At 63.4% G+C, this 57,671-nt stretch carries 44 protein-coding genes and 3 tRNA genes (2 of these 47 cut by a window edge); 29 read left to right on the plus strand and 18 right to left on the minus strand.

Annotated features, from left to right (window positions below; all coding sequences use genetic code 11):
• The 4 genes in view from ACQREB_RS04400 to ACQREB_RS04415 are tightly spaced (at most 40 nt apart) and all read left to right on the plus strand, a layout consistent with a single transcriptional unit that may run on beyond the window.
• Window positions 1–320, plus strand: partial view of a biotin/lipoyl-containing protein gene (locus ACQREB_RS04400; RefSeq protein WP_427765776.1) — the 3' portion only. It extends 88 nt beyond the left edge of the window; only the last 320 of its 408 coding nucleotides appear in the window; its start codon lies beyond the left edge, outside the window; the stop codon is at window positions 318–320.
• A gap of 40 nt (window positions 321–360) precedes the next feature.
• A complete protein-coding gene (locus ACQREB_RS04405; RefSeq protein WP_427765778.1) occupies window positions 361–528 on the plus strand; it encodes a hypothetical protein in 168 nt (55 codons plus the stop codon).
• Window positions 529–555: 27 nt separating this feature from the next.
• On the plus strand, window positions 556–2,043 hold the full coding sequence (locus ACQREB_RS04410) for a sodium ion-translocating decarboxylase subunit beta (RefSeq protein ID WP_427765780.1): 1,488 nt from the start codon (window positions 556–558) through the stop codon (window positions 2,041–2,043).
• A 12-nt stretch (window positions 2,044–2,055) separates the two neighbouring features.
• On the plus strand, window positions 2,056–2,280 hold the full coding sequence (locus ACQREB_RS04415; RefSeq protein WP_427765783.1) for a hypothetical protein: 225 nt from the start codon (window positions 2,056–2,058) through the stop codon (window positions 2,278–2,280).
• 1,441 nt (window positions 2,281–3,721) lie between these two features.
• Here ACQREB_RS04415 and ACQREB_RS04420 read toward each other — a convergent pair.
• Window positions 3,722–4,855, minus strand: coding sequence for an FRG domain-containing protein (locus ACQREB_RS04420; RefSeq protein WP_427766167.1), 1,134 nt, complete (start codon window positions 4,853–4,855; stop codon window positions 3,722–3,724).
• On the opposite strand from ACQREB_RS04420, the gene ACQREB_RS04425 reads away from it, so the two are divergent.
• From ACQREB_RS04425 to ACQREB_RS04500, 16 genes are all read left to right on the plus strand, one after another.
• A complete protein-coding gene (locus tag ACQREB_RS04425) occupies window positions 4,751–5,011 on the plus strand; it encodes a hypothetical protein (protein WP_427766177.1) in 261 nt (86 codons plus the stop codon). The genes ACQREB_RS04420 and ACQREB_RS04425 overlap by 105 nt on opposite strands.
• Before the next feature lie 290 nt (window positions 5,012–5,301).
• A complete protein-coding gene (locus ACQREB_RS04430; protein ID WP_427765784.1) occupies window positions 5,302–6,789 on the plus strand; it encodes a succinate CoA transferase in 1,488 nt (495 codons plus the stop codon).
• A gap of 218 nt (window positions 6,790–7,007) precedes the next feature.
• Entirely contained in the window at window positions 7,008–7,889 is an 882-nt protein-coding gene (locus ACQREB_RS04435) for a F0F1 ATP synthase subunit A (protein ID WP_427765786.1), read from the plus strand.
• 99 nt (window positions 7,890–7,988) lie between these two features.
• Window positions 7,989–8,198 (plus strand): ATP synthase F0 subunit C, encoded by a 210-nt coding sequence (locus tag ACQREB_RS04440; RefSeq protein WP_427765788.1) that lies wholly within the window; start codon window positions 7,989–7,991, stop codon window positions 8,196–8,198.
• A gap of 79 nt (window positions 8,199–8,277) precedes the next feature.
• Window positions 8,278–8,847: an ATP synthase F0 subunit B gene (locus tag ACQREB_RS04445; RefSeq protein ID WP_427765791.1), complete on the plus strand. Its 570-nt coding sequence runs from the start codon at window positions 8,278–8,280 to the stop codon at window positions 8,845–8,847.
• Window positions 8,848–9,079: 232 nt separating this feature from the next.
• The gene (gene tnpA / locus ACQREB_RS04450) at window positions 9,080–9,532 is read left to right on the plus strand and encodes an IS200/IS605 family transposase (RefSeq protein WP_427766169.1); all 453 of its coding nucleotides are present in this window, start codon (window positions 9,080–9,082) and stop codon (window positions 9,530–9,532) included.
• Between the two features lie 143 nt (window positions 9,533–9,675).
• Complete coding sequence (locus ACQREB_RS04455; protein WP_427765793.1) at window positions 9,676–10,086, plus strand: F0F1 ATP synthase subunit delta; 411 nt, start codon at window positions 9,676–9,678, stop codon at window positions 10,084–10,086.
• A gap of 43 nt (window positions 10,087–10,129) precedes the next feature.
• Window positions 10,130–11,656: a F0F1 ATP synthase subunit alpha gene (gene atpA, locus ACQREB_RS04460; RefSeq protein ID WP_427765796.1), complete on the plus strand. Its 1,527-nt coding sequence runs from the start codon at window positions 10,130–10,132 to the stop codon at window positions 11,654–11,656.
• Between the two features lie 119 nt (window positions 11,657–11,775).
• Complete coding sequence (gene atpG, locus ACQREB_RS04465) at window positions 11,776–12,675, plus strand: ATP synthase F1 subunit gamma (protein ID WP_427765798.1); 900 nt, start codon at window positions 11,776–11,778, stop codon at window positions 12,673–12,675.
• A 29-nt stretch (window positions 12,676–12,704) separates the two neighbouring features.
• Entirely contained in the window at window positions 12,705–13,505 is an 801-nt protein-coding gene (locus ACQREB_RS04470; protein WP_427765800.1) for a hypothetical protein, read from the plus strand.
• Window positions 13,502–14,014, plus strand: a complete 513-nt coding sequence (locus tag ACQREB_RS04475; RefSeq protein ID WP_427765802.1) for a hypothetical protein — start codon at window positions 13,502–13,504, stop codon at window positions 14,012–14,014. The genes ACQREB_RS04470 and ACQREB_RS04475 overlap by 4 nt, the downstream gene beginning before the upstream one ends.
• A gap of 28 nt (window positions 14,015–14,042) precedes the next feature.
• On the plus strand, window positions 14,043–15,461 hold the full coding sequence (gene atpD / locus ACQREB_RS04480) for a F0F1 ATP synthase subunit beta (RefSeq protein WP_427765803.1): 1,419 nt from the start codon (window positions 14,043–14,045) through the stop codon (window positions 15,459–15,461).
• Between the two features lie 43 nt (window positions 15,462–15,504).
• Window positions 15,505–15,876 (plus strand): four helix bundle protein, encoded by a 372-nt coding sequence (locus ACQREB_RS04485; RefSeq protein WP_427766170.1) that lies wholly within the window; start codon window positions 15,505–15,507, stop codon window positions 15,874–15,876.
• A 71-nt stretch (window positions 15,877–15,947) separates the two neighbouring features.
• Window positions 15,948–16,364: an ATP synthase F1 subunit epsilon gene (atpC, locus tag ACQREB_RS04490; RefSeq protein WP_427765805.1), complete on the plus strand. Its 417-nt coding sequence runs from the start codon at window positions 15,948–15,950 to the stop codon at window positions 16,362–16,364.
• 103 nt (window positions 16,365–16,467) lie between these two features.
• Window positions 16,468–17,436 carry a bifunctional heptose 7-phosphate kinase/heptose 1-phosphate adenyltransferase gene (locus ACQREB_RS04495; protein WP_427766173.1) on the plus strand — a complete coding sequence of 323 codons (969 nt, stop codon included), beginning with the start codon at window positions 16,468–16,470 and terminating at the stop codon, window positions 17,434–17,436.
• A 48-nt stretch (window positions 17,437–17,484) separates the two neighbouring features.
• Window positions 17,485–19,431 carry a M60 family metallopeptidase gene (locus tag ACQREB_RS04500; protein ID WP_427765807.1) on the plus strand — a complete coding sequence of 649 codons (1,947 nt, stop codon included), beginning with the start codon at window positions 17,485–17,487 and terminating at the stop codon, window positions 19,429–19,431.
• A gap of 14 nt (window positions 19,432–19,445) precedes the next feature.
• Here ACQREB_RS04500 and ACQREB_RS04505 read toward each other — a convergent pair whose 3' ends face one another.
• Entirely contained in the window at window positions 19,446–20,384 is a 939-nt protein-coding gene (locus ACQREB_RS04505) for a D-alanine--D-alanine ligase family protein (protein WP_427765810.1), read from the minus strand.
• A 72-nt stretch (window positions 20,385–20,456) separates the two neighbouring features.
• A tRNA-Asn gene (locus ACQREB_RS04510) sits at window positions 20,457–20,531 on the minus strand.
• Between the two features lie 149 nt (window positions 20,532–20,680).
• Between ACQREB_RS04510 and ACQREB_RS04515 the strand changes: the two genes are divergently transcribed.
• From ACQREB_RS04515 to ACQREB_RS04540, 6 genes are all read left to right on the plus strand, one after another.
• A tRNA-Glu gene (locus ACQREB_RS04515) sits at window positions 20,681–20,758 on the plus strand.
• A 196-nt stretch (window positions 20,759–20,954) separates the two neighbouring features.
• The gene (locus ACQREB_RS04520) at window positions 20,955–21,719 is read left to right on the plus strand and encodes a PEP-CTERM sorting domain-containing protein (protein WP_427765812.1); all 765 of its coding nucleotides are present in this window, start codon (window positions 20,955–20,957) and stop codon (window positions 21,717–21,719) included.
• 593 nt (window positions 21,720–22,312) lie between these two features.
• On the plus strand, window positions 22,313–28,636 hold the full coding sequence (locus tag ACQREB_RS04525; protein WP_427765815.1) for a S6 family peptidase: 6,324 nt from the start codon (window positions 22,313–22,315) through the stop codon (window positions 28,634–28,636).
• Window positions 28,637–28,835: 199 nt separating this feature from the next.
• Window positions 28,836–29,915 carry an iron-containing alcohol dehydrogenase gene (locus ACQREB_RS04530; protein ID WP_427765817.1) on the plus strand — a complete coding sequence of 360 codons (1,080 nt, stop codon included), beginning with the start codon at window positions 28,836–28,838 and terminating at the stop codon, window positions 29,913–29,915.
• A complete protein-coding gene (locus tag ACQREB_RS04535) occupies window positions 29,912–31,294 on the plus strand; it encodes an aldehyde dehydrogenase (protein ID WP_427765820.1) in 1,383 nt (460 codons plus the stop codon). The genes ACQREB_RS04530 and ACQREB_RS04535 overlap by 4 nt, the downstream gene beginning before the upstream one ends.
• 90 nt (window positions 31,295–31,384) lie before the next feature.
• Window positions 31,385–34,759: a TIM-barrel domain-containing protein gene (locus ACQREB_RS04540; protein ID WP_427765822.1), complete on the plus strand. Its 3,375-nt coding sequence runs from the start codon at window positions 31,385–31,387 to the stop codon at window positions 34,757–34,759.
• 239 nt (window positions 34,760–34,998) lie between these two features.
• On the opposite strand, the gene ACQREB_RS04545 is transcribed toward ACQREB_RS04540, so the two are convergent.
• Together ACQREB_RS04545 and ACQREB_RS04550 are read right to left on the minus strand one after the other, a co-directional pair.
• A tRNA-Ala gene (locus ACQREB_RS04545) sits at window positions 34,999–35,074 on the minus strand.
• A 53-nt stretch (window positions 35,075–35,127) separates the two neighbouring features.
• Complete coding sequence (locus ACQREB_RS04550) at window positions 35,128–35,781, minus strand: MarC family protein (protein WP_427765825.1); 654 nt, start codon at window positions 35,779–35,781, stop codon at window positions 35,128–35,130.
• Window positions 35,782–35,932: 151 nt separating this feature from the next.
• Between ACQREB_RS04550 and ACQREB_RS04555 the strand changes: the two genes are divergently transcribed.
• Together ACQREB_RS04555 and ACQREB_RS04560 are read left to right on the plus strand one after the other, a co-directional pair.
• Window positions 35,933–36,895, plus strand: a complete 963-nt coding sequence (locus ACQREB_RS04555) for a bile acid:sodium symporter family protein (RefSeq protein ID WP_427765827.1) — start codon at window positions 35,933–35,935, stop codon at window positions 36,893–36,895.
• Window positions 36,896–36,899: 4 nt separating this feature from the next.
• A complete protein-coding gene (locus ACQREB_RS04560) occupies window positions 36,900–37,784 on the plus strand; it encodes a LysR family transcriptional regulator (RefSeq protein ID WP_427765829.1) in 885 nt (294 codons plus the stop codon).
• A 332-nt stretch (window positions 37,785–38,116) separates the two neighbouring features.
• Here the strand turns inward: ACQREB_RS04560 and guaB are convergent, their stop codons facing one another.
• Complete coding sequence (gene guaB / locus ACQREB_RS04565; protein WP_427765832.1) at window positions 38,117–39,688, minus strand: IMP dehydrogenase; 1,572 nt, start codon at window positions 39,686–39,688, stop codon at window positions 38,117–38,119.
• 179 nt (window positions 39,689–39,867) lie between these two features.
• Between guaB and ACQREB_RS04570 the strand changes: the two genes are divergently transcribed.
• Entirely contained in the window at window positions 39,868–40,461 is a 594-nt protein-coding gene (locus ACQREB_RS04570) for a DUF2238 domain-containing protein (protein WP_427765834.1), read from the plus strand.
• Here ACQREB_RS04570 and ACQREB_RS04575 read toward each other — a convergent pair.
• The 12 genes from ACQREB_RS04575 to ACQREB_RS04630 all read right to left on the minus strand — a co-directional run.
• Window positions 40,449–41,912, minus strand: coding sequence for a family 20 glycosylhydrolase (locus ACQREB_RS04575; RefSeq protein WP_427765837.1), 1,464 nt, complete (start codon window positions 41,910–41,912; stop codon window positions 40,449–40,451). The two genes, ACQREB_RS04570 and ACQREB_RS04575, sit on opposite strands and share 13 nt — an antisense overlap.
• A 119-nt stretch (window positions 41,913–42,031) precedes the next feature.
• Window positions 42,032–44,647, minus strand: coding sequence for an ATP-dependent Clp protease ATP-binding subunit (locus tag ACQREB_RS04580; RefSeq protein ID WP_427765840.1), 2,616 nt, complete (start codon window positions 44,645–44,647; stop codon window positions 42,032–42,034).
• A gap of 74 nt (window positions 44,648–44,721) precedes the next feature.
• Entirely contained in the window at window positions 44,722–45,474 is a 753-nt protein-coding gene (locus ACQREB_RS04585) for an alpha/beta fold hydrolase (RefSeq protein ID WP_427765842.1), read from the minus strand.
• Window positions 45,455–46,774: a bifunctional folylpolyglutamate synthase/dihydrofolate synthase gene (locus tag ACQREB_RS04590; protein WP_427765845.1), complete on the minus strand. Its 1,320-nt coding sequence runs from the start codon at window positions 46,772–46,774 to the stop codon at window positions 45,455–45,457. Before ACQREB_RS04590 ends, ACQREB_RS04585 begins: the two co-directional genes overlap by 20 nt.
• A 73-nt stretch (window positions 46,775–46,847) precedes the next feature.
• A complete protein-coding gene (locus ACQREB_RS04595; RefSeq protein WP_427765847.1) occupies window positions 46,848–48,419 on the minus strand; it encodes a 3-phosphoglycerate dehydrogenase family protein in 1,572 nt (523 codons plus the stop codon).
• A gap of 264 nt (window positions 48,420–48,683) precedes the next feature.
• The gene (locus ACQREB_RS04600; protein ID WP_427765850.1) at window positions 48,684–51,632 is read right to left on the minus strand and encodes a hypothetical protein; all 2,949 of its coding nucleotides are present in this window, start codon (window positions 51,630–51,632) and stop codon (window positions 48,684–48,686) included.
• Between the two features lie 84 nt (window positions 51,633–51,716).
• On the minus strand, window positions 51,717–52,712 hold the full coding sequence (locus ACQREB_RS04605) for a hypothetical protein (RefSeq protein WP_427765853.1): 996 nt from the start codon (window positions 52,710–52,712) through the stop codon (window positions 51,717–51,719).
• 18 nt (window positions 52,713–52,730) lie between these two features.
• A complete protein-coding gene (locus tag ACQREB_RS04610) occupies window positions 52,731–53,819 on the minus strand; it encodes a hypothetical protein (protein ID WP_427765854.1) in 1,089 nt (362 codons plus the stop codon).
• A 3-nt stretch (window positions 53,820–53,822) separates the two neighbouring features.
• Window positions 53,823–55,583 carry a pilus assembly protein PilM gene (gene pilM / locus ACQREB_RS04615; RefSeq protein ID WP_427765856.1) on the minus strand — a complete coding sequence of 587 codons (1,761 nt, stop codon included), beginning with the start codon at window positions 55,581–55,583 and terminating at the stop codon, window positions 53,823–53,825.
• A gap of 40 nt (window positions 55,584–55,623) precedes the next feature.
• Window positions 55,624–56,433, minus strand: a complete 810-nt coding sequence (locus ACQREB_RS04620; protein WP_427765859.1) for a hypothetical protein — start codon at window positions 56,431–56,433, stop codon at window positions 55,624–55,626.
• A 139-nt stretch (window positions 56,434–56,572) separates the two neighbouring features.
• The gene (locus ACQREB_RS04625) at window positions 56,573–57,079 is read right to left on the minus strand and encodes a hypothetical protein (RefSeq protein WP_427765861.1); all 507 of its coding nucleotides are present in this window, start codon (window positions 57,077–57,079) and stop codon (window positions 56,573–56,575) included.
• Window positions 57,080–57,084: 5 nt separating this feature from the next.
• Window positions 57,085–57,671: the final stretch of a hypothetical protein gene (locus ACQREB_RS04630; protein WP_427765864.1), read on the minus strand. Its footprint extends 835 nt past the window's final position; only the last 587 of its 1,422 coding nucleotides appear in the window; the start codon falls outside the window, past its right edge; its stop codon occupies window positions 57,085–57,087.

Consider the following 57,671-nt stretch of genomic DNA (forward strand, 5'->3'; position numbering starts at 1 on the left):
CGGCCCCGGCTGCTCCCGCGGCGCCCGCGCCCGTGAAGTCCGCCCCGGTCTCCGCTCCCGCGCCTTCCCCGGCGCCCGCGCCGAAGCCGGCTCCCGCCCCCGCGGCGGCCGGTTCCGTCCTCGCACCGTTGGCGGGCAAGGTCGTTTCCGTGGACGTGAAGGTCGGCGATTCCGTCAAGGAAGGCGACCAGGTCCTCACGCTCGAAGCGATGAAGATGAACACCTACATCTACGCGGACCGCGCCGGCAAGATCGCCGCCGTCAACGTGGCGGTGGGCGACGGCGTGGAAGAAGGCCAGGCGCTCGTGACGATCGCCTGAGCTCGCCTTACGCGGGAACGCCAAAATCGAATCTGCGACCATGTTTTCCTTGCTTGCGGCATCCGGGCCGAGCGCGACCTTCGCGCTCGAATGGCTCGCGTGGGTCATCGTCATCGCGGCGTCGGTGGCGGTGTTCATCGCGCTGACGATCAAGTTCATCTATCTGGTGCTCCAGATCTTCTCCAAGCCGGAGCCCAAGAAAAAATAAGCGCGGACTCTCCCGCCGCACTGCGTTATGGATATCGACATCATTGAAATTTTCCGTCAGCTCTTTCAGGGAATCACGACGCTCGTCGATTCGGACTCCACGATCTTCTGGGGGCGCGTCGTTCTCACCCTGCTCGGCATCGCGCTCGTGTTTCTCGGGCGCAAGGGGATTCTCGAGCCCCTGCTGATGATCCCGATGGGGCTCGGCATGGTCGTCGCGAACACGGGCGTGCTCTACCTCGATCCGTCGAGCGCCGTGAAGTCCGAACGCACCTACGACGCGCGCTGGATCAACGCGGAAGACACGTCCGACGTCCGCTTCTTCACGATCAAGGACTCGGCGGATTTCGCGACGAACGCCGCCGACCCGAAATTCATTCCCGTCGAATCCGCCGCGCGGCTCGAAGAGTTCGCCCGCGCGGGAACGCTGCAGCTCACGGATCCCGCCGGCGTCGCCGCGCCGCTCACGGGCAAGGTCGTCGTTCCCGGCAACCTGAATCTCGAGCCGCTCGTGCAGACGCCGGAAAACATCGTCGACCTCATGCAGATCGACTGGATTCAGCCGATTTACAACTACGCGTTTTCGAACAACCTGATCGCGTGCTTCATCTTCATGGGCATCGGCGTCCTGTTGGACGTCGGCTTCCTGATGGCGCGCCCGTTCCAGAGCATCTTCATGGCGTTCTGCGCGGAACTCGGCACGATGGTCACGTTCCCGGTCGCCGTGCTCTGCGGTCTCAGCCTCGGCGAAGCGGCTTCGGTCGCCCTCATCGGCGGTGCGGACGGTCCGATGGTGCTCTTCGGTTCGCTGCAGCTCGCCAAGCATCTTTTCGTGCCGATCACGGTGGTCGCCTACCTTTACCTCGGCATCACCTACGGCGCGTATCCGTTCCTGATCCGCTTCCTCGTTCCGGAAAAGCTGCGCCGCGTGCGCAACGCGCCGCCGAAGAAGCCGGTGAAGGTCACGGCGACGGAAAAAATCGCCTTCGCGGTCGTCGCCTGCGGCGTGCTCTGCCTGCTCTTCCCGGTCGGCGCTCCGCTGTTCTGCTCGCTCTTCGTCGGCATCGCCGTGCGCGAGGCGGGCATTCAGTCCTTCGTCCGCCTGATCGACCAGGTCTTCCTTTACGGCGGCACGTTCTTTCTCGGCCTCGTGCTCGGGCTGCTCTGCTCCGCGGGAACGCTGCTGGACGAAAAAGTGCTGATCCTGCTCGTGCTCGGCATCATCGCGCTGACGATTTCGGCGACGGGCGGCATCCTCGGCGGCTACGTGCTTTACCTGCTTTCCGGACGGCGCTTCAATCCCGTCTGCGGCGTCGCCGGCGTGTCCTGCGTGCCGACCTGCGCGAAGATCGCGCAGAAGGAAGTCTCCCGCGTCGCGCCGGACGTCATCGTGCTCCCGGATTCGCTCGGCATCAACATTTCCGGCGTCATCACGTCGGCGATCTTCACGGGCGTTTACATCGCGCTCGTGCCCGAGCTCGAAAAAATCTGGGCGGCGACTTCCGCCGCGCTCTGAGCCGTTCCCGCCATGCCGCCGAAAAAATCCGAGATCGCGGCGCAGAAACATTGGATCATCGGTATATCCGTCGCGCTCGTCGGCGTGCTGATTTCCAGAATCGTCTGTCCCCTCATCGAAGTCGGCGACGTGCGCTTCGCCGTGATGATTCTCGGTCACGCATTCTGCCTCGTCGGGCTGCTCGTCATCATGCGCGGCGTCTTCCGCCGCCACAGCGAAGACGACGCAGAGGACTGACGCTTCTCCGGGAACGCGCGGACGCGCGGGAAAAAATCTCCCGCGAATTTCGCGGATTCACGCAGAAAACGCCCGAAGAAACGCGCCCTTGGGGGCGAAGACGTCCACGTCTTCGTCGCGGGGCGCGGGAACGCCGCGCGCGAGGGCAGAAAGTTTTTTTTGCCGCGGATGTCGCGGATAAACACAGATGAAAGCCCCGTCGGGGCTGCCCCAAAAGAAACCCGGGCGGAAGCCCGGGGAATGCGCACGAAGCGGAAAAGCCTTGTAAAGGCGACCCTGTTCCCGCGGCGGACGAACGCGCCCGGAGCAGGATCGCCCCGACGGGGCTTGTCGGATTTTCCGCCCTGCCCCAGGTTCCCACCTGGGGTTTCAAAGAGGGACGCCCCCGACGGGGGCTTTTCAAAGCGCGGAAGGATTTTCAAAAGCCTCGAAGGGGCGAAATTAGTCAGCGTAGGGCAAGCGAACTCGTTCGCGCAGCCCTACGAAAACCATACAGAAAAAATGCGCTCTGCAGGAGCGCGATTGCGGGAACGCTCGGCCGCGGGAAAAATCTCCCGCGGATTTCGCGGATTCACGCAGAAAACGCCCCGTCGGGGCGGAACAAAAGTAACCCCATGCGCGACGCGGAGCGCGCGCTTGGGGAACGCCGCGCTCATCGAGCGCGCCTAAAAGGCGCAACCGCCCGGAGCGTCCGGCGTCTCGCGGCGCGCCGTTCCCGCGGGGAAGTTGCGCCTTTCAGGCGCGTGTTCCTTTTGTGTGCCCCAGCCCCAAGCAGCTTCCGCCGCATGGGGTTATTCTTGTTCCGCATTTCATGCGGATTCGTCGCGGGGCGCGGGAACGCCTCGCGCGAGGGCAGAAAGTTTTTTGCCGCGGACGCCGCGGATGGACACAGATGAAAGCCCCGTCGGGGCTGCCCCAAAAGAAACCCCGGGCGGAAGCTCGGGGAATGCGCACGAAACGGAAAAGCCTTGTAAAGGCGACCCTGTTCCCGAGGCGGATGGACGCGCCCGGAGCAGGGTCGCCCCGACGGGGCTTGTCGGATTTTCCGCCCTACCCCAGGTTTCCACCTGGGGTTTCAAAGAGGGACGCCCCGACGGGGGCTTTTCAAAGCGCGGAAGGATTTTCAAAAGCCCCGAAGGGGCAAAATTGGTCAGCGTAGGGCAAGCGAACTTGTTCGCGCAGCCCTACGAAAACCATACAGAAAAATGCGCTCTGCAGGAGCGCGATTGAGAGAACGCACGGACGCAGGGAAAAATCTCCCGCAGATTTCGCGGATTCACGCGGAAAACGCCCGAAGAAACGCGCCCTTGGGGGCGAAGACGTCCACGTCTTCGTCGCGGGGCGCGGGAACGCCACGCGAGGGATGTTCGCTTTCCGGACACACGCTCGCCGCGGGAACGAAGGCAGGAATGCCTTCGCCCCCAAGGGCCGCCGCGAAAAATCACGCTTTCGCGTCGCGCTTGAAAGACGCCCGGCAGACTTCCGCCTGGCGGCTAAAGTCGTCGGCGTAGGCGTCCGCCTCTCCGCCGCCGACGAACGCGAGTTCCGCGAAAACCTTTTTCCTGAACTTCTCGACCGCTTCACGGACGCCCTCGCATTCCGAATAAGTCCGCGTTCCCGCCGCGATCGCCTTCGACACGTCTTCGAAATATTTTCGCGACGGCACGAAACGCCCGCAGACGGAAATTTCCTCCGAGCGCCTCGCCGGATCCCACTCGATCTTCGGATAGCACAGCCCCGTCCGCGCGTCCGGGCGCGTCTTGTCCGCCTCCGTGCCGTGTCCGCGCGCGAGCAGCTCGCAGTTTTCCCGAGTCAGCCCGCACAGAACGAACGTGCCTTTCTGCCGCGTGACGCGCGGGTTCGACATCCGCGGGTACACCACGTAGTTGCGGGAACAATCCTCGCGGACGCGTTTCAGCAGAAAATCCTCGTCGAAATCCGCCCGTTCCTGCGCGACCTCGTGACGCAGACGCCCCGAATTGAACCGCTTCTTCATGCACGCGACGGCGGAGAGCGTCGCGACCAGGTCGCTATCCAAAAATTTCTCGCGTTCCCGCGGCACGCGCAGGACAAGCACGCTCGGCACGAAGAACGTCCCGCAAGGCGAATTGAGCTCGCGGAGCACCTCGTTCGCCTTCCACCCGTCCACCGCCATGAACCACGCCATCGCCAAATCCGTCGAAATGTCGATGAGCCGCGTCGGGAAGCCGTAGTGCTGCATCTGGCAGAGCTTGTCGAACGTCGTCGGGCAGTTCGCGAACAGCGCGGGAACGCGGTTCTGCGCGTCCTGAAAAATCTCGTTCTCTTTGCCCAGCAAGTCGCCGCCGCGCAGGAGGCCGGGCGTCGGGTCGGGGAAAACCGCGCATTCCCCGCGAAAGAAATAACGCGCGTCCGCATCGTCCTTGAGATTTTGGAAGTCCGGAGCGGGCTTTGTTCGACTTCCTACGATATGTACAGGCGTTCGATTCAGTTGAATTTGGCGCTTCCCGCCGAGATCGTGGAAGCCTACTGCTCCTGTCAGAGCATGAAGAATCTGACGGCATTCGCGCGCACGGCGATCATTCAGAAGCTGAATCGGGAGTTCGGGTTTTCGCTGGACGAGGCGCTCGGGGATTTTTCGCGCGGGCGGCGCACGGATCTGCGGGATCCGGCTCTGAAGCGGAAGCGCGTCGCCGCGCTGCAGGAGCACGCCTGCCGCGCCCGCGAACGGAAAAAAGCGGATAACGGATAATGGATAGTGAATAGTGGATAACGGATAATGAATAACGGATAGTGAGTGTCGGTTCTCCCGTGAAAAACTTCCTTTCACTCCTATGACTTCCAGTGAAAAACCGTTTCCTTCTTCGCGGCTCGGCGGTTTGGCGGGAGAACGGGCGTTTTTTGAAATTTCCCGACCGGAAAAACATTCCGCTCTTGCGGGAACGCGTTTTCGGGTGTAGGTTCGCGTTCGCCTTTTCGCGGATATTCAGCGCGGGAAGGCGAATTTTTCCAATCCAGAACAAACATCGATTTCCGATTCTCATGAAATTCAAAACGCTCACCCCGGAAGAAGCCGTAGCCATGATCGAAAACGGCGAGAACATCGGCCTCAGCGGATTCACCGCCGCCGGCGCCCCCAAAGCCACCGCCCGCGCCCTCGCGGAAAAAGCGAAGGCGGAACACGAAGCCGGCCGCCCCTTCAAGATCAATCTCTTCACCGGCGCGTCCACGTCCGCGTCCACGGACGGCGCGCTCGCGCAGGCCGACGCCATCGACATCCGCATGCCCTACCAAGGCAACGCGGATCTGAAGAAGAACATCAACTCGCAGAAAGTCCGCTACAGCGACATGCACCTTTCGCACACGGCGATGTACATGCGCTACGGCTTCATTCCGCGCGTGCAGACCGCCATCGTCGAAGCCACCGAAGTGACGGACGACGGCAGGATCGCGCTCACGACCGCCGGCGGGAACACGGCGACCTACTGCAAGCTCGCAGACCGCATCATCATCGAGCTCAACGCCTACCACCATCCGGGGCTGAAGGATCTGCACGACATCTACGTTCCCGCGGATCCGCCGAACCGCGCGCCGATTCCCATGACGCACGTCCAGGACCGCATCGGCACGACGATGCTCCAGGTCGATCCCGCGAAGATCGTCGGCGTCGTCATGACGAACGAGAACGACCACATCGCGCCGTTCAAGCCGAGCGATCCCGTCACGGACCAGATCGGCGAGAACGTCTGCAACTTCCTCGCCGCCGAGCTCAAGGCCGGCCGCATTCCGAAGGAATTTCTCCCGATTCAGTCCGGCGTCGGCAACATCGCGAACGCCGTGCTCGCCGCGCTCGGCCGCAACACGGACATTCCGCCGTTCCGCATGCACACGGAAGTCATTCAGGACTCGGTCATCAAGCTCATGGACGCGGGGCGCTGCGTCTTCGTCGGCGGCTGCTCGCTCACCGTTTCCGACGACTGCCTGAAGCACATCTACGAGAACTTCGATTTCTATAAGAACAAGATCGTGCTCCGCCCGCAGGAAATCTCCAACAATCCGGGCATCGTGCGCCGTCTCGGTCTGATCTGCATGAACACGGCGATCGAGGTGGACCTCTTCGGCCACGTCAATTCCACGCACTTCTACGGGCGCCAGATGATGAACGGCATCGGCGGTTCCGGCGACTTCGCGCGCAACGGCTATCTGACGATCTTCACGTGCCCGTCCGTCGCCAAGGGCGGCGCGATTTCCTCCATCGTGCCCATGTGCTCGCACATCGACCACACGGAACACGACGTGGACATCGTCGTCACCGAACAGGGCGTCGCCGACCTGCGCGGCAAATGCCCGCGCGAACGCGCCGAAGAGCTCATCGAAAAGTGCGTGCATCCCGAGTACAAGCAGCTGCTCCGCGACTATGTCGCGCGCACGCCGCTCTACCACACGCCGTGCGACGTCACGAAGGCGCTCGAGTTCCACCGTGCGTTCCTCCAGGAAGGCGACATGCGCAAGGCGAACATGAAGGACTGAACGTTCCCGCGCTCTCCGCAAAAAACGCGTTCCCGCCTCTCCGCGGGAACGCGTTTTTTTGTGCGGAAAAACGGCGCTGCGCGCCCGCGGGAACGAAAATTCTTCTTAAACGAACGTTCTATTCATGGTAGGGTGCGTGGAGTTTCGTCGCGGACGCGGGAGCGGAAAGCGTTTTACAAACGCCGCGGCGAGGTGCAAAATGCGAATGCGTTTTTGATATGTTTCCCCTGAAGAAAATCATCCCCGTCATCGCGGCGCCGTTTGCGGCGGCGCCCGCGGCTTCGGCGGCGACGGAAGCCGCCGAGAAGCTTTTCGAAATCCCGCTTTGGGACGGGTTTTCGCTGCCGATCACGAACAGCATTCTCACGACGTGGATCGTGGCGCTCGTGCTGATCGCGCTGATCCGGCTCGCGTGCGGGCGGCCGAAGCTCGTGCCGTCCAAAGGGCAATACGCGGTCGAGACCGTGCTCGGCATGTTCAAGGAGATTCTGGAGCCGATTCTGGGCAAGAAGGCGTTTCCGGCGGCGTTTCCGCTGCTGATCTGCCTGTTCTTCTTCATTCTCGCGCAGAACTGGGCGGGGCTGATTCCGGGCGTCGGCACGATCGGCTGGCACGAGACGGCGCTCGCAGCGGACGGCACGGAGACGGAAACGTTCCGCGCGCTGTTCCGTCCGCTCGGCGCGGACATGAACGGCACGCTCGGGCTCGCGCTCGTGTCCTTCGGCGCGTGGGCGATCATCGTGCTCAAATACGCGGGCGCGAAGGCGGTGCTTTTCGACTGGTTCGGGAACAAGGCGGACAAGCGCGACGTTCCCGCGGCGGTGTATTATTTCCTGTCGCTGATCTTCTTCGCGGTGGGCTTCATCGAAATCATCTCGGTGATCTTCCGCCCGGTGTCGCTGTCGTTCCGACTTTTCGGAAACGTGTTCGGCGGCGAGACGCTGATGCACTCGACGGGCTACTTCACGGCGTTTTACTTCCTGGAACTGCTCGTCGGCGTCGTGCAGGCGCTGGTGTTCACGCTGCTTTCGGCGGTGTACATCGGGCTGATCACGAATCACGACAGCGGCGAACACGCGGAAGCCGAAGAGCACGCATGATTTTTCGAAAAGAATTTTTCCGGCGGGAGGATGCCGAGAGCGTCCGCGTCGGGATTCACCCATAAAAACCAAACCAAATCAAAGAAAAGGCATAAGACAATGATTACGGCACTCCTCGCGGAAATCAGCGGAAGCCTGCACGTGGCGCTCGGTTGCGCGGCGGCGGCGATCGGCGTGGGCTGGGTCGGCAGCAAGGCTGTCGAAGCGGTCGGACGCAACCCGGGCGCGTTCGGGAAGATTCTCGTTCTCGCGATTCTGGGCATGGCGCTCGCCGAAGCCATCGCGTTCTACGTGCTCTTCCTCGCGTGAACCGCGCGGGAACGGCGCCGCTTTTTTCGGGCGCGCGCCGTTCCCGTAAACCTTTTTTCTTCAGACATTCGCAGACACCATGTTTTCACAAATTCTGGCAAACGCCGCCGCCGCGGCCGTTCCCGCGGCGACCGAAGGCGGAAACAAATTCACGGAGATCACGACGAAGTTCGGCATCGAGCCGGGCGCGCTCGCTGTGCAGATCGTCAGCTTCGGAGTGCTCGCGCTCGTCGTGTGGTATTTCGGTTTTCGCCCGCTGATGAAGACCGTCGCCGAACGGCAGAAAAAAATCGAGGACGGGCTGAAGTTCTCCGACGACATGAAGGCGAAGCTCGCGCAGTCCGAAGCCGACTACAAGGCGACGATGGCGCGGGCCGCGCAGGACGCCGCCGCCGTGCTCGACGCCGCGCGCAAGTCCGCCAAGGAGACCGTCGAAAAAGCCGCGCAGGACGCGATCGCGCGCGCCGAGGAGACGGAGCGCCGTGCCGCCGAAAACGTCGCGCGGGAACGCGAAAAGATGCTCGCGGAGCTCCGCGGCGAAGTCGCCGCGCTCGTCGTCGAGACCACGGCAAAACTGCTCGCGCGCGAACTCCCCGCCGCGGAAAAGACGCGCCTCACCGCCGCCGCCGCGGAAGAACTTAAAGCGTAAAGGAACCGCGAATGAAATCGGCAGGACATAACGATTCCGCTCTCAAGGAGCACGATTTTTCGGACGTCGTGTTCACGGGAGCGCGTCGCGTTTTTTCCTGCGCGAGAGAATCCTTCAGCTCCGAAGGAGCGAGATTGCTTAGCGTAGGGCAAGCGGACTTGTCCGCGCGGCCCTACGAAAACCGGACAAGACAATGCGCTCTGAAGGAGCGCGATTGGAAGGACGCCGCCTGATGTCACAGTCGCTCTCCCAGATATTTGTGCACATCGCGTTCAGCACGAAAGACCGTTTTCCGTTCCTCGACGAAAGCGTCTCCGAAGAATTGTTCAAATATATCGCCGGAGTCTGCAGAAATTCGGATTGTCCCGTGATTCAGGTCGGCGGACATCGCGACCATGTGCATGCGCTTTGCGGGCTTTCCCGCACAATTTCTCCGGCGAATCTGATTAGGGAAATCAAAACGGCGTCCTCAAAGTGGATCAAGTCCTTCGGGGGAGCTTACGAAAAATTTTTCTGGCAGGACGGTTACGGAATCTTTTCGGTGAGTCCGCTTCAGACCGCCGCAGTTTCGGATTACATCAAAAACCAGAAGGAACATCATAAAACGCGTTCGTTTCAGGATGAATTCAGGGCGTTTCTCAAAAAATATAACGTAAAATATGATGAAAAATACGTTTGGGCATAGCAATTTCGCCCTTACAGGGCTTGACGTTGCGGGTGACGCGTCCGTAGGGTTGCGCTACGCTTCACCCTACGCTGGACAATCTCGCCCCGTCGGGGCGAAGACATGTTCGGACGAATTCGACGTCTTTTTCTTTTCGACAAACAATGGCTAAGAAAAACCAGACTTTGAGGAAACACGCGGCGCGGCTCGTGGAGCTCGCGCGCGGAGCGGACGGGCGCATCGACGCGGCGCGCGTGCGCGCGATTCTCGCCGAGCTGCCGCGCGCGTTCCCGGGCGCGGCGCTGCGCCCGTTGCTCGAAGCGTTTTACGCGGCGGTCGCGCGGGAACTGCGGTTCTCCGAGGCGCGCATCGAGTTCGCGGGAACGCTCCCGGCGGGAACGGCGGACGCGCTCGCGGCGCATTTTTCCGCGCTCTACAGACGCACGGTCGCGCCCGTCGCGACGGAAAATCCCGCCCTGCTCGGCGGCGTCCGCGTGCAGGTCGGCGACGACGTTTACGACGCTTCGCTCGCGGGCGCGCTCGCGCGGCTCCGCGCCTCGCTCGCCGCGGCGTAAGAACTTTTTTTCACGCATTTAACAACAAAACGAAACAAAAAACATGAGTCAGATTCTTGAAGATATTCGGTCGGCGATCGCTTCGCTCGACGCAAAACCGGAGAAGGCGAACGTCGGCACGATCGTCGAGCTCGCCGACGGCGTGGCGAAAGTCGACGGGCTTTCCCGAACGATGATGAACGAAATGCTCGCGTTCGAAAACGGGCTCGAAGGCATCGCGTTCAACCTTGAGCAGGACATCGTCGGCGTCGTCGTCATGGGCGACACCTCGTCGCTCAAAGAAGGCATGACGTGCAGGACGACGGGGCGCCTGCTGAGCGTTCCCGTGGGCAAGGAACTGCTCGGGCGCGTCGTCGACACGCTCGGCAATCCCGTGGACGGCAAGGGCCCGATCGGGGCGAAGGAGCGTGCGCCGATCGAGAAGATCGCGCCCGGAATCATGCCGCGCGAGCCCGTCAACCAGGCCCTGCAGACGGGCATCATGCCGATTGACGCGATGATCCCGATCGGCCGCGGCCAGCGCGAGCTCATCATCGGCGACCGCTCGACGGGCAAGACGACGATCGCGACGGACACCATCATCAACCAGGCGCGCATCAACCGCGAGGGGCTCGCGTCGGGCGATCCGAATTTCCGCCCCGTGTATTCGATCTACGTCGCCGTGGGGCAGAAGAATTCGAGCGTGGCGCGGCTGATCGCGACGCTGGAAAAGGCGGGCGCGCTCGAGTACTGCGTGGTCGTCGTCGCGGGAGCGTCGGAAAACGCCGCGAATCAGATGTACGCTCCGTTCGCGGGCGCGGCGATCGGCGAATGGTTCATGGAAAACGGCATGGACGCGCTCGTCGTGTACGACGACCTTTCGAAGCACGCGGCGGCGTATCGCCAGATTTCGCTGATTCTGAAACGCCCGTCCGGCCGCGAAGCGTATCCGGGCGACGTGTTCTACCTGCATTCCCGCCTGCTCGAGCGCGCGGCGCGCCTCACGGGCAAGGGCTCGCTGACGGCGCTCCCGATCATCGAGACGCAGGCGGGCGACGTTTCCGCCTACATTCCGACGAACGTGATCTCGATCACGGACGGGCAGATCTTCCTGCAAACGGACCTGTTCAACCAGGGCGTGCGCCCGGCGATTTCGGTCGGTCTGTCGGTCTCGCGCGTCGGTTCGTCGGCGCAGATCAAGGCGTTCAAGCAGGTCGCCGGCAAGGTGAAGGGCGAGCTCGCGCAGTATCGCGAAATGGCGGCGTTCGCGCAGTTCGGCAGCGACCTCGACGCGGCGACGAAGACGATTCTCGACAAGGGCGACCGCTTCGTCGAGCTCTTCAAGCAGGGCCCCGGCGAGCCGAAGCCCGTCGCCTCGCAGATCGCGCTCATCTGGGCGGCGCAGCACGACTTTTTCGCGGACGTTCCGAAGGAAAAGACGCTCGCGGCGTCGCTCGCGCTGCAGGATTTTCTCGAAACCTCGGCGAAGGACACGCTCGCGGAAATCAAGTCCAAGGCGAAGCTCGACGACGCTCTCGAAGCGAAGATCAAAGCCGCCTGCGACCAGTGGAAAGCGGCGTATAAAGCTTAAGGAAGAAACCGCGAATGAACGCGAATTCCCGCGAATTTTTCGGCACGCGCCGATTCGGTTTTCGCGTTCTTTCGTGTCCGTTCGTGGTTCCGAATTTTATTTTTTAACTTTCCAAAACAATGGCCAAGGGGCTCAGAGAAATCAGAAATCGCATTCGCTCGGTGACGAACACCGGGCAGATCACGCGCGCGATGCAGCTCGTCGCGTCGTCGAAGATGCGGCGCGCGCAGGACGCGGCGACGTCGGGAAGACCTTACGCCGTGCTACTTTCGCGCATTCTCGCGACGGCGCTGCGCGGGCTCGACCTTTCGGGCGAATTCACGCATCCGCTCATTCAGGAACGCCCCGTGAAGACGCGCGGGATCGTCGTCATCGCGACCGACAAGGGGCTGTGCGGCGGGCTCAACTCCAACCTGTTCCGTTTTCTGAACAAGACCGTTCCCGCGGGAACGCCGGCGAAGTTCTTCACCGTCGGGAAAAAGGCGACACAGTTCGTCGCGCGCACGAAGCGCGAACTCGTCGCGGATTTTTCCGTGAGCGACCACGTGAACTTTTCGGAGGTGCGCCCGATCGGCGAATACCTCATCCGCGAATACCTCGCGGGAACGATCGACACGATCGAAATCGTGCTCTCGCAGTTCAAGAACACGATCGTGCAGACGCCGATGATTTCGACGCTCGTGCCGCTCGGAAACCTGGAGGAACGCATGCGCGCGCAGTTCGCCGCGCAGGGCGCGAAGAGCGAGTTCCGCCTCGCCGAGGACGACCGCGAAATGGCGTTCGCGCCCGACGCGAAGACGATTCTCGAAGGACTGCCCGCGCTCTTCTTCAAGCAGAGCCTGCACCAGGCGATTCTCGAGGCGAAGGCGTCCGAGCAGTCCGCGCGCATGGTCGCGATGAAGGCGGCGACGGACAACGCGAAGTCGCTCGTCGAATCGCTTTCGCTCGAATACAACAAGGCGCGCCAGGCCGCCATCACCAACGAAATCAACGAGCTCGCCGCCTCCAACGCCGGCTGAGCAGGGAAGATAGAAAAGAGAAAACGCCGATGCGCGCGCAAGCACAAGAACCCGTTCCCGAGAAGCGACGTTCCCGCCGCTTCCTCGCGGGCGTCGTGTGCGCGGCGGTCTGCGTGTTTTCCGTTTTTTTCGCCGTTCCCGCGGACGCGAAAAGCGACGCCGCGGCGTTTTCCGTCGCGACGGAGGAAACCGCCGCGTGGAACGCGACGCTCGACGACTATTTCGCGGGAACGCTCAACGTGCGCGTTCCCCACACAGTGCTTTCGCGGACGCCGAAGGTGCTCGCGCGGCTGCTTGCGGACGACGGCGTTCCCGCCGAGGAAATGCGTCTCGTCGTCAACAAGAGCATTCTCGACAAGACGCTCGGGAAAACGGCGAGCAAATTCACCGGAGAATTTCACCACGTCGGCGAAACGAATCTGCGGGCGCTTCCGGCGGAGCTCGCTGATCCCGTCGCGGTGTTCGATTCCGCCCACGGGAACGGAGACAAGGTCGTGCTCACGACGCTGAAGGACACGGAGAGCGGCGAAAGCGTCATCGTCGCCGTCGCGGTCGCGACAACGCGCGGGCACGAAACGGTGAACGCGGTTTCGTCGGTGCACGGGCGCCAGGTCGGGTCTTTCCGCAAATGGATGAAGGACGGACTGCTCCGTTATTTTCATACAAAAAAGTTCCCGCAATGGCTGGATTCGGTCGGGGTGCAAAATCCCCGAGCTGCCATACCCTGCGGGAACGGAGTCCTCAACGAAAAGGACTTCGCCGATTCTGCCCGCGACGGCGCGAAGCGCAAGAACAAATCCCCGAACGACGGAAAGGAGCTTCGAAAATGAGCGTTCCCGCGAACCGAAAAAGAACTTTTGATGAGCTCCGCCGAATCGACGAGAGCGGCAATGAGTATTGGTCCGCGCGCGAGCTGTTCCCCGTGCTCGAATACAGCCGTTGGGAGAAATTCAGGCCGCTGGTCGAAAAGGCGAAAATCGCCTGCGAAACCGCAGGGGCGAAGGCTTCGGATCATTTTCACCTTGAGGTGAAAATGATCGATCTCGCAAAAGGCGCGAAACACGAAATCGAAGACTTCCGCCTGTCGCGCTACGCGTGGCTACCTCATTGTGCAGAACGGCGATTCGTCCAAGCCCGTCATAGCGCTCGGACAAACGTATTTCGCGATCCAAACGCGCAGACAAGAGCTCGCCGACGATGCCGCGTTCAACGCGCTCAGCGAAGAAGACCGGCGGCTTTTTCTGCGCAGAGAAATGCGGGAGCACAACAAGACTCTCGTCGAAACCGCGAAACGCGCGGGCGTGCGCACGGAGCGAAAGAAAATTTTGAACTCGAATGAATCCCGAAATCAAAAAAGTAAATAATTTATGACTACAACAGGAACAATTACCCAGATTATCGGCGCGGTCGTGGACGCGCAGTTCGACGAAAAGACGATTCCCGCGATCTACAACGCGCTGGAAGTGAACTACACGCTCAACGGCGCGCCGACGCGGCTCGTGCTCGAAGTGCAGCAGCACCTCGGCGCGGGCGTCGTCCGCGCGGTCGCGATGAGCACGACGGACGGGCTCGTACGCGGCATGCCCATCGTCGACACGGGAGCGCCGATTCAGGCTCCCGTCGGCGAAGGCGTGCTCGGGCGCATCTTCAACGTCACGGGCGATCCCGTGGACGGCAAGGGCGCGGTCTCGTGCACGAAGAAATACCCGATTCACCGCAACCCGCCGCCGCTCGTCGAGCAGAGCACGGGCGCGGAGCTGCTCGAAACGGGCATCAAGGTCATCGACCTCATCTGCCCGTTCGTGAAGGGCGGCAAGGTCGGCGCGTTCGGCGGCGCGGGCGTCGGCAAGACGGTGCTCATCATGGAGCTCATCAACAACATCGCGAAGGCGCACGGCGGCTATTCCGTGTTCGCGGGCGTCGGCGAGCGTTCCCGCGAGGGCAACGACCTCTACCGCGAAATGTGCGAGTCCGGCGTCATCGACACCAAGGACATCTCCAAGTCCAAGGTCGCGCTCGTGTACGGACAGATGAACGAACCGCCGGGAGCGCGTATGCGCGTCGCGCTGACCGCGCTCGCCATGACGGAATATTTCCGCGACGAAAAGGGGCAGGACGTGCTGCTGTTCATCGACAACATCTTCCGTTTCTCGCAGGCGGGCTCGGAAGTGTCCGCGCTGCTCGGCCGCTCGTCGTCCGCCGTCGGTTATCAGCCGACGCTCGCGACGGAAATGGGCAACCTGCAGGAACGCATCACCTCCACGAAAAAAGGCTCCATCACGTCGTTCCAGGCCGTTTACGTTCCCGCGGACGACCTGACGGACCCCGCACCCGCGAACACGTTCGCGCACCTCGACTCGACGATCGTTCTCGACCGCAAAATCGCCGAGCTCGCGATTTATCCCGCCGTCGATCCGCTCGCCTCGACCTCGCAGGCGCTCACGCCGCAGATCGTCGGCGAAGACCACTTCCGCGTCGCCCGCGCCGTGCAGGCCGTGCTGCAGAAATACAAGGACCTGCAGGACATCATCGCGATTCTCGGCATGGACGAGCTTTCCGACGAAGACAAGCTCACCGTCTCCCGCGCGCGCAAAATTCAGAAGTTCCTCTCGCAGCCCTTCCACGTCGCGTCGCAGTTCACGGGCATGGACGGCGCGTACTGCTCCGTCGCCGACACCGTGCGCTCGCTCGACACCATTCTCAAGGGCGAAGTGGACGACATCGCCGAGCAGCACTTCTACATGAAAGGCTCCATCGACGAGGTCATCGCTTCGTCGAAGCGATGACCTCGTCGAAATTAATAATTGACAGTGAATAATGAATAACGCCTTGCCGGAGAATTTTTTGCGGGAAAAGTCGAAACGTTTCGCGATGAGAATCGTGAAGCTGTATCAGCACGTCTCCGAAAAATCGCGGGAAGGCGTTCTCTCCAAACAGATTCTGCGCAGCGGAACGAGCATCGGAGCCAACGTCTGCGAGGCGCAGTACGCGCAAAGCCAGAAGGACTTCGTCTCAAAGATGAGCATAGCGCTGAAGGAATCCGCCGAGACGGAATATTGGTTGGAGCTTCTGCATGAGGGCGACTTCATCACTCGGAAACAGTTCGATTCCCTGCGCGAAGACTGCATCGAACTGCTGAAAATGCTCACGGCCACGGTCAACACCACGAAACGCAAAATGCGGCTCGGAGAAAAAATCTGATTCTTTTTCAGGCTCTGCGCTATTCACTATTCATTATTCACCATTCATTCTTGAGAACGAAAGGGATATAAATGTCTTTATCATTCGAAATCGTGACGCCGACCGGCGTCGTTTACGAAGCGGAAAACGTCGCGTCCGTGACGCTTCCGACGACCGCGGGCGAGCTCGGGATTCTGCCCGGGCACATCCCGCTGACCGCGGAAATCGAACCCGGCGAAATCGTCGTCGAGAGCGCCGCGGGAACGACACGCCTCGCCGTGGACAAGGGCTACGGGCGCGTCATCGCCGACCGCGTGAGCGTGCTCGCCGAAGCCGCGATCGACGTGAAGGCGATCGACCTCTCCGCCGTCGAGGACGCGCAGAAGCGCGCCGAAGCCGCGATCGAGGCGGCGCGCCGGCAGAAGGAAATCGATCCCGCCGAGCTCGAAAAGCTCGAGGCGATCGCGCGCTTCGCCATCGCCCAAAAGCTCGCCAAAGGCAAAAAATAAAAGCGTGCGCGCCGCTCCCCGCGCCGGGCGTTCAAAAAAAAATTGCGCGGGAGCGAACAATCGCCTTTGCGCGAAACGCTTTTTTTGAAAGAATGTGATCGTGATGAAAACCTTGCTCGAAAAAATTTCCCGCGTGCGCGTGCTCGTCGTCGGCGACGTCATGCTCGACCACTATATCCACGGCGACGCGACGCGCATTTCGCCCGAAGCGCCCGTTCCCGTGGTCAACGTCTCCAAGGACCGCTACGTGACGGGCGGCGCGGCGAACGTCGCGCTGAACATCCGTTCGCTCGGCGCGGGTGCGGCGCTCTGCGGTCTCTGCGGCGACGACGAGGCGGGGCGCCGGCTGCGCGCGATTCTGAGCACGGCGGGCATCGATTATCCGACGGAGTTCTGCCGTTCCCGCATCGCGACGATCATCAAGTCGCGCGTCGTCGTGCGCAACCAGCAGCTCTGCCGGCTCGACCGCGAAATGGCGCCGGAAAACTACGCGCTCACGGAAGCCGCGGTCCGCGAAAAGCTTTTCGCCGAAATCGAGCGCGCGGACGCAGTCATCATCTCCGACTACGCGAAAGGCGCGATCGACCTGGAGATGCTCACGCAGATTCTCGCGCACGCCGAACAGCACGGCATTCTCGTCTCGCTCGACCCGAAGCCGCGCCGCCGCCTGCCGTTCAGAAACGTCGGTCTCATCACGCCGAACAAGAACGAGGCGATCGAGCTCGCCGACCTTCAGAACGAGCTGCGTCCGGACGAATTTCCCGCCGAGGAAATCTGCCGCCGCATCTGGGAAAAGCACCGTCCGAAGGATCTCGTAGTCACGCTCGGCGCGGAAGGCATGCTGCTTTCCCGCGAGGGCAAAATCCTCAAGCGCATCCCGACGTTCGCGCGCGAAGTCTTCGACGTCTCCGGCGCGGGCGACACGGTGATCGCCTCGCTCACGCTCGCGCTCGCCGCGGGAACGCCGCTTGAAGAGGCGGCGCACTTCGCGAACACCGCCGCGGGAATCGTCGTCGGCAAATTCGGCACGGCGACCGTCACTCCGGAGGAGATTCTCGCATTCCGTCAATGACCCGCGCGGGAACGCCCGTTCCCGCCGCCTCAACCCCCGTTTTCCACCATGAAGCAATTTCTCCGAGTCCTCGCATCCGCGCTGTGTTTCGTTCTCGCTCTCGTCTGCGTTCCCGCGGCGCTGGGCGACGATTTTTCCAAGGTGAAGAAAAGCGATTTCTCCGCCTCGGAGATGAAGGCGATTTTTTCCGACGCCTACTGCCGCGAGCTGAAGAAGGGCGTGACGGCTAAGCAGGTCAAGTCGATGAAGAATCCCGTCCTGCGCGACATGGCGGAACGGATGCTCGCGAAGAAATATCAGGACAAGCTCCATCGCCGCGCGCGCAAGTATCGGCCGTATTATCCCGTGGACGCGCTGGCGAAGGAGCTCAAGACGAGTTTCTACAGCCGCTACGAGAACCCGACGGGAATCTATTTCAAGGCGGGCGAGACGGCTGTGCTCTTCGTCGGCGAAATTCCCAAGAAGGAGACGATTTCGCTCAAGGTGCACTGCTTCGACCAGGAAGGCTACGGCGACGAGAAAGTCTATCCGCTCGAAAAGGGCGTGAACGTCGTTCCCGTGGAGATCAACGGGCTCGCGTACATTCAGTATTTCACGACGAACGAAGACGCCAAGCCCGTCAACGTCAACATCGCGACCGGGCACGCGAACGGCGTCTTTTCCAACGCGACGCACACGAACGAGGATTGGGCGAAGATGCTCGACGGCGTCGCGGGCGACTGCATCGACATCGTCGGCAAATACGTCCACCTGATCTACTGCGCGGAAACGATGAAGCAGATCTGCCCCAAGGACGGGCTGAAGCTCATCAACACCTACGACGAGCTGATCCGCTGCCAGCAGGAAGACATCATGGGCCTGCAGCAGTTTAAGCGCAAACGCCCCAACCACATGCTCGGCCGCACGATGTGGAAAGGCTACATGCACGCGGACGGCATGGGCGCCGCCTTCAACGACAACACGATGGACTCGATCGCCGATCCCGCGAAGGTCGAGGCGCAGGCGTGGGGCATCTCGCACGAGTTCGGACACGTCAACCAGACGCGGCCGCTCATGATGTGGGTCTGCACGGCAGAGGTGACGAACAACATCTATTCCTGCTGGGCGAACTTCAAGATGACGCCCGAGTCCATGCGCCTCGAGCACGAGCGCTGCCAATCGCGCGACGGCGAAGGTCCCTTCATCGGCGGCAGATTCAACAGTTTCCTCAATTCCGCGCTCGTCTACGGCGAACCGTGGCTCTGCCAGAAGGGACCGGACAAAATGGAAGGCTACGAAAACGGCGGCGACCACTTCGTCAAGGTCGCTCCGCTGTGGCAGCTGCAGCTCTACATGAACGTCGCCGAGCGCGGCCCGAAGGATTTTTATCCGCAGCTTTTCGAAATCGCCCGCACGGACGAAGTGCCGAAGACCAAGGAGGGGAAGCCGGACAACGGCGCGATCCAGATCCGCTTCATGAAGAACGCCTGCGAAATCGCGAAGCAGAATCTGATGCCGTTCTTCGAGGCGGCGGGAATGCTCAAGCCCATCGACCGCGACCTCGACGACTACACGCCCGCGCACCTCACGATCACCGAGGCGGACTGCAAGAAGCTCAAGAAGTTCGGTGAAAAATTCCCCGCTCCCGCAAGCCCGGTCATCTACTACATTTCCGCGACGAATTACGAAATCTTCAAAAAAGGTCTGCCCGTGAAGGGCTCCAAGGGCAAGGGCGTCGAGCCCTCCGCCGACGGACGCCGCCTCACGTTCTCGCACAAAAAATGGCAGAACGTCGTCGCGTTCGAGACCTACGCGGGCGACAAGCTCGTGCGCGTCTCGATGAGCGGGCTGGACTCGAAGGACAATTCCTCGACGCTCGTCATCTACCCCGAAGGCGCGACGCGCGTCGAAGCCGTCGGCTGGGACGGCAAGCGCGTTCTCGCCTACGGCAAGCCGGCGCCGCGCAAGCCGGGCGCGAGCTCGACGTCCTCCGCCGTTTCCGCGCCGGCGCGCTGATTACGCACGCGGTTTCAGCCCGCGCGGGAACGGAAACGCGCGATCGCGGGGCGCACCATCGCGGCGGCGAGGCTCGGGAAATCCATACCGACGCACGACGCGCTCTTCGGCAGCAGGCTCGTCGCCGTCAGCCCCGGCATCGTGTTCACTTCGAGGAAGCGGAACGTTCCGTCCGGAGAAAGAATCACGTCCGCGCGCGCGAAATCGCGGCAGCCGCACGCCGCGAACAGCGTCTCCGCCGAAGCGCGTATGCGCGCCGCGACGGCGTCGTCGATCGGCGCGGGGAAAAGGTATTCCGTGTTCCCGCGCGTGTACTTGTTCGTGAAGTCGTAGACGCCCGTCTTCGGGCGGATTTCGACGACGCCCATCGCCCTGCCCTCCAGCAGCCCGACCGTCAGCTCTCTGCCGTGCAGACGCGCCTCGACGATCCACTTCTTCGCCGCGCTTAGGTCGCCCTCCAGCGCCGCGCGCAGCTCGCGCTCGCCCGTCGGCAGAAACAGCCCGACGCTGCTGCCCTTGTCCGAGGGCTTCACGACCGTCTCCGCGCCGAGCCGCGCGACGATCTCCGCCGCGTCCGGCCGCGCGTCCGCCGAAAAGACGATGCCGTCCGGCGCGGGAACGCCGTGCGCGCGCATGACGGCTTTCGTCGCCGCCTTGTCGATGCACGTCTCGCTCGCCTCGATCCCGCAGCCCGCGTACGCGAAACCGCGCGCCTCGAGATCGCGCTGCACGCCGCCGTCCTCGCCGTAGTCGCCGTGAATCACGGGAAAGACGACGTCCGTCGCCGGGTCGAGATCTTCCGGCAGACGGTTTTCGTCGAGCGTCCGCAGTTCCGTCCGCGGGAACGCGGAGCGCAGCGCCTCGGCGCAGGCGCGCCCGGACTGAATGGAAACCTCGCGTTCCGGCGACCGCGCGCCGCAGAGAACGACGATTCTGAAATCCTGTTTGTTCATGAGTGCCTCAACGCTACGCCCGACGAGGCGGGATTGCACGAAAAAACCCGCGAATCTTCGCGGGTTTCGAAGTGGCTGCCCAGGTAGGGATCGAACCTACGACCAATTGATTAACAGTCAACTGCTCTTCCGCTGAGCTACTGGGCAATCAAAAATGTGAGGCGTATTAGACGCTTTTCTCCCGCCGCTGTCAACAGGTTTTTCTCAAAAAAAAATTTTTAAATTTTATTTGACGCTCCCGCGAAATTATGCGATGCTTCTTTTCACAGTTAAACCAACGCGTTTCGACTGGAAACGCCCCTTTCGTCTAGCCCGGTCTAGGACACCTCGCTTTCACTGAGGCGACCAGGGTTCGAATCCCTGAAGGGGCGCCACTTTCAAAAGCCCGCGATTCCGAAAACGGATCGCGGGCTTTTTCGCGTCTACAAGCGGAGCAAGCGAACTAAACATCCAACTAGACGGGCCCATAATCGCACAAAACACCCGCTAAAATCGCTTGAAATAGGGCTTGACTCTTCTCAGGGGGGGGGGGGGCAAAATTGAAGCCCTAACAACAACCTTAGTACAATTATGAAAAAATATATTACAGTCGCGGCACTCCTCGCCGCTGGAAGCGTTTTTGCTAATGCTGTCGAAATCTCTCCCTTGACCGATAGCCAAACCGGCACTTGGGTGCATGCCAATAACAATGCAATCGACGGTAACGGAGTACTTTCAGGTGATCCTAACTGGCAAGTAGATTGCTCTACGTACACGTTGGCGACCAGCTTGACGATTAGCGTAGATGAAATTTTAAATTTTTCTTTTGATGCGACTAACAATGGGACGGGAAACAGTTGTCTTACGCTTGCTCTGATCGGCTCCTCTAATGCCATTGTTGTTGGGCACGGTACGTACGACAAGCCAGGTGATGAACTTCAAGTTGCTGTTACAGATAATACTGGAGCCCAAGGGTATGTATTCGCAAACACCAACGCTAAGGATGATGTTCAGCTAACCGCCGGTGCGACCCTGAGCTCCGCTATGCCGACTGGTGGTGCAATATCTACAATTAGTGGTCAAATTAAGTGGGATGGTGATTCTTGGAGCCTTACGACGACGTCTACCGCTGTTGATTCGTCACTCAATTATGACTTGGGCATCACCTCTCTTGAGGTCAGTAAGTTGGTGGTGACAATCGAGGGTGGACATGGTCCGGACGACGCAAGTGATGAATGGAAGACACCGACCATGAGCAACTTAAAAATCTCCGTCATCCCCGAACCGTCCACGTTCGGCTTGCTCGCAGGTCTTGGTGCTTTGGCGCTCGTGGCTTCGCGCCGCCGCCGGCGCTAAGACTTTTAAAGCTTAACAATAAAAACGCCTCACTGAAGAAACTCAGTGAGGCGTTTTTATTTGGGATTGTAATTCCCCCTGCAATTTCTCCCTCTACACAGAGAACCCTATAGGAACTCGTGAGGCATTCCCGTGGTTCTTATAAACCAGTTCCTGACACAACCCCTTAAAAACCTCTTCTGCGCTCGGGGCATCGTCATACCGCATCCGTTCCCGCACCACCTTAAAGTCTCCGGGACAAACGCCTTCAAGCTCCGACATTTCCCGCATTAATCCTCAGAAACGCTCAGCTCCGGAAAATAACTCCTAAAACTCCTTCCCAATTTTTACGCGTCGTTCAGCCATAATTGTACGCTGCACTAAAATTACGTCCTTGCAAGACGTTTTCCACTTTTTCTCCACTTTTTATTTAAGGCTTTTGTTTATGCGCAATTCTCAGGGTTCGAATCCCTGAAGGGGCGCCACTTTCAAAAGCCCGCGATTCCGAAAACGGATCGCGGGCTTTTTCGCGTTCCCGACGGAAAATCGGCGCGCTCCGCGCGGAAACGGATCTTGCCGTTCGCTAAAAGAACCGATACGCTCGCGCCGCATTTATGAACTCATACGTTTTACGAAAACTTCACTTCTCGCCCCTCCCGCTCGCCGCGCTGTTCGCCGCCGCGAATTTCGTTCCCGCCGAAGCGGAGGTCATGCACGCCGACGCGTCGCTGCTCACCTACACGGATTTCGCGCAGAACACGGGCCGCTTTCAGGCGGGCGCGACGAACGCCCTGCTCGCGCACATCCGCGCGCAGGAAGGCGGAGTCGTCATCGCCTACGTCGGCGGCCGGGCAAGCTACGTGCTCCCGCACGGCATGATCGATTTCGGCGGTCTCTCCGACCAGGGCGCGAACAACGCGATCGGCTACAACTTCATCGCCACCGTCGCGCACAACGGCGTCATCGACCAGACTTATTCCGGCGCCGCCGTCGGCGCGGAAAACGCCGTCCGCTACAGCAGCATCGAATACCGCAACGGCTACAACTGGAGCAATTCCGTCGTCGCGACGAACTCGACCTTCTCGCTTTCCCCCGAAACGCCGGACGGCGGCGTCTACGACTACAAGATCGCGCGCCAGAGCAAGATCTTCACCGACGTCGTCGGCTCGCAGGTCTTTTCGGGAACGCTCGCGGCGGGAACGAACATCCAATACTACCGAGCGGGCTCGGGAACGATGAAGGTCGCCGACCATTCGGGAGCGACGACGGAAATCGCGGGCGCCTACCAATACGCAGCCGGAAGCATAAACACGGGCGCTTACGGGAACCTCGACGCCAACGGCAACTTCAACGTCTTCCACTACGCGAACTGGACTCCCGAAGGCGTGAACGCCGAGAACCCGCTTCCCTACTCGCTCGCGCCCGGCGACTCCGGCAGTCCGGCGTGGATCTGGAACGAGGCGACGGGACAGTTCGAATACCTCGCCGCGGGGCAGTCCGGCACGGACGAGTTCTCCCATCTGCGCGGGAACACGCGATACACGCTCGAAACGATGGCGAGCTTCGACAAGGAAATCGCGCTTTCCGCCGACGCCTCGAAAACGATCTACGTCAACGCCGTCACGGGAACGGTCGCCGCGATCGCGGACGCGGAAACGAGCTCCACGCTCTCCACGACGGACAAGCTCGCGACGGGAACGGTGACCTTCGGCGACGAAAGCGTCGAGTTCAAGGGCGTCCGATCGGGAACGCGCACGTGGAAAGATCTTTCCGCCGAAAAGGACAAGGACAACTGGTTCAACTACGGCGACGAGTACCTCAACGTCGTCGATCTCGATTCCCGCGAAAGCCTGACCGCGACGACCGCCGAAGGTCTCCGCACGTCCGACCTCTTCATGACGGAGAACCTCGTCTTCACCGCCGCGGGAACGGAGCAATACAGAATCGTGCTCAAGGACACGGCGGACACGGGCGTCGGCTACGTGCAGTTCTCCAAGGCGGACGGCGTCGCGAGCGCGAGCTTCCGCGTCTCTTCCGAAGCCGGAGAAAGCAACTTGCTCGACACCGCCGGCTTCATCGTGGACACGGGCGTGAGCGTCGAGCTCGACCTGACGAGCCCCACGAACGACATGCGCGAATGGCGCAAGGCAGGCGCGGGCGATCTGACGATCGTCGGCAGCGGGAACAACGACGCCCTGCTCAACGTCGGCGGCGCGGGCAAGCTCGTTCTTTCCCGCGAAAACGGCTACGCCGCCTACAACGTGCTCGCGAGCACGGGAGCGACCGTCGTCATCAAGGACGTGAACCAGGTCGCACGCGACGTCACGCTCGGCAACGGAGGCGCGACGCTCGACTTCAACGGCAATTCCATGATGTGGGACAACGCCGCCGCGGTTTCCGCCGAGGGCTTCACGATTCACGCGCTCACGGAAGGCGCGGTCCTCACCAACTCCGCCGCGGGAACGACGACGACGCTCATCGTGAAGAACGGCGGCGAAAGCTTCGTCGGCTCCTTCGCGGACACGGCGGCGGGTGCGCTGAAGCTCGTTTACGCGCCGGATTCCGCCGAGGCGGTCTGGACGCTCACCGGCGTCTTCACGAATCTCACGAACAACGCGGAAAGCGGCATCGTCGTGCAAAACGGCACGCTGAAGCTCGCGGGAACGAATACCGTCCACGCGCTCGGCTCCGCCACGGGAACGAACGCCGACCGCTATTTCAGCGCCGACGACTGGCACTACGCGGACGCGGCGGCGAACGTCGCCGTCGAATCCGGCGCGACCTTCGAGCTCGGCTCGCACGCGCGCCTCACGGGCGACGTCACGGTCCGCGACGGCGGCGTCTTCACGATGAACAGCGGCGTGAACAGGTGCTTCGAATACGTCGAAGGCGGCTACGCGCTCGAAGACACGGAAAAGTATTCCGCGTTCTTCGGGCTGAAGGGGAACGTCGCGCTCGACGGCGCGAACGCGAAACTCCTCGTCCGCCACGAATCCGCGGACGCGACGGCGGACATGCGCTACGACGGGAACGTCACGGGAACGGGGCAGATGCGCGTCGCGCTTAATTCCGAGAGCTCAGTGCTCACGCTCGGCGGCGCGAACACGTTTTCCGGCGCGAAGACGCTCGAGACGGGGACGCTCGTCGCGAACGCCGCCGCGCTCGGCGACACGTCGTCGAACAAATGGAACGTCGGCGCGCGCGGCGTGCTCCGCGTCGCGGACGATTCCTCGCTTTCCTCCGCGGAGCTCCTTTCGAAGATCGACGGCGCGTCCACGGGCGTGCTCGCGCTCGTCGCCGACCGCGCGGACAAGCTCGACGTTTCCGCACACGCGGAGCTCTACGTCGGCGCGGCGGCGGGAACGACCGTCAACTACGGCGCGGAAAACACGAGCGAGACGCTTGAAGCGACGGACGGTCATTGGCGGCTCGGCGGCGGCGGCGGCGAACTCCGCGTCAACTTCAAGCTCACGGGAGCGGGCACGCTCGCGCTCGGCAACGCATACGGCAAGGGCACGGTCGTGCTCACGAACGCGGCGAACGACTTCACGGGCGCGATTCAGATCAACGGCGGCGTTTCGCTCTTCGCGGAAAACGCCGGCGCGCTCGGTTCCTCGAGCGTCGCGCTCGACTACGGCACGCGCTTCGGCGCTCCCGCCGACGCGCTCGACGCGATTTCCGAAGCCTCCGCGGGAACGCTGCTCGCGGACAAGGCGTCGGACGCGCATTTCGATTTCTCCTCGCACGCGAATCTCGCGCTCGGCGCCGCGGCGGACACGACCTTCACGGGAACGCTGACCGTCGCCGAGAACGCCGCCTACCGCTTCGGCGGCTCCTCGGGAACGCTCGCGCTCGCGAACGCGCTCAACGCGAACGGCGTGAACGCGCTCGTCGTGGACGGGCAAGGCTTCTCCGGCGGCGCGCTCAGGCTCGACGCCGTTTCGGGCATCACGGGCGCAGTCTCCGTCGTCGGCAGAGACGCGACGAAGACGAGCGAAACCGCGGGCGACGCGACGCTGTCCTTTTCCGTGAACGACGCGCTCGCGCAGGCCGCTTCCGTCGCCGCGAAGGACGGCGGCGTCGTCGATCTCGCGGGCACGACGCAGACCTTCCGCGATTTCGCGCTCGGCGACGGCGGCACGCTCGCGGACTCTTCCGAAGGCGGGACGGGAACGCTGCGCTTCTCGAGCTCCGCGGGAACGCTCGGAGGCGTCGTCGCGGCGCGCGCCGTGAAGACGGACGCGGGAACGCTCACGTTCACGGGCACGGTCGTCGAGGGAGGTCGCCTCGAAGCCGCCGCGGGAACGCTCGCGTTCACCGCCGCGGCGGCGGCGGGCGGCGAACTCGCGGTCTCCGGCACCGGCGCGCTCGCGTATTCCGATTCGCTGAGCAACGCCGTGAATCTCGTCATGGACGGCGGCACGATGACGATTTCCGGCGAAACGACCTTCGGCGCGAATCTGACGATGAACGCGGGCAAAGTGACCGTCGAAACGACGGACTCGCTCGACTACGGCGCGACGAACACGCTCACGCTCGCGGGCGGCGAACTCGCGCTCGGCGCGAACCGCTGGTCCGTCGGTTCGGGCAACAAGATCACGCTCGCCGGCGGAACAGTCACGGGAACGGGGCAAATCGAAAACGGCGCCAACATCGGCTCCTTGGACTTTTTTAAGGACACCGTCCTGAGCGTCGTCGCGCGGGCGGACGCGTCCGCGGAAAATCCCACGGTCTCCCGCATCGCGGCGCCGCTGCGCCTGCGCGCGGGCACGACGACCTTCGACGTCGGCGCAAACGCGCGCCTCGAATTTTCCTCCGCGATCGTCTCGCAGAGCAACACGTTCCAGCTGAAAATCGCCGACGGCGGCAGCGCCGAACTCACCCTTGCCTCGGGTTCGCTCACGCTCGCGGGCGAAAGCAAAATTTCCGGCGATCTGACGCTCTCGGGCGCGGGAACGTTCGCCGCGGGCAGCATCGACGCGCTCGACTACGGCGCGACGAACACGCTCACGTTCGCGAGCGCCGCGTTCGACTTCGGCACGAACCGCTGGTCCGTCGGCTCGGGCAACGAAATCGTCTTCGCCGGAGGAACGGTTTCCGGCGCGGGACAGACCAACGCCGACGGACGCCTCGGCGCGCTGGATTTCTTCAGCTCCACGGCGAGCGTCGTCGCCGCGGCGGGAACGCGCACCGAGGTTTCGGCGACGCTGCGCCTGCGCACCGCGGACACGAACGTCATCTTCGACGCGAAGGCGGGTTCGGATCTCGTGATTTCGGGCGACGTCATCGGCGACGGAAAGCTCGAAAAGAAGGGCGACGGCGCGCTGACGCTTTCCTCCGGCACGAACACCTTCGCGGGCGGCGTGAAGATTTCCGGCGGCAAGCTTTCCGTTGCCTCTGTCGCGGCGCTCGGCTCGGGCGCGACGACCGTCGAGTCCGCGGGAACGCTCGCGCTCGCGGGAGCGAACGACACGGGCGCTTCCGCCACGACGGATCTTTCGACGAAGGTTTCCGGCGCGGGGCGCATCGAATTTTCCGCCGCGGGAACGAACGCGGACGCCTCGAAATACAGCAATCTGAAGCTCGGCGAGGACTTCACGGGAACGCTCGCCGTCACGAGCGGCATGCTCTACGCGGAAAACAAAAATACGCAGACCTCGTTCGGCGCCGCGAAGACGATCGAGCTCGACGGCGGCGGACTTTTCCTGAAGAACGGCAACAATAACGGACTCAACGGAACGGACTCGTTCTCGCAGGATTTCGTCGTCGGGGCGAACGGCGGCTCGCTCGTGCTCTACGCCGCGCACGCCGGAGCGACGTTCACGGGAAGCGTCACGGGAACGGGAACGCTCTCGCATCTCGACGGCGGCGTCCTCATTCTCGCGCCGGGCGAAGGCAAAACGATCGCGCTCGGCGGACTCACGCAAAACACGAATTACTCCGGCTACCCCAAATGCCGCACGGAAATCCGCGGGGACGCGACGATCGGCACGCTGTCGCTCACGTCCGGAAATACAGATGACGGCTCCGTGAGAATCCTCTCCGGGAACGTCGCGGTCGGGACGGCGAACATCAACAAAGGCAAGCTGAAGATCGAGGGCGGCACGGCCGGTTTCGGGGAAATCGTGCTCGGAACCGCCGACGGCGCCGCCGCCGAGCTGTCGCTGAGCGGCGGAAGGCTGAACGTCGGCGCCGGCGGCATCCGCGGGCTCGGCGCGGGCGCGAAAACGGTCACGTTCGCGAACGCGACGGTAGGCGCTTCGGCGGACTGGTATTCCGCGCTCGACGTCGCGCTCTCGGGCGCGGTCGCGTTCGACACGGCGGCGGTCGGCGTCGAAACGCGCGCGGCGGCGGGCGCGACGATACGGCTCGGCGGCGGGCTTTCCGGCGAGGGTTCGCTGACGAAGCTCGGCGCGGGAACGCTCGAACTGAGCGGAGACAATTCCGGGCGCACGGGCGAAACGACGATTTCCGCGGGAACGCTCGTCGCGGCGCACGCGAAGGCGCTCGGCTCGGGCAAGGTCACCGTCGCCGGCGGCGCGGAGCTCGGGCTCGTCGCGGGAACGACCGTCGTCGGCGTTTCCGGCGGCATCGAGTTCGCCGAGGGCGCGAAGCTGGTCATCGACCTGAGCGGGCTCGCCGCCGTTCCCGCGACGCTCGCGGCGGACGGTCCCGAAGAGACGCGCGCGCTGACGCTCGTCTCCGAAAGCGCGCTTTCCTACAACGGCGCGGAACTCGCGGACGGCGAAGTTTCGCTGATCGGATACGAACTGAAAAACGCCGGCGACTTCGCGGCGTGGACTTCGCAGCTGCGCTACGACGCGTCCGCGAACGCGCTGACGCTCACGCTGACGGTTCCCGAACCCGGCGCGTTTTCGCTCTTCGCGGGAACGCTCGCGCTCGCCTTCTGCGCCGCCCGCCGCCGGCGCCGCCGCTGAACGCGCTGAGGGCGTGCGCAGGAAATTATTTGCCTATTTTCGACAGGCGAAGGAACATTCGGCCATGAACATCGCTTCAAGAATTTTCTGTCGCGCTTTTCAGGCGGCGTTCCGTTTGGCGTTGCCCGTGCTGCCGTACAGAGAGCCGGAAATCGTCGGGTCCTGTTCCGCGCTCAAGAAAGTGTTCAAAAAAGAAAAGGTGAAATCGGCACTCGTCGTCACCGACAGGGGCATCGTGTCCAACGGGCTGCTCGCGCCGCTCGAAAAGGCGCTGCGCGAAAGCGGCGTCGGGTTTGCCGTTTATTCCGACACGCGGCCGAATCCGACGACGGAAAACGTGGAGGCCGCGGTCGAGGCGTATCGCGGGAACGCCTGCGACTGCCTGATCGCCGTCGGCGGCGGCTCGTCGATGGACTGCGCGAAAGCCGTCGGCGCGCGCGTCGCTTACCCGAAGAAGACGGTCGGGCAGATGAAGGGCGTCCTGCGGATCTTGCGCCGCCTGCCGCCGCTGATCGCCGTGCCCACGACGGCGGGAACGGGCAGCGAAACGACGCTCGCCGCGATCATCACCGACGACGCGACCCGGCACAAATATGCGCTGATGAGCTTCCCGCTCATCCCGCGTTACGCCGTGCTGGACGCTTCGCTGACGTATTCTCTGCCGCCGCATCTGACGGCGACCACCGGCATGGACGCGCTCACGCACGCGGTCGAAGCCTACATCGGGCGCTCGACGACCGAAGAAACGCGCCGCCTCGCGCTGGAGGCGACGAAGCTGGTCTTCGGCAACATCGAACTCGCCTGCGGAAACGGCAGGAATCACGAAGCGCGGGAAAACATGCTTCACGCCGCGTACAAGGCGGGCGTCGCTTTTTCCAAATCCTACGTCGGCTACGTTCACGCGGTCGCGCATTCTCTGGGCGGACGCTACGGGACGCCCCACGGGCTCGCGAACGCCGTCGTCCTGCCTTACGTCCTGGAGGCCTACGGCGAATCCGTCCACGAAAAGCTGCACGCGCTCGGCGTCGCCGCGGGCGTCTGCGGCGGGAACGATTCTTTTAAGGCCGGCGCCGAAAAATTCATCGCCGCCGTCAAGGCGCTGAACAAAAGAATCGGCATTCCCGACAAGCTCGCGGGAATCCGCCGGGAAGACGTTCCCGCGATGGCGAAGCTCGCCGCGAAGGAAGCCAACCCGCTTTATCCCGTTCCGAAGCTGATGACGCGGGACGAGCTCGAGAAATTTTACGAACAATGCGCAGACTGGAGCGACGCGAAATGAACGACGAACAAATCCGCAGTTTACTTGAAAAGCAGAGAACCTTTTTCAGAACGGGCGCCACGCTTCCGGTGTCTTTCCGCGTCGGGCAGCTCAAAAAACTCTACGCCGTCGTCAGAAAACACGAGGACGAAATCTGCGGCGCGCTGACCGCCGACCTCGGTAAAAGCCGCTACGAAGGCTTCATGTGCGAGGTCGGCATGGTGCTTTCCGAGATCTCCTACATGCTCGGCAACGTCGGGCGTTTCGCGAAAAGGAAAACGGTGCGGACGCCGCTCGCGCAATTCGCATCCCGCAGTTTCAGGCAGCCCGTCCCTTACGGAAACACGCTGATCATGAGCCCGTGGAACTATCCGTTCCTTCTGACGATGGGACCGCTGGTCGACGCCCTCGCCGCGGGAAACACGGCGATCGTGAAGCCCAGCGCCTACTCCGGCGCGACGTGCGGGATCGTGGAAAAACTCGTCGCCGAAGCGTTCCCGCCCGAATACGTCGCCGTCGTCACCGGCGGCAGAGCCGAAAACGCCGCGCTCCTCGAACAGAAGTTCGACCTCATCTTCTTCACCGGAAGCCAGGCCGTCGGCAAGGAAGTGCTGCGCCGCGCGGCGGAGCATCTGACGCCCGCGATTTTGGAGCTGGGCGGGAAAAGCCCCTGCATCGTCGACGCGACCGCGGACCTCAAGCTCGCCGCGAAGCGCATCGTGTTCGGCAAATATCTCAACTGCGGGCAGACCTGCGTCGCTCCCGACCACGTCCTCTGCGAACGCTCCGTGAAGGACGCCTTCGTCGCGGCCGTCATCGAGGAAATCAAAGTCCAATACGGGGAAAATCCGCTCGCGAACAAGGATTACGGCAAAATCATCAACCGGAAGCATTTCGACAGGCTGCTCGGCCTGATCGACGAGAAAAAAGTCGTCGCCGGCGGGAACGCCGATCCCGACGCCTGCCGGATCGCGCCCACCGTCATGGACGACGTGACGGAGACCGACGCCGTCATGGGCGAAGAAATCTTCGGTCCGATCCTGCCCGTCCTGACTTTCGACCGCTTCGACGCCCTCGTCGACGACCTGAAAAACAAGGACAAGCCCTTGGCGCTCTACGTCTTTTCCGGCGACCGGGAACGCATCGGGCGCGTGACGACGGAGCTGAGCTACGGCGGGGGCTGCATCAACGACGTCGTCATCCACCTCGCCACCAGCGAAATGGGCTTCGGCGGCGTCGGCGAAAGCGGCATGGGCGCCTATCACGGGAAGACGGGATTCGACGCGTTCACGCACTACAAATCCGTCGTGGACAAAAAGACGTGGCTCGACCTCCCGATGCGCTACCAGCCCTACAGGAGCGGACTTTACGAAAAACTCCTCCGCTTCTTTTTGAAATGATTCCCGCAGACGGGATCGCCCGCGCCGTTCCCGCGCGCGGCTCAAAAAGTATTCGCCTTGACGCGGGGCGTCTGTTAAATCTGCTTCACCATGATGAGACCGAACGCCCACCTGCTCCTGCCCACGTTCGCCGTGCTCGCGCTCGCGGCGTGCGACAATTCGCAAAAAACGCTTGAAGCGGCGCCCGAGACGGCGCCCGTCGTTCCCGCGGCGAAACCGCAGGAGCCCCCGGCGGTGCGGCTCGTGCCCGCGAAAAAAGCCGTTCCCGCGGACGAAGGCTACGCGGTCACGAAGGTCGTTCCCGAAGATTTCAAGCCCGCCGCGTTCAACGTCTTCACGGACGGCGCGATGCGCTTCCGCGTCGAATTTTACGGCACGGACGTCTTCCGCATCCAGGCTGCGCCGGACGGCGCGTTCGACGATCCGCTGAACGATCCCACCGCCGCGCAGATTCTCGTGGACGACCTACCCGTGAACCGCGAACGCGTGGATTGCGAAGTCTCGGACGCCGAAGTCGTCTGGCGCACGGCGGCGGTCGAGCTCCGCATGCGCCGCGCGGACGGCACGTTCTCGCTTTTCCGCGCGGACGGCACGCCGATCTTCCACGAAAAAAAGCCGCTCGCCTTCGCCGGGAACACGGTGACGCAGACGCTTTCGACCGACCCCGACGAATTTTACTACGGCGGCGGTCAGCAGAACGGGCATTTTTCCCACAAGGGCACGAAGATTGAAATCTCCGCCAACGGCTGGAACGAAAACGACCGCCCGAATCCCGCTCCGTTCTACATGAGCAACCGCGGCTACGGCGTGCTCCGCCACACCTTCGCCACGGGAGCGTATGATTTCACGGGCGCGGACTCCATCGCGACCACGCACAACGAAAACCGCTTCGACGCGTTTTATTTCGTCGGCGACGGCTTCCCGCGCGTTCTCGACCTCTACACGCGCTTCACGGGGCGCCCGAACTTCCTCCCGATCTGGGGCTTCGAGCTCGGCGACGCGGACGCGTACATGACGCGCGACCCGCAGACGAAGGAACCGATTCTCGAAAACGGAAAATTCAAGGAGCTCACGCCGTACGCGCTCGAACGCGTCGCGGAAAAATACCGCGAACACGACATGCCCGGCGGCTGGCTGCTCCTGAACGACGGCTACGGCTGCAATCACGTGCAACTGCCCTACGTCGTGAAAAGCCTCGAGGGAATGGGCTTCAAGACCGGCCTGTGGACGGAAGGCGCGCTCACGCGCATGGCGTGGGAAGTCGGCGTCGCGGGAACGCGCGTGCAGAAGCTCGACGTCGCGTGGACGAGCGACACCAACAAGACCACGCGCGCGAAGCCGCTTTCCAAGGTGCAGCACGCGCTCGAATGCAACAAGATCGCCTGGGACGGCATCGCGGACAATTCCGACTCGCGCCCGCTCACGTGGACGGTGCTCGGCTGGGCGGGAACGCAGCGCTACGCCGTGTGCTGGACCGGCGACCAGGCGGGCGACTGGAACCTCATCCGCTACCACATTCCGACGCTCATCACCTCCGGCATGTCCGGACAGGCCTACGCGACGACGGACGTGGACGGCATTTTCGGCGGCTCGCCGGAAACCTACACGCGCGACCTGCAGTGGAAATGCTTCACGCCCGCGCTCTACGTCATGAACGGCTGGAGCGACGCGGAAGCGGTGGCGGGCGTGCCGAAAAAGAGCCCGTGGTGGTTCGAGGAGCCCTACCGCTCCATCAACCGCAGCTACCTCAAACGCAAGCTGCGCATGACGCCCTACATGTACAAATACGCGCACGACGCCGCCGTCTCCGGCGCGCCCATCGTCCGCGGCATGCTGTGGAACTTCCCGAACGACCGCAAGACCTGGGACAAGTCCACGCAGTATCAGTTCATGCTCGGCGACGACATTCTCGTCGCGCCCGTCTACACGGCGATGTCGCTGAACAAGGGCTGGCGCAAGGAAGACATCTACCTGCCCGAAGGCGTGTGGTTCGACTACTGGGACGGCCGCGTCGTGCCCGGTCCGTACACGATCGACAACTACCCGATCACGCTCGAAAAGCTCCCGATCTTCGTGCGCGGCGGCGCGATCATTCCGATGTATCCGGAAATGCTTTACAGCACGCAGAAGCCGAAGGACGTCGTCACCTTCGACGTGTATCCCTACGGAAAATCCTCGTTCGAAATGTATGAGGACGACGGGAACACGCGCGCGTATCTCGACGGAAAATTCTCCAAGCAGCTCATCACCTGCGACGCGCCGAAGGGCGTCGCAGGCGACGTCACGATCGACGTCGGTCCCGCGCTCGGCGACTTCGACGGCAAATACGCCGAACGCGCCTACGCGTTCGAGATCCACACGCCGTTCCGCCCGTCGCGCGTGCTCGCGGACGGCGCGGAAATCCGCGAAATCCCCGACGCCAAGGTCTATGAAAACTCCGTGCAGGGCTGGCGCTTCGACCCCGAGGATCGCCGCGGCGTCGTCTTCGTCAAGCTCGCGAAGCGCGGCACGGACGTTCCCGCGCGCGTCGCGCTGAAGGTTTCGCCGAAACTCGGCGCGTGGGCGGCGTTCGAGCCGTATCCCGTCCCCGTGGTTTCCCCGGATCTGGACAAGACCGAGTTCAAGGTCGTCGCCTCGTCCGAACAGGGCGACGGCAGAATCTCCAACGCCTTCGACGGCTCGGCGGGAACGATCTGGCACTCGAATTATTCCGACGATCCCGGCAAGCACCCGTACACGATCGACATCGACCTCGGCAAGCTCGCCGCCGTCAACGGCTTCGGCTATCTGCCGCGCGCGGGTCTCGGCAACGGCGCGATCAAGGATTACGAAATCTACGTGTCGCGAGCGCCGGGCGACTTCGGCGAAGCCGTCGCCAAGGGCGCGTTCCCGGCGAAGGAAGAATACCAGAAAGTCGCGTTCCCGACGAAATGGGGCCGCTACGTCCGCCTGCGCGTGCTTTCCGCGCAGCACGGCGAGCAGTTCGGCTCCGCCGCCGAGTTCGACGTGATGCAGGACATCGCCGCCGCGCCGCTCGCGGACGAAACGCTCGACCTCGGCGACCGCGCCGGCGTCGTTCCCGCGAAGATCGACGGCCGCGCCGTCTTCAACAAGGGCTGGTCCGCGCCGGAAATCGTCGTGGACGGCGAAAAGCACGCCAAGGGCATCACCGTGCTCGCGGGAACGCGAGTCACCTACGAGCTCGACGGCTCGTGGGACAAGCTCCTCGGCTTCGTCGGACGCGAACAGGGCGGCAAGGGTCCGGTCACGTTCCGCATCTTCGCCGACGACAAGCAGATCTTCGAGCGCGCCGGCATGAGCCCCGAATCCGTCAAGCAGCTCGTTTCGCTCGACATCTCGGGCGTGAAGCGGCTCGTCTTCGAATTCGTCGCGGACGCGGACGGCGATTCCTCCGACACCGGCGTCTGGACGGACATCCGCCTCCTCCGCAAAGGCTCGGAATAAAGAAAGCTTAAAGGTTAAAGTTTAGGGCTTAAAGAAAGGCGTTCCCGTCGAGAATTCGCGGGAACGCTTTTTTGCGGGAACACGAAAGCCGCCCGCAAAACGCGACCCACGGAACGGACACGGTAAGTGCGTAAAAAGTGCAAAAATCCCTGCGTCGGAAGGCGCTTTCGGAGCCTTGCACGCGCCCCAGAAGACGCGAAAAAGCCCGCGAAAACGTTTTCGCGGGCTTTTAAAAGAAATGGTGGAGACGAAGAGACTCGAACTCTCTACCTCGACAATGCGAATGTCGCGCTCTACCAGATGAGCTACGTCCCCATTTCCGAAAGGAAAATTATGAGATGCAAGGAAATCGTTTTTTCGCGAAATCGTCAAGCCTTTTGTTCGGAAATTTTTTCCACCGGCGCGGGAACGTCGGATTTCCCGTAGTCGGCGATGCCGTCGACGAACATCTGGACGGAGATCAGAATCAGCAGCACGCCGGTCACGCGTTCGAGCGCGACGCTCCCGCGGCGGCCGAGCGCGCGGATGATGCGCGGCGAGACGAGCAGGACGCAGAGGCTGAGGAGCCAGGCGGCGCAGATGCTCACGGCGAAGGCGGCGTCTCCCGCCGATTCTCCGGCGTGCGCGCCGTTGATCATGACGACGGAAATGCTGCTCGGCCCGACGAAGAGCGGAATCGCGATGGGCACGATGAAGGGCTCCGCCTGCGATTCGCCGTGGGGCGAGGTGGAGCTCGTCAGCGCGGCGAGCGGCGGGAACACCATGCCGAGCGCGATGAGGAAGAGCACGAGCGCGCCGGAAATGTTCAGCGTCGCCGTCTCCAGCCCGAGCAGCGAGACGATGCGGTTGCCGAGGAAGAAGAACAGCAGCAGCAGCGCGAGCGCGAAGAGCATTTCGCGCACGATGACCTTCGTCTTGCGCTCGTCGGGAACGTTCTTGAGCAGCGACGGCAGAATGAGCGCGAGCCCGATCGGATCGAGAATGATGAAAAGAAGAATGACTGATGAAACGAAGCTGTCCATGCGAAACGATTTTCGCGCGCGCGCCCGTTTAGTCAAAGCGAAACGCAGGCGGGCGTCACGCCGCGTGCCTTCCCGCGCCGCCGCGAAAGCGCCCTGCCCCGCGCGCGCGGGTTTGCGTTCCCGCGGAAATCGGAGTAGCATTCCGCGCTCAATGAAAATCAACATCAATCCCGGAACGCGGAGAATGCTCTGCCTCGTCGGCGCGATGGCGCTGGGCGGGAGCGTTCCCGCGCTGTGGAGCGGGTGCCGCGCGTTCTTCGACAACGAGACCGGGCACGCGGGACTCGTCGTGCCGCCGATGATCATGCTGATGCTGCTGTTTTCCTTCATCGACGTGAAGTTCGGCAGAGAAAGCACGGGGTGGAGCCACCTGCGGATCCCGTTGTTCATGGTCGCGCTCGCCTCGGGCGCGTATTTCGCCGTGCTCGCGCTGACGGAGCTGCTGACGGGAACGCCGAATCAGAACTTCGCCGTGATGGCGTTTCTCATCGGCATGTCGCCGACGGCGAACGCCGCGCCCGTGATCACGAGCCTGCTCAAGCGGCGGGAAGACTACGTGACGCTCAGCGTCGTGCTGACGAATCTCTTCACGGCGTTCGCGCTCGCGCCGCTGGTCGCGCTCGTCATCGGGAGCGCGATCGAGATCGACACGCTCGGTCTGGCGTGGAAGACGGCGCTGCTCATCGGATCGCCGTTCGCGCTTTCGGTGATTTTCCGCAATTTCCTGCCGCGCGCGGCGGCGTTCGTGCGGCGCTGGAAGATTCTTTCGTTCTACCTGTGGATGGTGATGCTGTTCACGGTGTGCGCGCAGAGCTCCGCCTACATCTGCGCCCAGGAAAACCTTTCCCCGCTGATTCTGGTGGAGATCTTCGCGATTTCGGCGACGATGTGCGCGCTGAACTTCTTCGGCGGCTTCTGCCTCGGCGAGCCGAAATTCCGGCGGGAATGCTCGCAGTCCGTCGGGCAGAAGAACACGATGCTGATGCTGTGGGTCGGGCTCGCGTTCTTCAATCCCATCGTCGCGCTCGGGCCGACATTCTACGTCGTCTGCCACAATCTCTGGAACTCGTGGCAGCTGCGCCACGCCGACAGGAACGAGACGACGATACGCTGAAACGATGAGAATTTCGCGGCTCAAGATCTTTTCCGACCTAGCGACGACGGGCAGCTTTTCCGCCGCCGCGGAGCTCAACAGCGTCTCGCAGCCCGCCGTCTCGCAGGCGGTCCGCGCCATGGAAAAACAGCTCGGCGTCGCGCTCATCGACCGCACGCAGAAACGCTTCGCCCTCACGCCGGAAGGCGTGCTGATGCAGCGCCGCGCACGCGACCTCGTCTCGCTCTACGAAAAGACGCGCGCGGAACTGCAGGATCTGAAGCACGTCGTCGGCGGCGCCGTGCGCGTCGGCATCGTGCCTTCCGTCGCGTCCGGCGACGCCTTCAAGCGCACGCTGCGCCGTTTCATGGAGGCGTTCCCGCAGGTCTCGCTCTCGCTGACGCTGGATTCCGCCGCCGCGATCTCCGCGAAAATCGCCCGCGGCGCGCTCGACGTGGGCGTGACGATCTCCGACCGCCGCTCGCGCACGGAAGACGTCGTGCCGCTCTACGAAGAACCGCTCGTCGCGATCTGCGCGCCGTCGAACACCCTCGTCTGGCAGCGCGACACCTCGCTGCAGGAACTGCGCACGTTCCCGTTCCTTTCCTATTCCGAAGATCTCGTCATGCGCCGTCTCGTGGACGGGCTTTTCCGCGCCGCCGGAATCGAGTGCGTTCCCGCGCGCACGTTCGACAACATCGAAGTGCTCAAGCGCGCGGTGGAGCTGGACGGCGGCGTCGCCGTCGTCCCCGAACGCTCCGTGCGCGACGAGACCGCGGCGGGAACGCTCCGCGCCCTCGAAATCCGCGGCATGTCGCCGACGCGCTCCGTCGTCGCGGTCTCGCGCAAAAACCGTCCGCTGACGCCCGCGATGCGCAAGTTCATCGAAGCCCTCCAGCGCCGCCGCTGACGCCCCCGCGAATTTTCACGAATTTCGGGCGGCGTTCCCGCGAAAACGGCGTCACTTCTCCAAAAATCTTTGCGTCTTGGCGTCTTTGCGGGAAAAATTTGTGCGTGAGGATTTCGAGGAAGCGACAAGAATGTCGCCTCTCCGCTAAAATTCCGTGTTTTCCGTGGTCAAAATTTTCCCTTGCCTCGGTATTCGTAACCGCGGGCGGGCAAAAAAAGCGTTCCCGTGAAACGAATCGCGGGAACGCTTTTTTTCGGTGTCCGGGAATTGCCCCTACAAACTACACCTTACACAGCGCTCAGCGCTATTCCACAGCGGCGAAGCCGCTTCCCTCACGCCTTCGAGCCGGGCGTGGTCTTGATTTCGACGATGTCGTGCGGGGCGGATTCGCGCTGGCCCGCCATCGTGACGCGGATGAAGCGCGCGCGTTCCCGCAGCGTCTTCAGGTCGGGCGCGCCGAGGTAGCCGAGCCCGCTCTGCACGCCGCCCGCGAGCGTGATCAGGATCTGATCCACGCTGCCGGAGACTTCCTTGAGCGCCTCGACGCCTTCGGGAGCGACCTTCGTAACCTTGCTGTTGCGCAGGTCGTGCCCGTAGCGCGCGGCGGAACCGTGGCGCATCGCCTCCATCGAGCCCATGCCGCGGTATTCCTTGTAGAGTTTTCCGTTGATTTCCATGATCTTGCCGGGCGCTTCCTTGCAGCCCGCGAGCATGCCGCCGAGCATCACGCAGTCCGCCTGCGTGAGCGCCTTCACGATGTCGCCGGACTTCGTGATGCCGCCGTCGGCGATGATGCGCACGCCTTTTTTCTTCGCCGCCTGCGCGGAGACGTAAAGCGCCGTGAGCTGCGGAATGCCCACGCCCGCGACGATGCGCGTCGAGCAGATCGAGCCCGGTCCCTGGCCGATCTTGACGGAGTCCGCGCCCGCGTCGGCGAGAAATTCCACGCCTTCGCCGCTGGTCACGTTCCCGGCGATGATCGTCAGATCCTTGAAATGGTCACGCACGAAGCGCACGCACTCGCCGACGCCCGCCGAATGGCCGTGCGCCGTGGAGATGATGATCGCGTCCACGCCGACGGCGACGAGATTGGAGACGTGCTCGTTCAGCGCGTCGTAGTTCACGCGTCCGTCCGGATAACGCGGCACGGCGACGGACGCGCCGCAGCGCAGGCGGAAGTTCTCGTCGCGCGAGGGGCGGATGGCGTCCGTTCCCGCCTCGTCGCGGATGCGCTCGATGTCGGACAGCGTGAAGAGCCCGCGCAGATGGTCCTGCGCGTCCACGACGAGAATCTTGTTCGTGCCGATGTGCTCGAGGAAGATGCGGTCCGCGGTCGCGATCGGGTCGCCGCCGAGGTCTTTTTCCTGAATCGTGAGCACCTGCTCGCGCGGGATCATCACGTCGCCCACCTTGTGGTCGGCGTGGCGGCTCTTGACGACGCCGCCGCGCAGCAGCCCGAGGAGCTTGCCCGCGGCGTCCACGACCGGGAACGTGGAAAAGTTGTAGTCCTCGCGCTCGATGAGGGCGAGCACGTCGCCGACGGTGATGTCGGCGGGAACGGTCGCCGGGCGGTCGATCATGCCGTGCACGTAGGTCTTGACGCGGCGGACCTTGTCGATCTGGTCGGCGTTGGACATGTTGTAGTGAATCATGCCGATCCCGCCGTGGAGCGCCATCGCGATCGCCATTCTCGATTCCGTGACGGTGTCCATGTCGGCGGACATGATCGGGAGCGAGAGCGCGATTTTGTCGGAAATCGTCGTGTCTAGGCGCGTCATGCGCGGGAGCACGTCGGAAAAACAGGTCGCGAGCGAAACGTCGTCGTAGGTCAGGCCCATTCCCGCGTTCGCGGCGAAGAATTCGTCCGAGTTCTTGTAAAACAGATTGTCGATGTGCGATGCCATAAGTAATCCTGTTGCCGCGGTATGCTACGGCGGCGCCCGTTCCCGCGCAACATTTTTCGCGGGAACGCGAAACGCGAGCGCAAGGACAGTTCAGAAGCAATCAGCTTTTCAACTCCTCAACATTTTAAACTCCTCGACTCTTTACAGTCCGCGCTTCGGGGGCTAAGCTCGGTCGCGTCATGAAGCTCCGCGACAAAATCACGCTCGCGCTCGCGGCGGGCGTCTCCGCTGCCGTCGCGCTCTCGGCGGCGAATCCGCCTTCGGGCGCGGTCTGGTTCGTCGAAATCGTCTGGTGCCTCGCTTACGCGCTGGGGCTCGCGGCGCTGTTCCCGCGCTTCCGCTTTTCGAATTTCGCCTACGCGCTCGCGGCGTTCTGGTGCGTGCTCCAGGCGGTCGGCGCGCACTACACGTTCGAGGCCGTGCCGTTCCCGCGGGAGCTTTTCGGGCTCGAGCGCAACTGCTTCGACCGCCTCGCGCACTTTTCCGTCGGGCTGAACGCGTATCTCGTCTGCGAATACGTTTTCCGCGAAAAGATCGTGAACGGCGCGAAGGCCGCGGCGGCGGCGGGCTTCTTCGTCATCGTCGCGGTCGCGGGGCTCTGGGAAATCGTCGAATGGCTCTACGCCGCGTGGGACGGCGGCGAAACGGGCGCGGCGTTTCTCGGCTCGCAGGGCGACGAATGGGACGCGCAGAAGGACATGCTCTGCGACGCGCTCGGCGGGCTCGTCGCCGCGCTGCTCTTTCTCGCGCGGGAACGCCGTCAGGAAAAATAGGCGAGCGATTCCGCGAGGCCGCCCTCGCGGTCGAAGCGGCGCCACGCCTCCGCGAAGCGTTCCTTGAGCGGGCCCGCCGCCTCCGCCTCGACGGCGGCGAGCGCGTCCGCGTCGTTTTTCAGAAACGCCTCCGCGCGGCGCAGCGCGGCGAACGCCATTTCGACGGCGACGCGGAACCCGCCGCGGTCGGCGCGGGAACGCTCCGCCGAGGAAAGCGCGCGCGCGCAGGCGTTCTTCGCGGCGGCGACTTCGCCCGCGGAAACGCCGTCCATGAGCTTCGCGAACGCTTCGCCACGCGCGAAGAACAGCTCGCGGATCAGGCTGCGGTTCGTGATTTTCTTCGCGAAGAAATCGTCGAGCCCGCCGAACTCGAGCAGCGCGTCGACGAAGGCGTCGTCGTCACGGAAAAGCGCCAGCAAGGCTGCGCGGACGTCGCCTTCCCGGGCGCCGCCCCGCATTTCCGCGGCGCAGGCGACGAGCGGAACCAGGTCCGCCGCGGGCGGATTGTGATAACCGAAATCGCCCCAGGTCGTGAGCAGCACGCCGCGCGCGCCGTGTCTTTTCGCGGCGGCGCAGGCGGCGCGGACGTTCGCGAGCGCGTTCGTCTGCCGCGTGCCGAAGCTGAGCCACGACGACGTTCCCGGCGCGACGAGAAAGCCGCCGGGATCGCCGCCCGCCTTCGCGAGCGCCTCGCGCACGCGCGCGCACTGCGCGTCGAACGGGTGGTCCGCCTCGTAGCCCCAGATCACGGGAACGGTCCCGCGCACGAAATCGGCGGGAATCTCGCCGTCCTCGCCGAGCAGCACGTCCGCCCAGAACATGATTTTTCTGCCGCACGCCTCGGCGCGTTTTTTCAGCCGCGCCATGTGTTCGAGATACACGGCGCGTTTGCCGCGCGCGGCGCAGAGCCCGCGGGAACGCCCCTGCCCGAGCTCCCACGGCTCGTCGCCGCCGACGTTGAAGAGCTTCGACGAAAAATTCGGCAGATACTCGCGGTAAAGCGCGCCCATGAAGTCCGCCGATTCCTCGCCCGGCGCGAACGTTCCCGCCGCGCGGCGCATTTTGAAGAGCTCGTGATAAAAGCCGTCGGGGCACTCCGCGAGCGGCTTGTAGCGCGCGTGCTTCAGCCAGCGTTCGACGTGCCCGAACGAATTGAGGTTCGGCACGAGCTCGATGCCGCGCGCGCGGCAGAGCGCGTCGAGGCGGCGGATTTCCTCCGGCGTCAGCGGCGACGCGTCGCGCCAGACTTCCTCGTGCCCGCGGAACGCGAACGTGTGCTCGACGTAGAGCTGAAGCCGGTTGAAGCGCAGCGCGGCGAGCAGGCGCACGATCGTTTCGAGCGCGGGCATCGTCGGCACGCGTCCGCGCGAAACGTCGAGCATGAACCCGCGCTCGGCGAAGGCGGAAACGGCGTCTTTCGGAAAAATCTCCAAGTCTTCGGGAACGTCCATGCGGGCGATTCTTCCGCGAAAGCCCGCCCGAAGCAAAACGAAAAAAAACGCGTTCCCGCGAAAAATCCGCGGGAACGCGTTTCTCTATTTTTCCTCGGGAAAATCCGTTCCCGCCGTCTTCATTTCCCGCGCTTCGCGCCTTTTTCCTTTTTCCCGCCCGCCTTCGGGAAGGTGAAGGAGAGGGCGCCGTTCTTCGCGTCCACCTTGATCGTTCCCGCGGCGAGCCTGCCGTTGCGCAGGATTTCCTCCGCGAGCGGGTCTTCGAGGTTGCGTTCGACGGCGCGGCGCAGCGGCCGCGCGCCGAATTTTTCGTCGTAGCCGACGTCCACGAGGAACTTCAGCGCGGCGTCGCTGAGCGCGAGGCGCACGCCCTGCGATTCGAGACGTCCGGCGACGTTCGCCGTTTCGAGGCGCACGATCTCCGTCAGGTTTTCCTTCGTGAGCGGGCGGAAGAAGATGAGCTCCGTGAGGCGGTTGAGGAATTCCGGCTTGAAGACGCGCTTCGTCTCGTCGGAGAGGCGCGCCTTGGTCTTTTCGAAATCGACGTTCGCGTCCAGCCCGACGTCGAATCCCATCGCGGCGTTTTTCTGCAGAATGTCCGCGCCGACGTTGCTCGTCATGATGAGAATCGTGTTGCGGAAATCGACGGTGCGGCCGAGCGAGTCCGTGAGGCGGCCGTCCTCGAGCACCTGCAGCAGCAGCTGAATCACGTCCGGGTGCGCCTTTTCGATTTCGTCGAAGAGCACGACGGAATACGGCTTGCGGCGCACGGCTTCGGTGAGCATGCCGCCTTCCTCGTAGCCGACGTAGCCGGGCGGCGAGCCGATGAGGCGCGAGACGGTGTGCTTTTCCATGTATTCGGACATGTCGATCTGAATCAGCGAGTCGCGCTGGCCGAACATGCGCTCGGCGAGCGTCTTCGCGAGGTGCGTCTTGCCGACGCCCGTCGGGCCGAGGAAAAGGAACGAGCCGATCGGCCGGCGCGGGTCCTTCAGGTCGGCGCGGGAACGCCGCAGCGCGCGCGCGATGACGGCGCACGCCTCGTCCTGCGCGACGACGGACTTGCGCAGGTCGTTCTCGAGCTCGAGCAGCTTCTGCGACTCGGACTTTTCCATGCGCGTGAGCGGGATTCCCGTCCAGTCGGAGACGACGCGCAGGACGTGGTCTTCGGTGACGGGCGTCGCGGCGGAATCGCGTTCCCGCCGCCATTCCTCGGTGAGCAGGTCGCGCTCGGCGACGAGTTTCTTTTCCTCGGTCAGCAGCGTTCCCGCGCGCTCGTAGTCCTCGGCGTCGGAGGCGGCCTTCTTTTCGGCGACAACGGCGTCGATCTTCTTTGAAATTTCGGCGAGCTTCGCGGGCGGCTCGAAGGAATCGATGCGCACGCGGGAGCCGGCTTCGTCGAGAATGTCGATCGCCTTGTCGGGCAGGTTGCGCTCGGTGATGTAGCGGTCGGAATAGCGCACGGCGGCGACGATCGCCTCGGGCGCGTAGCGGCAGCGGTGGTGCGCCTCGTATTTCGGCGCGACGCCCTGCAGGATGCGGATCGCGTCGGCGACGGACGGCGGCTCGACCTTCACGCTCTGGAAACGGCGTTCGAGCGCGGGATCCTTTTCGACGGACTTGCGGTACTCGGCGAGCGTCGTCGCGCCGATGCACTGAATCTCGCCGCGGGAAAGCGCGGGCTTGAGAATGTTCGCCGCGTCCATGGAGCCTTCGGCGCCGCCCGCGCCGATGATGGTGTGCAGCTCGTCGATGAAGAGAATGACGTTCTTCGCGCGCTTGATCTCCTCCATCACGAGCTTGATGCGCTCCTCGAACTGGCCGCGGTATTTCGTTCCCGCGATCATCAGCGCGAGGTCGAGCGCGACGACGCGCTTGCCCGCGAGCAGCTCGGGAACGGAGCCGGAGGCGATCGCCTGCGCGAGGCCTTCGACGATCGCCGTCTTGCCGACGCCGGCTTCGCCGATGAGCACGGGATTGTTCTTCGTGCGGCGGCACAGAATCTGAACGACGCGGCGGATTTCCGCCGTGCGCCCGATGACGGGATCGGTCTCGCCGCGCCGCGCGATTTCGGTGAGGTCGCGCCCGAACGCCTTGAGCGCCGTCATCTTTTCCTGGCGGGAACGCGCCGCGCTCTCGACGGGATCCTTGGGCGCGGAGGCGTCCTCGCCGGATTCCTCGCCGCCCGCCTTGCCGAAGATCTCGTCGAAATCCGGCAGCGGCGACGCGGAGTCGGAGGACGGCGCGTCCGCCTTCGGCTGCGGCGTTCCCGCGGATTTTTCCGATTCGGGAGCGTTGAGCTCCTCCAAGATCTGATTGCGCGCCTTTTCGAGGCTGATGTTCAGCTTCTGCAGCATCTGCGCGGCGACGGAACCGCCCTCGGCGAGAATGCCGAGCAGAATGTGCTCCGTGCCGAGATAGTTGTGCCCGAGAGACTTCGCCTGCTTCTGCGCGAGATCGAGCGCGTTCTTGGCGCGCGGCGTCAGCGGTACGCGCTCCGGAAACTCGGAGTCCTCCGGCCCCTTGCCGATGTGTTCTTCGATGAACGCGCGGATGCGGTCGGCGTCCGCGCCGAGATGAACGAGCACGTTGATGGCGACGCCCTGCCCGAGCGCGAGCAGGCCGAGCAGCAGATGCTCCGTGCCGATGTAGTTGTGGCGGAACTTGCGGGCTTCGGCGACGGCGAGCTCCATCACCTTTTTCGCCCGGGGCGTGAAATTGTCTGCGTTGTTCATTTCTGAGACGAAAATGGTGCAATTCCTATGCCAGCGCAAGCGGGCGCGGCGTCAGGCGAAATCCGCTCCGAATTTCAGTCCGCGGCCTCCAGGTGCGGAGCGTGGCCGCAGGCGGGAACGCGCACGACGCGGGAACGCGGCAGACGCGCGCGCATCGCGTCCGCGACCGCGGAAAATTTCGCGTCTTCCGCGCCGCAGACGAGCATGGTCTCGACGTCGATTTCGCCAAGATTTTCCCAAAGCGGCGGAAGCGCGCCCGTGCCGATTTCGGCGAGCGCGCGCGCCCACAGCGTCTTGTCCGCCGCCGCGCGGGCGCGCAGCAGGCGAGAACGCCGGGGCTCGGGCATGCGGTCCTGCGTCGCGATGAGCGGCGTGCGCCGCCAGGTCTCGTAGAACGCCGCCGCGCTCGGGGCGGCGAGGATTTTCGCCGCGAGCGCCGCGTCGCGTTCCCGCCGCGCCGCGCGTTCCGCCGCGTCCGCGATGCCGGGCGAAGCGGAGATCAGCACGAGCCGGTCGCCCGCGCGCCAGAGTTTCCGCCGCGAAATCTCGAGCGCGACGTGCAGCGCGACGCGCCCGCCCATCGAATAGCCGAGCAGAACGCGCGGCGCGCCCGCCGGCGCGGGAAGGAGCGCGAAACGCGCGAGGAGCGCGGCGACGAGGCCGCGGAAATCCGCGGGAACGTCCGCCGAGTGCAGATCGGGCGCGTCGAAAAACGCGTCGGGGAAACGGAGGCGCAGCGCGTCGAAGTCGCCGCCGCAGCCGGTGAATCCGTGGAGCGCGAGCACGGCGGCGGGAGCGCCGAAGATCTCATCCGCGGGGAAGCGCATCGGGCAGTTTGTCCTGCAGAAAGGATTCGCACGCGGCGGGCGTTCCCGCAAGCGCGGCGAGCGTTTCGCCCGCCAGGTAGCACGAGCCCGCGACGACGATCGATTCGCCCGGCTTCGTCGCGAGCGCGCAGCGGTTCCCGCCGGGGAAAAGCGCCGCGACGGACGATTCGACGATTTCGCCGGCGAAGTCCGCGGGAACGCAGGCGCGCAGCTCCGCGAGCGTGCAGGCGCGGTCCTGCGCCGGGCGCACGAGCACGATGCGCCGCGCGTGCCGCGCGACCGCGCGCATGATCGGCAGCGCGCGCGCCGCGCCGAGCACGCCCGCGACGACCGTCGGGCGCGCGCCCGTCTCGCGGCGGTGCGCGGCGAGCATCGCGTCGAGCGCCTCGGCGCATTCGGCGTTGTGCGCGACGTCGATCACGAGCGTCCGCCCGTCGTCCAGCGCGCGCCGGTCCCAGCGCGCCGCCCAGCGGACGCCGCCTAGCGCCGTTTCCGCGGGAACGGCGGGAACGCGCCCGATCCGCAGGAAGAAGATCTCCGCCGCGAGCGTCGCCGCCGCCGCGTTTTTGCGCTGGTGCGCGCCGAAAAGACTGGTGCGCGGATAAGCCTCGACGTCGTCGCCGAAGCGTTCCCGCACGGAGACGAGCGGCACGCCCTTCTCCGCGGCGACGGCGCGCACGACGCGCTCCGCCTCGGCGGGAACGCGGCCGAGCACGACGGGAACGCCGGGTTTGACGATGCCCGCCTTTTCCGCCGCGATCTTTTCGAGCGTGTCGCCGAGCATGTCGCAGTGATCGAGCCCGACGGACGTGATCACGCAGACTTCGGGCGCGAGCACGTTCGTCGCGTCGAGGCGTCCGCCCAGCCCGGTCTCGACGACGGCGGCGTCGCAGCGCGCTTCCGCGAAGCGCAGAAAGGCGGTCGCCGTCATCAGCTCGAAAAAGGACGGAAAGTCTTCGTCGCCGGGCTTGCCGAAGCGCGCCGCCGCCGCGTAAAGCCGCTCGGCGTAGGCGCAGATTTCCGCGTCGGAAAGCGGTTCGCGGTTCACCTGCACGCGCTCGCCGAGCTTCACGAGGTGCGGCGACGTGTAGAGTCCGACGCGCAGCCCGTTCGCGCGCAGAATCGCCTCGAGCATCGCCGCGGTCGAGCCCTTGCCGTTCGTTCCCGCGAGGTGGATCGACGGGAACGCGCGCTGCGGCTCGCCGAGCGCGGCGGCGAGCAGGCGCATGCGGTCGATGCCGAATTTGCTGCCGTGATTGCGGAGCGAGCACAGCTCCGCGATGATTTCAGCGTGAGTCATGGCGGGAACGCCGTCGCGGCGGAAGCGCGCCCGCGGGGACGGACGCCGCTCCCGCGCCGCGCGCGCGCCTCGTTCAGAGCGTCACCGCGAACGCGGCGATGGGCTTCACGAGCGTGACGACGGCGGCGAGCTGTTCCGGAGAAACCGGCTTGTTCGTCTTGATGACGGCGAGCGTCTCGCCCGCCTCGTGGTCGATCGGCGCCGTGATGTTTTCGATGTTGATCTCCGCCTCGCCGAGCACGGACGTGATGCGCGCGAGCACGCCGGGGCGGTCCGAATAACGCACGAAGAGCAGATGTCCGCGCAGGTCGAAGTACAGCCCCTTGAAGCCGTTGACCGAAGAAATGATCGGCGCGTTTTCCGCGACGATTCCGCGCACGGAGACGGTCTCGACCTTGCCGTCCGCTTCGAGCGTGAGGTCGAGCACGATGGAATCCTCCTCGACGTTCCCGACGAGCGGTTCGCGCGCCTGATAGGCGACGCCGTGCTCCTTGAGCGAGATTTCCGCCATCGGCGGCGGCAGGCCTTTTTCCGCCTCGGGCAGCAGGCCTTCGAGAATCTTCGGCGTGAACCATTTGCGGAACGAACGCAGGCTGCCGGAGAACGTGCAGTCCGCGCGGCGCACAGCCTTGTTCCCGCCGCAGAGACGCGCGAGCGTCGCGAGCATCTTCACGAGCTGCAGCTGCGTGGGATTCAGCCCGAGCGGGACTTCCGCGTTCACGACGCACGACGTGTCGCCGTTGTCGAAATACGCGATCGCCTCTTCCGCGGCGCGCTTGGCGGCGTTGAAGTTCGCCTCCTTCGTGTTCGCGCCGAGGTGCGGCAGAATCAGGTCGGCGACGGCGGCGGAAGGCTTCTCGCCCGCCGCGTCCTTCGGGTGGACGTCCGTCGCGTAAAGGATTTTCTTGCCGGAGGCGCGCACGGCCGCGAGCGCCTCTTCGTCGACAACGCCGTAGCGGGAGCAGTTCACGAGCATCGCGCCGTCCTTCATTTTGGAAAGCAGTTCCGCGTTCACGAGCTTCTGCGTCGAAGCTCCGCCGGGAACGTGCAGCGAAATCACGTCCGCCTCCTCGAAGATGGTCTCAAGCGGCACGGGCGTGACGCCGATGTTGATCGCGCGCTGCTTGGCGAGGAAGTGGTCGTAGCCGATCAGCGTCGGCTCGAAGCCCTGCAGGCGCTTCGCGAGCAGACGGCCGATGTTGCCGAGCCCGACGATGCCGACGGTCTTCTTCGTCAGCTCGCGCCCCATGAATTTCTTCTTTTCCCAGAGCCCCGCGCGCGTCGAGTTGTCCGCGGGAACGACGTGGCGGAAGCACGCGAGAATCATCGCGACGACCTCCTCGGCGACGCCGTTCGCGTTCGCGCCGGGCGTGTTCATCACGTCCACGTTCTTCCTGCGCGCGTAGGCGATGTCGATGTTGTCGAAACCCGCGCCCGCGCGGATGACGAGCTTGAGCTTCGCGAGCGCGTCGATGATTTCGGGCGTGACCTTTTCGGAGCGGACGATGAGGACTTCCGCGTCGGCGTTGGCGGCGACCTGCGCGTCGATCGGCGCTTCCGCGTCCTGAACGACGGTGTAGCCCGCGGCGGCGAGCGTCTTGGCGGCGACGGTGTCGAGTTTCGTGGGAATCAGAACTTTCTTCATAAATGCAGATACGTTGTCGCCAAGGAAATACTCTTTTCCCGACGGACGCGAACGGATTTTTTCGCGGGAACGCGGTGCGCGAAAAATCTCCCGCGGATTTCCGCAGATTTTTTTTGAATCCGAGAACTGCACGAATTTCGCGAATTTTTTAGAGAAATCCTCAAGCGCATTTTTTCAAACGCAAAGAACGTTCCCGCGAGTTTCCGCGGCACAAAAAAACGGACCTCTTGCGGAGGTCCGTTTTTCCTGCGGGAAAGAAGGCGCTTACTGCGCGGTCTTTTCCTCGTCGATCGCGCTCATGTCGTACTCGCGGTAAATCGGTCCGGAGGAGATGAACAGGCTCGGGTTCGAATACGTCGCGCCCGTCTGCACGCCCTTGAAGAGACCGTCTTCCGTTCCGCCGCCGCGAGCCATGAGGTTCGCCGTGACGAAGATGAGAAGGTTCTTCTTCGTGATGGACTTGCCCGTGCTGCGGAACGCGGAGCCGATGAGCGGGAGGTCGCCGAGAATCGGCACCTTGTCGTTGACCGTGCGGATTTCTTCGCGGGTCAGGCCGCCGATGACGACCGTGCCTCCGTCGTAGACTTCGACCGTCGTCGAAACCTGACGCAGGTTGAAGACCGGCTGGAAGAAGCCCGCCGGCGTCGTGACGACGATGCCGCCCGCGATCGCGACCGCCATGCCGCCGTATTCGATGAAGCCTTCGAATTCCTTGATTTCCGGCGCGAGTTCGAGGGTGATGGACTTTTCGGTGTTGTTCACGCGCGGAACGACGCGCATCTGAATACCGACTTCGGTCGCCTCTTCGTCGAACTGCGGCGTGCCCGGCGTAATGCCGACCGTCGCGGAACCGTAGCTGCTGTTGTTGTTGTCGTTGTTGTTGTTGTTGTTGGAGTTGACCTTGATCTCCATGTCGTCATAGGACTGCGGCCAACGGAGCAGCTGGACGATCTTGATCGTGGCTTCCAGTTCGGACTGAACGGTGAGGCTCGGCGCCGCCATGAGGTCGCAGCCGTCCTGCGCGCTCAGCGCGTTGAGGATGAGGCGCAGGTCGTAGTTGCCGACCGTGCCGATGACGCCCGTGAAGGTGTCGGGAGCGTCGAGACCGTAGTTCGGCTGGCGCGTGACCTGCGGCGGAGCCTGGTTGAATTCGACCGTCCTCGCGGGCGTTCCCGGGTGGAAGACGCCGTCTTCGTCCGTGTAATCCGAACGCTCCGGCGTATAGACGCGGGTCTTGGAATCTTCGGAAACGGTGCCGTGCGCTCCCGCGACCGTGCGGTTGGCGGTCGAGGCGCGGACGAACATGTTTTCGCCTTCGCCCTTGGTGAGCTGCCAGTTCGTGACGACCTGGTTGAGCACCGTGCTGTTGACTTCGATGAACTTCGCCTCGATGTTGACCTGCTTCGTCTCCGCCGTCGTCAGACTGCGGATGATGTTGCGGATGCGGTCAAGTCCCTTGCGGTCCTGCGTGACGATGAGGAGGTTGGACGTCGCATCGTAAACGAGCGAGCGGTCGCCCTCCCAAGAAACGCCGGCGCGCGCGAAGAAGCCCTTGATGCCCTGCTCTTCGGAATTTTCGTCCGTCGCTTCCGCGCCGGAGGACCCGAACGTTCCGCCGGCGTCGCCGGAGCTCTTCTTGCCGGACATGCGGGCGACGACCTTCGGGGAAACCGTGAATTCCTCCTGGTCGAGACCGGCGGCGCCCACGTTCGGAGAAACCTGGACGATGTCGTCCTTGATGTCGTAGCGGTAGCTGACGGTATCGAGCATGATTTTGAGCACCTTGTTCATCGGCTGGCTCTTCATCTGCAGATTGATCAGCGGCGGATTCTTGGTTTCCGGGTCGTTGAGCACAATGTCCACGCCGCGGCCGACCGGGTCGTGCACGGCGGAAAGTTCGCTCAAGGTCTCGAGCGCGCGCTGGAGCGGCACGTCGCGGAGCGCGACCGGAATGTTGATGCGCGCCATCTTCGCCTCGATCGGCGAAATCTTCTCTTCGTTCGCGTCGGCGTTGGCGACCGCCGTGAAGGGCATGGCGAGCTTCCACTTGTCGCGGACGTCCGCCATCATGGTCTCGCGCGTGACCTCATGATTGTATTCGCCGGAGTTGGCGAGAACGCGGCGGATGCGGATCTGCATGCTCTTGGCTTCCGCGTTGTCCGGCATGTAGAGGAGCGCCTTCTGGTAGCTGTCGAGCGCGCCCTGATAGTCGCCGTAAAGGTACTGCGCCTTGCCGCGGAGAAGCGCCTCGCGGCATTCCTTTTCCGCGCGCATGGCGGAGGGATTCAGCGTGACGGGGTTCTGAGCCGCCGCCGTCGCGCGCCATTCCTTGTAGAACGCGGCGAGCTGGAGCGTAATCTTGTGATCCTTGCCGAGCAGTTCTTCGACCATCTTGAGGTAGGATTCCGCTTCGACGGCGGAACGCTTTTCGACCATGTCGAAGAAGTAGGCGGAATAGACGAGCGCGCGCTCTTCGTCGATTTCCTTCGAGATGTCGCTGGTCGAGGAAATGTTCGGCAGGAGCAGCTTGGCTTCGTCGAGGGACTTGATGGCTTCCGGCAGCATGTGGCGCGCGCGTTCGTCGCGGGCGCGGGAGAGCGAGCGGCGAGCGGCGAGCGAGTTCTCGCGGATGGCGGCGCGCTGCGCTTCGGACATTTCTTCGGAAAGCTTGGCCTGATCGACGTTGTTGCGCTCGAGTAGCACTTCCTGACGGACGACGGAAATCTTGTCGAGATAGTCGCGGGACGCCGGCGTGTTCGGGAGCGCGGATTCGATCTCCTCAAGGAGACGGAGCGCGCGGTCCGGATCGGTCGGGATCAGGAAGCGGGCTTCCTCGATGGCGGCTTCGGCTTCGCGGTAAATCGCGTTGCGGTGCTGAACGACTCGCTCGAACTCGTTCGCAGGAGCGCCTTCCTTGCCGACGGTGCGGGCGGAATCGGACGCGCGGAGCGCCGTTTCCGCCTCGGCGAGACGCGACGCGGCTTCGGCGTTGTTCGGGTCGAGCTTCAGGAACGCGCGATACTTTTCGACGGCGACGTCGAACTTACGCTCGGAGACCGCGCTTTCGGCTTCGAGGTAAAGCTTGGCTTTGAGTTGATCGTTGTCCTCGCTTTCAGCAGCAAACGCGTTCGGAGACGCGACGCCCGCGCCGAAGGCGGCGGTCGTGATGAGAACGGAGGGAATAATTTTCGGGATGCGCAATTGTTTTTTCATGCGGGGGCCAATTCGAGTTAAGTGGTTATTCGGAGCTTGTTTCGAGGGGGTTCCGGGTGGGTTAAAATCTTTCTTGTTTTTTGGTTACTTCACGAGGTCTAAAACAACCTGACGAACTTTGGGGCGTTTAGGCTTGCCGTTAGACTCCGATTGTTTGGATATTGTCGCCTGTTGAGCGGAAATGTCAACAACTTTGACAAAATATGTCGCGTCTCCGAGGCGAAAAGCGGGTTCTTTTCCGACGACCGTCCACGGTTCGGAATCGGATTCGCGGGTCGCGAGCTCGATTTCCGGCTTTTCCGCGTCGGCGGAGAAGGTTTCCGTGTAGCGCCAGCGGCGCGGCGAATTGTCGTCGCGGAAGACGGCGACGACGCGCGAGGAGTCGCGGACGAATTCCTCGAGCACGCGCAGATCGCGGTCCGCGTTCTCGTGATCGACGAAGGTCGCCATGTAGCGCGTGTAGTTCGAGCCGTCGCCCGTTTCGCTCTGCCCGCGGACGATCTTGAAGTCCTTGAGCGCGATGCCGCGGCCGGCGACTTCGACCGGTTTTTTGGGCGTGAGCGTGAAGATCGTGCGGCCGTCGATCTCCTCCTTCGACAGCTTCGTTCCCGCGCTCCTGGAAAAGTCGAACGGCACTTTTTCGCCGCGCGCGTCGACGAACGCCACGTACACGGAATAGCCGGACTTGCCCGCCTTGCGCGGCGGCACGTCGGTCGAGCACGTCGTGATGCGCAGACTCGAAACGGGGTTTTCGAGCGAGACGAGCGAGACGCCGAACGGTTCCTCCGGCGGGACGGGCAGCTCCTTCGCGATGTAGCGTTTTTCGCCGGACAGCCAGGTGGTCTCGGGAACGGTGAAGAGGTCGTAGTTCCAGCCCGTTTCCGTGTCGAGCTTCGGATCCGCCCATTTCGCCGGAGCGGAAGCGAACTTGCCCTCGTCCGTCCAGGAGGCGAATTCCTTGCCGTTCTCCGAAGCGCGGACGGGCTTGGCGCCCTCGGGCTTCAGACCGACGCAGACGCCCGCGCTCGCGAGGCAGACGAGCACGCCCGCGGCGCACAGAATCTTATCGTAATGCTTCATGATGATTCAAAGCCTTTCTTATTCGGATTTTTCCTTTTTGTGCGGACGGCCGAGCACGGGGGAAACGTATTCGAGCGTGACCGTGAACATTTCGGGAACGTTCTCCACGACGACGCGGCGCGCGGGAACGCGCGGAGCCGCCTGCGCCGCCTGGGCGGGAACGCCCGCGCCGAACAGGTCGAACGGATTCGCCGCGGGCGAAGCCGTCTGCGGCGCCGCGGGAGCGTTCTTCGGGGGAAGCTGGTCCGGAGTCGCGCGCTTCGCGGAAACGTCGCGGACGTGAATCGCGTAGTCCTCCATGCGGCGGATGAAGTAACGGAGAACGCCGGAATCGGCGATGAACTTCACGCGGAAGGCGGTCGCGCGCGCGGCGCCGTCGCGGCGGAGCGAAACGAAGTTCACGTCGTTCTGCCCGTCCGAAAGGCGGCAGAGCCCGGTGTCGCCCGCGCCGGAGACGGGCTCGACGAAGAATTCGCCCTTGACCATGGCGCGGCGCTGCGTCGGCGAAAGCTCGACGCCTTCGCGCTCGACGCCGACGATCTTCATGAACGTCTTTTCCGCCGGCGTCATCACGTGTTCGGCGATGAGGTTCTTGTCGTAAAATTCATGGGCGAGCACGAGCGCCTCCAAAATCTCGTTGACGCCCGCGATCTGCAGATCGAGCGCCTTGAGATGCTCGGCGGGAGCGGTCTCGTTGTTTTCGAGATAACGCGCGAAGCCGAACGAGCGCGCGGCGTCCGCGAGCTCGACGTTTTTGTCTTGACAGCGCGCGACCCAGTCGCTCTTGCGCTGCATCAGATTGGAGACGAGCTGCGTGGCGTCGCCGTTGAAGTCCGTTTCGAGACGCTTCGGCTGAACGAGCGCGGCGATCCGCTTTTCGGCGGCCTTCTTGAGCGCGGAGACCGTCTCGTCGCCGAGGCGGCGGTTTTCGTCCGAAAGCGCGAGCGTCTTCCGGTTGCGCAGCGACTTCAGCTTCTTTTCGTTCTTCTCGATGTCGGAGGAAAGCGAGGCGTTGTTCACGGCGCTCACGACGACGGCCGCGACGCCGCCCGCCATGACGAGCCCGCATATCGCGAGAATCAGAATCAAGGGTAAATTTTTCTTCATGACTTAAAGTCCTTTGTCGGATTTGAGACGGAGCGTGACGGTGAGCATCGGCAGGTTCGGGCGGCCGAAGTCCGGCTTGTCGATGATCGGCGCCGAGGGATCGACGAAATCCGCCTGCTTGAGCGCCTCGAGGATGACCTTGCGCCGCGCGTCGAAGGCGCCGGAATCGTGCACGGGATGGTCCGCGTCCACTTCGGGAACGAGCATCGCGAACGTGACGACGGCGTCGCTGACGACGCGCGCGGGAGCGTCCTCCGTCGCGGGAACGAGCTTGCGGCTGACGGACAGCGAATCGAGCCACAGGTGGCGGTCGTTGGAGACGACGGGCTCGCCGTCCTCATCCTTCGTCTGAATCGAATGGAGCGCCTCGAGCGTCTTCTGCGTTTCGGCGAGGAAGCCGTTCCAGCGGTAGCGCTCGTCGAGCACGCCGGTGAGCTTCTCGACGTAGGCCTTGAGCTTTTCCGCCTCCTTCTCCTTGTCGGCGAGGAATTTTTCGGTCGCCTCCAGTTTCTGAATCGCGACCTTCTGCGCCTTCTTTTCCTGTTCGAGACCTTTGCCGACGTCGGAGAAATGCGCGAAGATCGGCCACGGAGCGAGCGCGAAGCACGCGCCCGCGACGGCGAGGAACGGCAGCTTGCGCTTGAATTCGATCGCCGCGGCGATTTCCGGCGGGAACAGGTCCACGCCCTTGAGGTCCGGAATCACGAGCGTCGCCGCCTCGCCGACGGATTCCTGCAGTTCGCAGGCGTCGAGCTGTTCGTCCTCGGTTCCCGCCGCGACCGCGCCCGGCGCGACCGTGATGAAGGGACGGACGTCGAGCGGCTCGATCGGCAGACGCATCAGCGACGAGAGCTTTTCGACGAAGCCGGGCGTGCGGGAACCGCGGCCGGAGATGAGGATCTTCGCGGGACCGACGCCGTTGTTCGCCTTGCGGAAGGAAAGGAGGCGCAGATTGATTTCGCGCTGAATGCGGCGCGCGAACGCGTCCGCCGCGGCGGAGATCGTCGCCGCCGTCGGGTCGTCCTGCGCGAACTGGAGTTCGCCGGAGAAATACGCGTTCTTCTTCTTTTCCGCGGCGATGAAGGGAATGCCCGTCGCCTCGGCGAGCTTCTGCGAGATGAAGTTGCCGCCCACCGCGAAATTGCTGACGGCGAAGCCGCGGTCGTGAACGAAAGTGAGGTTCGTCGTGTACGCGCCGACGTTCACGAGCAGCGTCGGCGGCAAATCCGCCTGCCCCATCGTCATGTAGCGGTAGGCCTGATACTCGAGATTCGTCGCCGGCTGGTAGCGCGAGGGCTTGAGCTTCGTCCGGCGCATGAGCTCCTTCGTGAAGTCGACGATCTGACCGCGGAGCAGCCCGAAGACGAGCACGTTTTCCTCGATCCCGTCGGAGGAAATCATCTGCTCGTCCCAGATGAGGTCTTCGAGCGGGAACGGCATGTGCTGAGAAGCCTCGTCGACGATGTGCCGCGCGCGCATCTTCGGGTCGGGCATCTGCGCCATCGTGAGATTGTGCGTCAGCAGCATGTGCCCCGGCACGATGAGGACGACCTCGCCCTGCGGCTTCAGACCGGAATCGACGATCTGCGGCAGCGCCTCGATGACCGCGCCCGCCCATTCCTCCTTCACCTTCGAGTAATCGTAGTGAAGATCCACGAGAATGTGCTTTTCGAGCACGAGCGTCGCGCCGTCCGCGGAAAACACGGACGCGGAAATCTGGGTGGTCCCGCAGTTGATGATGGTTTTTATCGCTTTGCTTGCCATGAGAGAAACGGCTGTGAGATTTGAAGAGAAACGGGAACGCTTACTGCAGGACGTCCTCGCGGACGACGGACGGCGCTCCCGAAACAATGCCCGAGCCCGCCGGCGTCAGATACGCGGGAACGAGCAGTCCCTTGGTGTCGGAAATCGTGGCGTCCGCCCAGCCGCGCACCATTTCGAAATTCTGCGCGGCGTCCTTGGAATTGGGATTGATCACGAAATTCGCGCCCAGCGAGGCGGCGTTCGGGCAGTCCATGTACTTCGAGCGGAACTTGCCCGCCGCGTCGAACGGCGAGATCACCATGTCGTTGTATTCGAACTCAATGTAGTAATACGCGGGCTTGGCGTTGCCGGAAGTGACCTCCTTGTCGCGCTCGATGATTTCGCCGGGAATGTAGAACGCGTACGCCTTCTTGCCGTCGCCGACCTTCAGCGCGGCGAAGCGCACGCTCGCGCGGTAGGACGTGAACTTCGCGGACGCGTCGCCGCCGGCTTCCGCGACCGCCTTGTCCACGGCTTCCATGCCTTTTTTCCCGCGGGCGCGGGAGCTCGTCATGCCGTCGCCGGAAAGCGACGCCGCCGTGCGCTTGTACATCAGCGTCAGCGTCATCTTCACATTGTTGAGGAACGAGCCGGACAGATAGCCGTCCGCGCTCGGCTGCACCTTGAATTCGATCAGCGTCTGCCCCCACTTGTATTTCTGGTCGGCGTTCGGCATCGAAACCTGCTTGAAGTCGACCTTGTCGATCTGAATGTTGGGGATTTTCGCGGGCGCTTCCTGAGCGAACGCGGAAACGGCGCACGCGAAGAGCGCCGCGGACAATGCGAGAATTTGCTTGAGGGGATTTTTCATAAGGGGGAAAAGAAAGTTTTGGTTTTAAGCTCTCGGGGAAAAGGAACTGCCGAGGATTAAAAAAGCTCGCGGACCGCTTTTCAATCACAAAAAAAGAAGCCCCGCGCACGAAAACGCGCGCGGGGACGCCGGCTGGCGCTCACCAGACGCCGACGACGAGGTCGCGGATCTTGCGCGCCGCGTCGCGGGAAATCTGCGGGAACGCCTGCGTTTCGAGCAGCCCCGTCTGCCCGCCCATGTAGGTTTCGGCGGAGACGCTCACCGCGCGGTCGCGGAAGTAGTATTTGCCCGTGCGCGCGTCGAGCAGCGAGCACGAAAACTTCACCGTCAGCGTCTGCGTGCTCGCGACGCCGGTGTCGCGGGAATTCGTCAGCGAGACGGAGCGCTTCACGTCCGCGACGACGATTTCGAGACGCGCGTTCCCGCCGTAGACGACGGTCTTCAGACCGGGCTCGGCGTCGAGCGCGTCGGCAACGTCGGTCGCGAGCGTCGCCTGCGTCTGCGTGAGCTCGGTCATGTTCTTGATCGGCGCGACGACGACGGTCGAAAACGGCAGCTTCCCGTGCGCGCCGAGCGAATAGGAACACGCCGCGCACAGCAGCGTTCCCGCGAAAAGACAAAACAGCGAAATCGGACGTCGGAACATAAAGATCATTCTCCTGCGGGATCGGCGAAGACGCGGCGCGGCTCGGCGGCGTCCTCCGCGGCGGCGGCTTCTCCCTCGTCCGCGCGCTCGAGCGAATCCGCGGAGCGGAAGCCCATTTCCTCGAGGGATTTCTGCGAGGGCGCGTCCGCGAAATCCGTCGTGCGCGGGGCGGGATAACGGCCGAAAAGCCAATCGATGAAGGTGAGATCCGCGCGCTTGCCGCGGCGGATTTTTTCGATGCGTTCCCGCGCGCGGTCGGCGGCCTCGGATTCCGGCGCGTGCGTGATCGCCTCGTTGTAGAACACGAGCGCGGCGCGCATGTTGTTGCGGCGCACGTAATAAAAATCGCCGACGGAAAGGCGGTTTTCCGCGAGGCGCATGCGCAGCGCCTCCGTGCGGCCGTAGGCGTATTCCGCCTGCGGATGCTCCGGAAAGAGCGTGTAGAAATCCGTGTAGTAATTGAGCGCGCGGCGCGTCGAGACCTGGTCCCATTCCGCGCCGGGGGAAAGCTTTTCGTAAATGCCCGCGAGGAGCAGGTACGCCTCGGGAACGAGCGGCGATTCCGGATGCGAGCCGATGAGCATCTCGAACG

The organism is Candidatus Spyradosoma sp. SGI.093 (assembly GCF_050314555.1).
Taxonomy (GTDB): domain Bacteria; phylum Verrucomicrobiota; class Verrucomicrobiia; order Opitutales; family UBA953; genus Spyradosoma.

Bases quoted from the DNA above. Each gene is read 5' to 3' on its own strand.
- ACQREB_RS04470 (WP_427765800.1), top strand. From the start codon at position 12,705: ATGCGCGCGCAAGCACAAGAACCCGTTCCCGAGAAGCGACGTTCCCGC.
- ACQREB_RS04430 (WP_427765784.1), top strand. From the start codon at position 5,302: ATGAAATTCAAAACGCTCACCCCGGAAGAAGCCGTAGCCATGATCGAA.
- guaB (WP_427765832.1), bottom strand. From the start codon at position 39,688: ATGGCATCGCACATCGACAATCTGTTTTACAAGAACTCGGACGAATTC.
- ACQREB_RS04620 (WP_427765859.1), bottom strand. From the start codon at position 56,433: ATGAAAAATCCCCTCAAGCAAATTCTCGCATTGTCCGCGGCGCTCTTC.
- ACQREB_RS04610 (WP_427765854.1), bottom strand. From the start codon at position 53,819: ATGAAGAAAAATTTACCCTTGATTCTGATTCTCGCGATATGCGGGCTC.
- ACQREB_RS04520 (WP_427765812.1), top strand. From the start codon at position 20,955: ATGAAAAAATATATTACAGTCGCGGCACTCCTCGCCGCTGGAAGCGTT.
- atpG (WP_427765798.1), top strand. From the start codon at position 11,776: ATGGCCAAGGGGCTCAGAGAAATCAGAAATCGCATTCGCTCGGTGACG.
- ACQREB_RS04550 (WP_427765825.1), bottom strand. From the start codon at position 35,781: ATGGACAGCTTCGTTTCATCAGTCATTCTTCTTTTCATCATTCTCGAT.
- ACQREB_RS04505 (WP_427765810.1), bottom strand. From the start codon at position 20,384: ATGAACAAACAGGATTTCAGAATCGTCGTTCTCTGCGGCGCGCGGTCG.
- ACQREB_RS04405 (WP_427765778.1), top strand. From the start codon at position 361: ATGTTTTCCTTGCTTGCGGCATCCGGGCCGAGCGCGACCTTCGCGCTC.
- ACQREB_RS04475 (WP_427765802.1), top strand. From the start codon at position 13,502: ATGAGCGTTCCCGCGAACCGAAAAAGAACTTTTGATGAGCTCCGCCGA.
- atpD (WP_427765803.1), top strand. From the start codon at position 14,043: ATGACTACAACAGGAACAATTACCCAGATTATCGGCGCGGTCGTGGAC.
- ACQREB_RS04435 (WP_427765786.1), top strand. From the start codon at position 7,008: ATGTTTCCCCTGAAGAAAATCATCCCCGTCATCGCGGCGCCGTTTGCG.
- ACQREB_RS04455 (WP_427765793.1), top strand. From the start codon at position 9,676: ATGGCTAAGAAAAACCAGACTTTGAGGAAACACGCGGCGCGGCTCGTG.
- ACQREB_RS04595 (WP_427765847.1), bottom strand. From the start codon at position 48,419: ATGAAGAAAGTTCTGATTCCCACGAAACTCGACACCGTCGCCGCCAAG.
- ACQREB_RS04535 (WP_427765820.1), top strand. From the start codon at position 29,912: ATGAACGACGAACAAATCCGCAGTTTACTTGAAAAGCAGAGAACCTTT.
- pilM (WP_427765856.1), bottom strand. From the start codon at position 55,583: ATGGCAAGCAAAGCGATAAAAACCATCATCAACTGCGGGACCACCCAG.
- ACQREB_RS04585 (WP_427765842.1), bottom strand. From the start codon at position 45,474: ATGCGCTTCCCCGCGGATGAGATCTTCGGCGCTCCCGCCGCCGTGCTC.
- tnpA (WP_427766169.1), top strand. From the start codon at position 9,080: ATGTCACAGTCGCTCTCCCAGATATTTGTGCACATCGCGTTCAGCACG.
- ACQREB_RS04590 (WP_427765845.1), bottom strand. From the start codon at position 46,774: ATGACTCACGCTGAAATCATCGCGGAGCTGTGCTCGCTCCGCAATCAC.
- ACQREB_RS04555 (WP_427765827.1), top strand. From the start codon at position 35,933: ATGAAAATCAACATCAATCCCGGAACGCGGAGAATGCTCTGCCTCGTC.
- ACQREB_RS04575 (WP_427765837.1), bottom strand. From the start codon at position 41,912: ATGGACGTTCCCGAAGACTTGGAGATTTTTCCGAAAGACGCCGTTTCC.
- ACQREB_RS04415 (WP_427765783.1), top strand. From the start codon at position 2,056: ATGCCGCCGAAAAAATCCGAGATCGCGGCGCAGAAACATTGGATCATC.
- ACQREB_RS04625 (WP_427765861.1), bottom strand. From the start codon at position 57,079: ATGTTCCGACGTCCGATTTCGCTGTTTTGTCTTTTCGCGGGAACGCTG.
- atpC (WP_427765805.1), top strand. From the start codon at position 15,948: ATGTCTTTATCATTCGAAATCGTGACGCCGACCGGCGTCGTTTACGAA.
- ACQREB_RS04440 (WP_427765788.1), top strand. From the start codon at position 7,989: ATGATTACGGCACTCCTCGCGGAAATCAGCGGAAGCCTGCACGTGGCG.
- atpA (WP_427765796.1), top strand. From the start codon at position 10,130: ATGAGTCAGATTCTTGAAGATATTCGGTCGGCGATCGCTTCGCTCGAC.
- ACQREB_RS04570 (WP_427765834.1), top strand. From the start codon at position 39,868: ATGAAGCTCCGCGACAAAATCACGCTCGCGCTCGCGGCGGGCGTCTCC.
- ACQREB_RS04500 (WP_427765807.1), top strand. From the start codon at position 17,485: ATGAAGCAATTTCTCCGAGTCCTCGCATCCGCGCTGTGTTTCGTTCTC.
- ACQREB_RS04560 (WP_427765829.1), top strand. From the start codon at position 36,900: ATGAGAATTTCGCGGCTCAAGATCTTTTCCGACCTAGCGACGACGGGC.
- ACQREB_RS04600 (WP_427765850.1), bottom strand. From the start codon at position 51,632: ATGAAAAAACAATTGCGCATCCCGAAAATTATTCCCTCCGTTCTCATC.
- ACQREB_RS04495 (WP_427766173.1), top strand. From the start codon at position 16,468: ATGAAAACCTTGCTCGAAAAAATTTCCCGCGTGCGCGTGCTCGTCGTC.
- ACQREB_RS04540 (WP_427765822.1), top strand. From the start codon at position 31,385: ATGATGAGACCGAACGCCCACCTGCTCCTGCCCACGTTCGCCGTGCTC.
- ACQREB_RS04410 (WP_427765780.1), top strand. From the start codon at position 556: ATGGATATCGACATCATTGAAATTTTCCGTCAGCTCTTTCAGGGAATC.
- ACQREB_RS04580 (WP_427765840.1), bottom strand. From the start codon at position 44,647: ATGAACAACGCAGACAATTTCACGCCCCGGGCGAAAAAGGTGATGGAG.
- ACQREB_RS04605 (WP_427765853.1), bottom strand. From the start codon at position 52,712: ATGAAGCATTACGATAAGATTCTGTGCGCCGCGGGCGTGCTCGTCTGC.
- ACQREB_RS04445 (WP_427765791.1), top strand. From the start codon at position 8,278: ATGTTTTCACAAATTCTGGCAAACGCCGCCGCCGCGGCCGTTCCCGCG.
- ACQREB_RS04525 (WP_427765815.1), top strand. From the start codon at position 22,313: ATGAACTCATACGTTTTACGAAAACTTCACTTCTCGCCCCTCCCGCTC.